Below are 57671 nucleotides of genomic sequence, written 5' to 3'. Positions count from 1 at the left end.
TCCAATAGAATCCCAAAAGCTGGCCAACTTGACCACTTTTAAGATATTTCAACCAAAACCAAACTGCGCCAAGCACAAACACCGCTAAATAGGCATCCGTCGTCAATGCCCGACCCCCAATAATAAATGCAGGGAAAGACGCATAGAGCATTGCCGCTAAGAATGCTTTTTTATCAGTTTGTAACAAAATCTTACCAATTTTGTAGACCAACCAAATTTGAAGCAACAAGGCTACTTGCAGGAAAAATCTTGCAGACCAAGAAGAAACTCCAAATATCTTGTAAGCCACAGCGGTGATCCAATAGGTCATCGGAGGTTTGTGATAATGGTAAATCCCCATCAAGGTTGGGTGCATATAGTCCCCTGATTCCACCATTTCCATAGGGATTAGTGCGTAACGAGCTTCCGAACTTTCCGTTACCTCCCAATTGCCTAGATTAAAAAACAACACCGCTGCGGTAAAAAGGATTAATGCCGGTAATCGATAGACTTTAAATTTCCGAAGAAAATCTATCGAACGTTCAAGCTTTGCTGCATGGTGTAACATCAGATTTCTACCATAGACAAAAAGACCAAATGCCTGCCCAATGAACAGCACCGCATCTTTCCTGAAAATTGCATATACAGCAATGATGCTTGCCCCTACCAAACTGATGTACCAAAAAGATACCGGAAAAGCGGACTCCTGTTTCTTTTCTGAATACAGCCATTGAACCACGAATCGAGAGGTAAAAATCAGCTGTCCCAAGGTACCCCAAGTCAACAACAAGCCCTCAATCTCAGGATTATCCAACAACTTGTCCCAATTGTAATCCATACCAAAGACCAAAAACACCCCCATCAACACCGGAAGTAAGATGGCTGTCCAGCGTGCCCATGCGGGGAATACTTCCCAATCCCCTTTTAATTGGAGGTTGCGGATGTAGATTAAATATCCAACCATTTGTCCTCCCACTATCACCAAATCGGATCTAAAAAAACCATAAACCATCAGGAGCAGGGAAGCCAATAAGCTCAACTGCCAGAATAAGCTGGGAGAAACAACCCTGTTTTCTTTTTCAGACTTTAATAGCTGTACGATGAATCGGGCAGAAAATAACCCCTGAGCCAAGAGTCCTAAGCCAATAACCAAGAAATTACTCATTCTCCTGAAATTAATGGTTTTTGGGATGAAGCAATCGTATAGGTGATTGCTCGTTTCTTTAATCGATGTACCAATAAGGTATCTAAAAGTGGCTGAACGATTCTATTGAAGGCATTAAATTTGGATACCCCTGCTTGTCGCGGAAAATGCTGTACCGGCAATACCTTAACTTGCCCCCCATAAATCTGCGTAAGGGCCGGAAAAAACCGGTGCACACCATTAAAGTAGGGCAATTTCAATGCAAAATCCCGCTGAAAAATTTTCAACGGACAGCCTGTATCCTTCATTCCATCTTGTAAAAAGCTATTGCGAAACCAGTTGGCAAAATTGGAAGAAAAGCGCTTTCCCCATCCATCCTGCCGGTTTTGCCGTTCTCCAGTCACCAATTCATGTGTACCAACAAACGCTTCAAAGTTACAGAAATCCAGCGGTGTGGTTTGTAAATCCGCATCCATGTAGCCTACATAATGGCTTTCAGCATGATCGAAGCCAGCTTTGATCGCAGCACTCAGACCTCTATTCTGTTTAAATGAAATAAACCCAAATCTGGAATCCATTGTACATACCTGTTTAATCAATTCTAAACTCTGATCGGAAGAGCCGTCATTGACGAATAGAGCCAGTACCTCCAAGGAGGATTTTTCCATATACTGACTCAAGGCTTCTTGTATTCTAAAAATATTACCTTCTTCGTTGTAGACAGGTATGATGATGGTTAAGGCTTTACGCATAGTCTGGGAACGCATACACAAAAGTAAGTAAATTTAAAGCAAGGCCTATATTTTTTGTTAAAATACGTGAATAGGAAATAAGATTTGGATTTAATGGGACAATAACCTGTTTGCACCAAATAAAAACAATTTGGGATTCAGAAAGGTACGCTGTATTTACAATTTTTGTACGTTTTAATAATAGTGGTTAATTTTTGAACCTATATTCTATAAAAAAACTCAATCAGCCTGTTTTTTGGTTAAAATTCAATGCATAAAAAAAGGAGTCTTTGCAAAAGACTCCAGGTTTGGGTTGAATTGTAACTGACTATAGCCATATAAACTTTGGTGATTTCTTGGTTAATCGTATTTTTTAAGCACCAAAATTTTCTAAACCTAACAAAAACATAACAAAAGACCATAAAACTTTCAATAAATTTTCCCCAGAGTCATTCAATTTCTCATTTCGTTAACAAATTATTACCTTGGGCATACTTAAAAGTGCATTTACTTGTGACTTAAAAGTTTTTTTTCGAAAAAAAATTCGGAAAAGATTCAACTGGTTGTGATTTGAAAAAAGTGGATGCAATCGATTGTAAGCTATTTTTTTGTAAAAAAAATGAAAGATTAGCTCCAATAGTTCTGCTTAAAAAAAGAAGTTTTTCAAAACTAACAATAATTTCAAATGCATTTTTTTTGATTTAAAAATCATTTTGCAGTATATTTACATCGTATTAGGGACTAAAGATTATTTGCAATGAAAACGAAAAAACTAAGCTTCGTCGGCTTTGGTGACGTGATATGCTTAACTTTTGTGTATTTAATTATTGTTAGTTGGGTCGGATTAAGTAATAACACTCCGATTTGGATGCTTTCAACAATTTACGTAGGGTTGCTATTCACTTGGTTATCAATAGCTTTCTCAAGAGATCTGTATCTTATTTGGGGTTCGGACACTCAGATCAGCATCAAATTCAAAAAGTACTTAGAATCATACTTTATTTTAGCCGGGGTATTGGCCATCATATATTTGTTCATCTCTTTTCCGGCAGATTTTAGGAAATTTTTAGTGACATTTTTGGTTAGCTTCCCACTTACGGTAATATTTGTTCACTCTTTAATCTACCGCTTCACTTCCAAAGTTGAAGAAATCCGCTTAAAGAATAGCAAAATTTTATTAGCTGGATCAACAAGTCATGCCATGAAATTGGAATCCCTTTTCGGTAAAATGGAAGATGCCAAATTAAAAATCAAGGGTATCATTGATTGTGGGATAGGTGCAAAAGATGAAAAATATGAAACCTCTCTTGCTGATTTAGCTTCCTATGTAAGTCAAAACGATGTCAATGAAATCATTGTAACGCTTCCTCTAAATGAGCAGGACAAGATTAATGCTATCCGTAAGATCTGTGATTATGAAGGCATTCGCTTCAAATATGCTCTCAACTTAGAGGGTATCTTTGGAGAAAAGTGCAAAGCGCAGCAGTACGGGGATTATCAGGTAATCAACGTGCGTCACGTGCCTTTGGACAATGCACCTCAAGTGATGATGAAAGATATTTTTGACATCATCTTCTCATCCATCGCGTTGATTTTTGCTTCTCCGGTTTTGTTGGTAGTTGCCTCATTAATCAAACTAGAATCAAAAGGTCCTGTTTTTTACTGTCCTATCAGAATCGGTAAAAATGGACAGGCATTTAAACTGTACAAATTCAGATCCATGTACGTGAATGACCCGGTATCTTCCGGAACAAACTCTACACAGAAAGATGATCCTAGAATCACGAAGGTGGGTAAATTCATTAGAAAATACAGTTTGGATGAATTACCTCAGTTTATCAATGTATTAAAAGGTGAAATGAGTGTAGTGGGTCCAAGACCGCACCGAGTGTTTTTGAATAACAAAATGAGAGACCTATCCGAACAATATATGATCAGACATTACTCCAAGCCGGGTATTACCGGATGGGCGCAAGTAAATGGGTGGAGAGGACCTACGGAAACTGAAGAGCAAATCACCGAACGTACCAAACATGATCTGTGGTATTTGAAAAACTGGACTTTCTTCCTTGACCTAAAAATCGTGTGGATGACAGTTTTTGGTAGCAAGACTCACAAATCAGCATTTTAATAATCCAAGCACCATGAGCGTGTAGCCCTAGGTTTCATAAACCTAGGGCTATTTTTTTTAAAAGAATGGATGTTTTGTTGCGAGTATAATCTTTAAACCTTCCCAGTTTACTGTCTCCGAAAAGTCTTGGCTGATATGCTTCACAACTTCATTTAAATGATTATTGGAAGGTTCCTGTAAATATGAATAAGCAATTGCATCCTGAGACAGCCCACCCTTTCTTTTAGGATCAACGGGAATGTACCAAACGATCCCTTTCAGACATTTATCTTGTACAATTGTATAACACTCCTGCCCATTTTCTATCCTCATAATACAATCGCTCAACAAGGCATAGATGGATCTATTGGTGTTTTTCTCTTGGTATTTAAAAAAGTCCCGATATTCATTGTGATGGATTGTATTTCCAGTTTTCGATTCAGTCACTTTCTCTTTAAAGTCTTCCCACGGGAGTATTTGAGTTGCCTCGTATAAAAAATGCATGTATTCTCTCGACCCATTGGTAGGTAAATTACTTTTCATGGTTTTCCACTTCAGCTTCATCTTAAAGCCAAAGTTGGAAAGGTTATCATACTCCTCTCCAAAGATCTTTTTGCCTTGAAGTTTCGGTTTTAAAAACTCCTTAATCCTATCTTTGAATTTTAGCTTAGCAATTAATTTCTCCGAACCAATGTAACAATCATAAGCGGTACCGATGCTGGTAGACAAGCTGTTTTTGTAGCCATCAGCTCCTCCCGGTGTGAGGTCAAAACAATGATATCCTGTCTTATTCAAATGGATTCCTAACATGAGGAATAATAGTATACCCGGAGAATACTTGGAAAACTTAGGGTGGTGTCCGTTTAGGCCTTGCAGATAGACTGTTTCCTTATCTTTGATTCCCACATTGAAAGAAATCATTTGTTCATTACTCATCAATACGGTCACATGCAGGCAATTGTCTGCAAATAATCTGAGCAAGAAGTCCTTACGTTCCGGTTCATCCATAAAGTAGGTTTTGCCATAAAATGCCCCCTTACGAAAGTCATTTAAGAGAATCATTTCATCAATTATGGATTCAAAATGTGCTTGCTCTTGAATTTCCAAAAACTCCAAAGTCCCCAATCGCTTTAATCGGTTGAGTTTTTCCTTCTTGTTTTTTTTCTTCAACTCTGCTTCCAACAACTCTACTTGATGTACATCCATTAAAGGTTGTTCATAGGATTCTAAAAAAAGGTTTTTAGACCATTGCTCCGAATGTGCAATTGATGTAAGGAATTCATTGGCTACCAAGTATTTCAAGTGCAACAGTTTATCAGGAAAAGTCTGCCTCAGTGCAGCAAGGGCTTGATTCAAAAAAATCGAGGATTGATCGGGAACACAAAGCCAGGATTGGTATTCAGCTAAATCCAATCCCGCTCCGACTAATTCGCCATTATGAATGGTTAAGGTCAGCAATCCGGTCATGGAGTCTCCGTTCCAATCTGTGACTACAATTACCGGATAGTTGGGAAAGGCTTGATACCAATTGATGACAAAAGCCCTGGACTGAAAAACACAGGAATTACCCATTTGCAGCAACTCATTCCAAGCCGACAAAAATCCGACATTTTCAAACAGTCTTGTCGCTGCCGTATCTTGATAAACCATTTGAATCAACTTCTAAAATCTTTTTCCTGATTAGGTTTGAGGACTCCTTTTAAAACCTCCCAATAATCTCCTAGGAGTAATTTCGCATGCACAAATCGCTTGCTTCCTTTAGTAACTCCTCTTCTTGGAATGCTCAAGGGGTCAAAAGTTTGATCAAAGTTCTTACTCTCGGTAGAAAAAGCTAATTTGATATTGACATCCCTTAGATGGTTCATCTCCCGTGGACCAAAATCCAAACCTGGTATACCGTTAGGATAGGCGAAACAACAAATCTCTTGATTCAATAAATCGCTTAACTGGGTTACAGAATCTTTAATTTCCCAAGCCACCCTTTCATCTGTTTCATTTTTTAGAATGGGGTGATTCATCGTATGTGCACCGATGGTGACCAAGCCAGACTTATTCAGTTCCTGTACCTGTTTCAGATCCATACCCATTCGCTTTTTATCGGGAATATTGAATTTCTTTTTGTAAGAAGCGATGATATCATTTATTTCATCTACAGGAAGGGTTTTCAGAATTCCAGAAACCTGTTTTTCATTGATGAATTCCTGCTTTTGAGATTTCAATCCTTGGTAGTAGTTTAAAAACTGTTTGTAATCATAGTCTTTGATTTCCTGAAACCAGAAATTCTGACCTGTTTGAATGGCATGTGGAGAAACGTAAATGGATACCGGCACTTGGTATTTTTTGATCAAGGGAAAGAGATGTGTGTAAACACTTTGATCCCCATCATCAATAGTGATATGACAGGCATTCTCTAAGGGTTGATTTCCATAATAATACCTTAGTAACTGATCAGTCCCAACCATACGAAAATTGGACTTAAGCATTAAGAGTATACTTTCCATCCAACGTTCATTCCTAATGACATGAAAGTTGACAACGGTATTCTTTATTTTCATACTGGGTAAATTTAAAAATAGAATTAGAACAAATTCCAGACCAAAAATTAAATTTGGTGAAATTGATTCTAATTGAGTGAAGATTTTTCAAATTTAGGAGAATTTCAATTAATTTTTAAAGCCTCTAGCAGAATAAATCTTAGTTATTTTGCCTTCTTTTTGTATTCTCTCTAAATCCTTTAAGGTATCCAATGTCTCTTGATACCAAATGCACAATACTAATTTACCTGCATGCACGATGGTCACGCATTTTTCCTGATTTTCTAGGCGCTCCAAGGCATCTTCTAAAAACCTCCATCTGCTAATATCCAAACAAGCATCCGTAACCAATAAGAGATCCTTTAACCCATCTGTATTTATTTTGATGGTGAAATTGGAGCTGTTTAGGAGCAGTGAATGCATTATAGTATCCCAAGAATAGGTTTTCAGTGGCTTCAACACCTTTATCAATTTGTTTTTCAAGTCCGCCTTTTTCTTGCTGACATTCACTTGGAAAGCCATGGTCCTAATACCTTTCGCTTTTAAATATTCCCGAAAGCGTATTCTTGCTTTTCTTTTTGCCAATTCCAAAGGTTTTTTACTTAATAAAACCTCATGCATCAATTCCTTCCGATTAGCAAAGCGTTCCTTGTACGCATCATCGCCTGGTGATAACTTCAAATCCTGATAGCCTTGTTCTTGCAGGTAATAAGCCAACATGTAGATATGAACTAAACCGGGTGATAGCTTTGCGTGGATAGGAGAATAAGTGATCAATCCAGCCAAGTGGGATGTTTTCCCAAAGTCATCGATTACCATGACCGCCGCAATCAACTCTCCATCGAGCTGCAAAATGGTGGCCTGCAAGACACCTGATTGGAACCATTTGGCAAAAATTGCCTCCTGCTCCGGGTCTTTGGCTAATGGAAATTTGTTAAAGGCAGCTCCTTGTCTCAAATTTAAAAAAGTTTGTATGTCGGAAATAGACTGATCAAATTCTATTTTTTCAGTTAAGCGATAAAACTTCGTCTGACCAGCCCGTTGAAAACGGTTAAACTTGGCTTTGAAATGTCTTTTCCCCAAGACCTCTTTGATCCCCTCAGATTGTAAATCCAGCACAGGATTGTTATGTGGTTCTAAGATGGCGTATTTCTGGAAACTCGGAAGCCCAGCCAACTCTTGAAAAATATGTTCCCCCGGAAGGGACTTTAAATTGATGCTGTATCCTTTGTCTAATACATGCTTGATGATGCCCTCTTCCCAGAAGCTTTTCAAGTATCCCTTTTTTACCACCCAAGACTGATATAAGGCAAAGACTGAACCTGCACCGACTAGGTGATTGGTTTCTTTGGAGGATTTCGGATTGGCTAATGCCAATATTCCAATCAGTTCCTGCCCATCATAGCCCAATAGGGCGAATGGGGCAAATCTTTCAAAATAAATCTTATACCAATCCAGTACAAAGGATGGATGCTGAAAAACTGACCCATCTGGAGTAGCTTCTATTAATTGAACCCATGATTCCTTCACATCCGCCTTCTCCAAAAGAGTTATTGCCTCCACACCGGAAAGCAATTTAAAGTTTAAAGAAGTCGTTGATTGTGCGTATTCGTGCTTCATACAGTGGCTGTTAAACAATTAATTAAAAAACCTTTTCAAGTTAACGTGGCTATGGAAACAAGGTTAATCCAATCATCAAATAAATATGGGTCAAATGTAATTTTTTTTACTGAATAATTATTCTAACAACTACCAATCAAGAGAAATTAATTATTTAAGGGTTCATCAGTTTCTTGTATACGGCTTCAAATTCTACCCCCATGCGATCAAGACTGAAATCATCTAGGATGCGTTGCTTGGATTGTTCACCCATCCTACGCATGCGATCAGGATCGTTTAACAAGTCGTGTATCATGTAGGCTATTTCCCGGGGAGACTCATTCTTGATTAATATTCCGTTCTGATTATGATGAACTATTTCTTTGGTTCCTCCTGCATCGTTGGCAATAACCGGCTTACCAAGAGCCATATATTCCAAAATGGAATTAGAAAGTCCTTCCCCATTTGGAGAAAATAGCACTCCTATATCGGCTACATTGACAATACTTTCAACTTCTTTACTCCCGGGATAGGCTATGAGCCCAGGATTATCTTCTATATAATTTAACACTTCCTGGTAATAGGGTTCTGTTTCATCATAGAACCCAACCCCAAAAAACAAAACATCGTTTCTTAATGCTCTAAGCTCTTTACCTACTGAAAAAAACTTTTTATAATCCTTATTTGCTGAATAGGAGGCTACCATCAATACGGTGAAGGGTTGATTCAACCCATATTTTTGCTTTACTTCAACAGGATCAGATAACTCATTAAACCTATTCATATTCAGTCCATTATAAATCACTTTAGATATTGATCTAGGTGGATTAAATATTTTCAAACCTGCATCAGAATTTGCAAGAACAACATCCGCCAATGAAAAATTAAATTTACATAAAAGCTTATTTTTTAAGCTAATCGAAGGAGGAGCAGAGGTGATTTCACTATCTACCACTCTTATGGAAGGGTTCAATACTTTACAAAGGTTTGCCAACAAGGCGAACTTATCCCCCCAAGCATGAATGATATTCGGCTGCTCTTGTTTGACGATTTGATAAAACTCCTTCATACTTCCCCAAGACAAGTTTTCCGATGAAAGGGAAATCCATTGGATATTCAAGTCATAAAAATTCGGGAACAACACTTCTGTTTTTTTAGTAACCAATAGCAACTGATATTCCTGTTTTTGAGATAAGTAGGTGAGCAACTCCAAGAGTCTTCTTTCCTTACCACCGGAGGTTAATGCTCCTATAAAAAATAGTATTTTCATAAGTGAATCGTTTATGATTGATTATTTTAATATAACGGTAAATCGGATTAATACTTGATAATGAATAAATTGCGAGATTTATCCTTTACGCATTAAAGCTTGATAGATAGTAATTATTTTTTGAGCTACTATTTTTTCATCAAATTCTAATTCTTGAATCCTAACTTGGCCTTGAATTCTACCCTTTTTTTCTACAAAATCTATGCAATTTGCCATGATATTTGCAAAGCCCTGTATATCGTAAGGAGCCATAAAGCAACCTTCTATTCCATCAGTAGTCTCCAAAACATCTCCCACATCTGTGAAAATAATCGGACAATTACAAGCCAAGCACTCTTTGACCACATTCGGCGAGCCTTCATGATAAGAAGGCAATAATAAAGCAGTGGCAGCTGCGTAATAATACTTTAGATTTTCCGGCTTCTCTTGGAAGACTGCATGCAGTTCTACATTTATCCCCTTAGATTGTAATGTATCGGTAGCAGCCTTCGCCAAAGCAAAGTTTTTTTCTGGTCTGATGGGGTTGGCCAAAAATAGGAAATGATTTTTTTCTTTATCCCAACCCAAAAAATCCAAGCCAATTTGTCTTTCTAAAGGATAAAAAATTTCTGTGTTTACTCCATTGGAAATTATATGCGTAGGTTTAATTCTGTTCAATGTATTTTTCATTTTATGACTCATGACAATGGCTTCATCGTAGATTGAATTGGCGAAGTAGCGATTGATAAAAAGGCTAAGTTTATTACCAAAGCTTATTTTTCCATTCTTATCCTTATGCCCCATCACATCCGTACCCATCAAGGTTACCAACATGGGAAGCTTTCCTTTGGCTAATTGGGCTACGATACAGGAGAAACCAAAATGCGCATGAATTAAATCGACTGGATGCTCCTTTAGGTACTTTTTCAGTTTAAAAATATTTTGAAGATACCCTTTAAATCCTTTTCCAAAAATCAGAAAATGTGAGATTTCAACCCCTTGACGCGCTAAACTTTCTGCCTGCAACTGAATAATGGGATTTAACCCAGCTCTAAGATTTCCACTTGATACAAATAAAACTTTCATCTTTATCCCTTCAATAGTACGATGGATTTATTTTTTGAACTTTTCAACTGATTTCACCATAAAAGCTGTTGTATCCAGTTTTTCCCGAAGAATACGTTCCCTTTTTGCGCTATTTTCTTTTTTCAACTGAGGGTTTTGCAACAATTCTATAGCTTTTTTAATAGCTTTTTTTTGATCCTCTTCACTTTCTGTAAAATTGAAAACCATATGGTATTCACTTTCCAATTCATCTGTATAACCCCTGCCATCGTTATCTAAAAAAATTGCGGATGTTCCCAAGACAGCTGCTTCCGATGCCATGGTGGCACTCTCTCCAAAAAGTAGTGTGCTAAAATACAGCGCATCGTGCATTTTATTTTTAGGTATGGTAATTTGATACTTTTGTAGGCTTTCAGGGAGCTGTTTTTCAGAAGATATAAAGATTCGAGCGTATTTGGACATCGCCTCAATTGCCTGAATCTTATTTTCCAAAGACATCCCTGTATGTCCAAAATCATGTGCTGCTGCCCAAGAAACAAAGCGAACAATGACAAAGGGTTCATTTTTTTTTACTCCCAAAATATCTAAAACATCTTCTTGAGGCTGAAAATAGTTGGGATGTAAGTAGGAAAGCTCCATGAAACTTTGAAATCGCACCTGTTTTTCACCTAAGTTAGTTCTGTAACAGCTTGGTGTGAAAATTTGGGTAGCATACGGTACCGTCAAGCGATGATGAAGTTTGGCATGTTCTGTATCGCTAAATACCAAGGAAGGTTTACCTAATAATTTTGCTACTTGTGATGGGTAGGGGTGTAAAAAATTCAAAAAAACATCGGGTTTAAACTTCAGAGAAATTCTCAGTAATTTAAAATTTGCATACAAGAGGTAGGCAAACTTCCCCAATTTCCCTTCTTTCCCTTTACCCCGATTGATATAGGGTATTTGATAATAATCCAGGAGTTGATGTTCTATTTCCTTATTTCGGGAAACAAACAAGATCTCATGTCCCTTTTCTTTCATGATGGCATAAAAGTTTCTAAAATAATGGACATGAGCGGGATGATTGATGTCGATTAAAATTCGCATAAAATTGGGTTGGTGAAGGAAAAACAATAGATCCCCATTGAAAGGACATTAATTTTTATTTTGTCGCAATTTATAAATAAGTCGTAAAGAATCACATATTTCAAAATTGGAGTTGATAAATTATTCACCATGTGAATACTGAAAAGATAAATATCAAGAGGATTCCAAGCGAATCCTCTTGATTGCATACAATTAATCTTTCTCGTCTTCCACGGGAATATCAATAGTCACTTGGCTAATGCTAGTGATCACAATTCCTGCGGTAAACAAGTAGCTTCCGGCTGATATCAGTACTGCTGGTAATGCCACAGGTACTGTTAGGATGGCTCCTCCTACTCCCGCTAGGATCATTCCTATTTGACCTAACTTTTGAAAGAACGGTGGCGTGGGTTTTTGCCATCTTGTCTTGAGTTCTGATATTAACTTTGTTACTTCCATATCATTTGTTACTTATGATTTTGATAGTTTGTTTTCTAACTCTGTCTGTCTGACTTTAAGCCACATGCAGAGCGCTCTCAGGTCTCCATAATCTTTTTTAAGATCTCTGATATCCTGAACCAATAGCTTCAAGAAATATGCGATGATGGAAAGGAGGAGTGACATCACTCCTCCCAATCCTAAGACCAATAAACTAATCTGCCAGTCCATCATTTCCTAGGATATTTTGACTGCTATCGCTAATCTCGAGCCAAATCCGATCGCCTGAGGCATAGATGGTTTCCAATTTGTCCATCAATTTTAAAGTAGCCAACTTGGAAAATTTCTCCCTATTATTCCAATACAAAACCGGGACTATGCTGTAATCTGACACTTTATTCCCCTGATGTAAGGGCTCCACGGTGTATGCATTTGTTTCTAGGCAATCTACTTGCAAATACCAACCTCTTTGCTCATTGTACCGCAATAGAAGTTCATATTTCCCTTCATCCATACAAGGAGTTGTCGCAAGCCTGGGGTTTTCCAATGTTTTGGAAATGACTTTCCCGTACATTTTCAATAACCCAAGTGTTCTTGTCTCCTCATATCTTCTAAAGAGTTGCAAAACCATAGCTTAGTCATTTTCTGCCAGGACAATGGATGCTGCATTGTGCGCACCATTGCTCAAGGCATAATGCTGTCCATTGACTAACTGGAGGAATTCCATACCCAGCAAGAACACTTTGTGAGGATTAACCAAGGTAGCTTTGGCTATCGTCAAACTGATGGCCGGGGTCAATCCTGATACGGGTATCTCTTCTGAACTATCCATCAGGAAGGTTCTTTCCAAGGATAAGAAATCCACTGAGGCACCAACAGCAAATATTCTGAAATGAGTAGCTCCTTCAGGAATCCAGACAAAGTCTGAGGGTTGGAAGGGTGGTATCGTTACCTGCCAGTCTGTTTCCGAATTGGTGTATGTGATCTCTTGTTTGAGAACAGATGCCAAATTTGCTTTAACATTCATGTCTAAGCCTTGGATCAACTGCCAATTGCCTTCGAAGACCTGGCGCTCTCCCCTAATATTGACCGGGTCGGTTCTAAGAATCTCAAGCATTCTTCTAACCAAACGCTGATGCAATCTTGGATCGGAGATTTTGATCAATGCCGGACGAATGGTGTCTTTGAGCAATTTGACTGCTGCTGCATTGGTCGTAAATTCAGCGATATTCTCACGCGTTCTTGCGTACCTGGGGTCAGTCATGATTCTGGACTTGCTGACGCCTCCTTTTTCTCTGGCCTGATAGCCATCACGGTTTTTGAAGAAATTCAATCTTCCGATGTTACCGTTTAGGGTAATGATACTGGTTTGTTTTGCCATGTTTAAATTGGTTTAAAGTAAAACATAGTCAAATATGATTGATGGTGAGAAGGTTAGGAAATGAGTGTGCGGATCGTGCGGATTTTGCGGAAGATGCGGAGTAAGCAGTGAACAGTGGGTTTGAATGTAGAATTAGGAATTAGGAATTAAGAATGAAAGGATGAAGGATGAAGAATGAAGGATGAATAGATAGAAGTGAACAGTGGGTAGAGGGAAATGTAGTATGCTTGTGCTGAGCGTAGTCGAAGCAAGGAATTAAGAATGAGAAATGTGGGTGTAACCTTCGTTTGTGGGTTTTAACCCACGACTTTGATTGAATTTTTGAAACAAAGTTTGAGTAAATTCCTAAGGTATAGATCAATCAATTGCCGTGGCTTTTAAGCCCCGGAAATGAAGGAGGAATAGTTAGCAGTGAGCAGTGAACAGTGAGCAGTGAACAACAGTTAGCAATGAACTATGGACAATGATTAGTGAGCAGTTAACAAATAATCAGGTGGCAGTGAGCAGTTGTTTTTTTTGGGCGGAGAATTATAAACCCCGAGAGGGGTTGGATCCTGAAGGGTATTAGCCCCGGGTAATAACTCGGGGTTGATAGAGAAGTCACCCCTTCGGCGCTCCCAACCCTTCGAAGGGGTTGAATTTTCAGGGGGCCTATTTTTATTTTGAAATTACATTTAATCAAAACACCTTTTTAACTGCCGATTCCGATAGGATTCAACTCCTGTCAGAGTTGGGATAATGGATGGGCTCGTTATCTTTTTTCCCCGAGTGGCGACTCGGGGCTAATTACCTTCGGTGTTGGACTCCTGCCGGAGTCTTGGGGAGTGAACAGTGTATGTGAATTTGGAATGAGGAATGAAGAATGAACAATGACAGTGGGCCGACGGGTAGTCTTGGGGAGTGAACAGTGAGCAGTGAGTAGTGAACAGTTTATAAATGAGGAATGAGAAATGAATGTACATAAGGCATTCTTCTTTTTTTGCTTGAATTTCATACTTGGTACTTTGTACTTAGTACTTGGTACAGTCCTAGTGAGGAGTGAATTTGGAATTTTGACTGTCTTAAAATAATTATATGGTTTCTTGGATTTTAGCGAAAAGTCGGCGAATGGTCGGGAGGCATACGGGACATGGTCGGAACACGGTCGGGACACGGACGGCTAAAACAGCTATTTTTTGAGCCTAAAATATGATTTTTTGAATGGTTTTATAATTTTTTCAAGAGTGAAAAAAATGCCAATTTTTTGGAATTTGACATGGTGAAATTGATGATTTAATAGCTATTGATTACAAGTTTTAAACCTCAGATTTGGCTTCAAAATACTAGGATTTTTCAATGTAGGGATCGATGTCTTCTAGGGGAATACCTGAGAACTGGGAGAACTCTCGGATGGTAACAAACTGATGGGGTTCTTTTTTGAAATACATGCGCACTTTTTGCAAGAGATTTTGTGAATATCTCTCTGACTTGGATGTCATCCGTTGGATGTCTTGAGGATATATGACGCATCTTTTCCTTTGCATGACTCAGACAGAATTTGTTGGAGGATTGCAGGGGAGATTTTAGATTTTAGTCCCGATAGCTATCGGGATTAGATTTTAGATTTGATGTTGTTTAGTCTAGCGTAACTTTTCCAAAGTTTTCCTTGTAGATTCAGTTTGATTGTACTTTTAATCAAACTTTGGAAAAGTTTCAATTCGATTTGCTTACGTATATAAACGAGATTGATATTAGATTTTTTTATTAGTTTTCCTTACGCTATTTATGGGAAAATTAAAATTAACGGAATCTGATGGATACAGGATCAAAGTAGATTCGTAGTGACATCAGTTGGATTCACGTTAAACCTTGAGCAGTATATCCTCCTATTTGTCAAACGCGATCAAAGGATATACTTAAAGAAAGTTCAAAAAAGGGTTGAGGGTAGTCAGAGGTTGGGATGATTTGTAGTCAAGGCTACATCTTTTGGCAATGGAGGAAATGCTAGAGGCCTTGCTAAGGTAGTAAATCGAGTATAACTAGAACGTGTGTTTCATGGTAACTATCGTTTAAACTTGGTTCGCTTAAAAGTCTATGTATCGTTTGGTATCAAACATAGACCATTCAACAGCGCCTGCGATTTGGTACTTGATATTTTTCATAAGGAGCATCTTATCTTGGGTTTTCGGCGAGTATGCTTCACTCAAGAGCTTATCGGTTTCCAAAAACTTTTTCAATTCTTCTGCATGTTCTTCAATAACTGCATTGATTGCCTGTTCCTCGGTTAGATTTCTATGAATCTGTAATTGCGAAATTAAGTTATGGTAATCATTTAGCTGTTTTTCTTTTTGGTATGAAAGCAGGTCATTGGATTTGAAAATCAAATTAGAGGCTGCCTTCTTATAATTTGCCAAGCTACTCCAGTGCTGATACACTCCAGGTGCAACGTCTTCCAAAACAAATAGGGAAAAATCCAGCGCCATGTTTCCACCTGAAAAGAATGGTCTTTTTTTAATATAATCAACCATGCTTGGAATAGTACCCTTATCAAGATTTCTTGCTTCCCATCTATTCGCCAGGATGTATTGGTATATGGATTCTTCGAAAATCACTATGAATTTTTCTGATGCTAGGGTTGTGAATTCGTTCCAAAGATTGTCAAATGCTTTCCAGAATAGGGCTATTTTCCCTAAACCATATGGGACTTTTTTATTAAGAACAATGGAGTTGACTCCAAACAGTATTTTCTCCCAAAACTTCTCTTTCTTACCTTTTGTAAGATTATCCGTAAAGTCATCCATGAAAAAAAGCCAAACAAAAAACTTTCCTATCCAAATAGCTTTTTCTAGCGAAGCATCGGGGTAAAGTCTACATGAAAGGTAAGGCATTTTCATGGTGTCAAATATCAATCGGGTTTTGGTCTTGAAGAATAGTTTGTGTTGAATCGCCCATTCCAGTGCAAAGGAATGTACATGGTCAACTTGAGGGTGACACTCCGAGGGAAAAGGATAATTGAAAATATTGTTTTCCATGGCTTTGACCAAGAAAGAATGTTTACTTTGAAGGAGTTGCCTACTGAATCTGCTCAGCGTTCGCCGGTTGACTTGAAGGAGTGAGGCAGTCTCGAAAGAATTGAATACTTTAAAAAAGTGATGGTTATCTTTTTTTATGAGAGGAAGGGCTTTGGAGTAATGCATTTGAGAAATTTTCATCCACTTTTGATTAGACGCACTTGCTGACTGAATGAGTGCTTCCGAAAACGTCTTTAAATGACTTAAGTTGTTTAAAATCAGTGATTCTGCCTTTCTTGACACCTTTATTAATTTTGCATTTTCTTTGACGATCAGGTAGTTTTCGCTTGGGGATTTTGAAAAATATGCATCCATGTCAAAGGCGACTTCTTTTCGAAAAAAGGGTCTGATCAATCGGCTTTGTGGACAATACAGGGCAAGCGTACCTTCCATCACCAAATAAGCCTGATTTTCGTTTTCTCCGGCCTTTCTTAAAACAGTTCCTTTTTTTAGTTTTTCTCCCTCTAGATATTCTATAAGTGCAATAACGTCCTTCAATTGGATCGTCATGATTTCGTCTAAAAAAGACTTGAATGAAATTGGGTCAATGGTCATTTTCATAGCTTCTATTAGTTATATCCAACAAACATTAATCACATTCTAAAAATCGTCAGCAGGCTATATTCAGAAGCATTTGAACAATGAATATAAAGTTCTCAATAGCCTCTCCTCTTATTAACGATTAAGTTGAATATAAAAAATCAACTAATTAACATGCAATAAAAAAGTTAATTTTTTTTTGAAAAGGGTAAAAATTGAGACATAAAAGTGTGATTTTTCATTTTTTAACTGCTAGGAAAGTAATTTTTGTTGACCAATTCCCTATACAAATGTTGTCTAGAAACTCCTATGTACTTTGCCAAATCCTTAAACTTGGATTGAACGATTAAATCAGGGTTTCTGGTCTCTAAAAACCTAAGTTTATCTGGGAGATTCCGTTTATTAATTTCTGCAAAGGTTTCCAAGCGTTCAAACTCTAGCTTGTAGAGATGCGCAGTAATTTTCATAAAATGTGTTGGATGAGGCATAAGCCCATTTTTAAAAGTTTCGCAGGAAATGGATACCAGTTCAACATCAGTTAATGCAAACCAATTTAATTTAGGCATCATAGCTCCCACTATCTCCTGATAATCACCAAAGACCTCTTCTGAGTGGATAAGGTAGGTCCAATCCCCTTTGACACTTTTATCTTTGGTACCGACCACTAATCCTTGATTCAAAAAGTATAAGGCTTCACTTCCTTGCTGGGTTTTGATCAAGCTGTTTTTTCTGAAGTTAAGGTGATTGGCTTGTTTAAGCATATCCTGGTAAATCTCTCGAAAAAAGAGATCATGTTCCAACGCGTATTTTTTAACTTGAAGTAATCGTTTATAATTATTCATTATGTAAGTAGTTGATTTGAAGTTCAATGAAAAAAAACCAAAATCAAATACCAAATTTTTGCTAGGTCAAGTTTTGAAATGCTTGAAAATTGGGACTTTTTTAGTGAAAAGTGAGCAGTGCGTAGTGAACAGTGAGCTGTGAACAGTGGTAGGGAATGTAGAATGAGGAATGAGTAATTAAGAATGACAGTGGGCTGACTGGCAGTCTTGAAGTGAGCAGTGGGTAGTGAACAGTTAGCAGTGAGCAGTGCGTAGTGAACATTGGCGGTGGACAATGTAGAGTGCTTGTGCTGAGCGTAGTCGAAGCAAGGAATTAAGAATTTTGAATGAAAGGGTGAAGGATGAGAGGGCCGAACGTAAAGAAAAGCTATTAATATAGCTTTTTAGTGAGGAGCCAGGTTGTAGGGTGGGTTTTTTACGAATAGTTGATGGTGGACAATGCTTATTGAATATAGGGTACGCATTTGTTTTTGATACCAAAATCCCGACCTCGAAGAGGTCACATGTTTATAGCTAAATTAGTTGCAGCTAGCGACATTCGACTCCATTCGGAGTCGCACTTGACCCTAGACGTATTGTAACTATACATATTTGATTCCGCTGGAATCGGAAGCTTTGTTTAAGCATTGAAGAATTATAAAAAAATGTCAATAAATTTCAGGACGTGACAATATGAACAGTGAGAAGTGAACAATGGACAATGATTAGTGAGTATGTGATTTTTTGGATCGACAACTCTAAAAACCCCGAGAAGGGTTGAATCCCGAAGGGTATTAGCCCCGGGTGACAACTCGGGGTTGTTGGAGAAATCACCCTTTCAGCGCTCCCAACCCCTGGGAGGGGTTGAATTTTCAGGGACTCCTATCTTTCTTTTGGAATTAAATTCAAACAAAACACCTTTTTAACTGCCGATTCCGATAGGATTCAACTCCTATCGGAGTTGGGGTAATGGATGGGCTCGTTATCTTTTTTCCCCGAGTGGCGACTCGGGGCTAATGACCTTCGGTATTGGACTCCTGCCGGAGTCTTGGGGAGAGGATAGTTTGGAATGTAGAATGAGGAATTTGGAATGAAAGGAGGAAGGAGGAAGGATGAACAGTAGACAATGTAGAATTGGGAATGAAGAATGATGAATGGCAAGTGAACAGTTGGCAGTGAACAGTGGTAGGGAATGTAGAATGCTTGTGCTGAGCGTAGTCGAAGCACTTGTGCTGAGCGTAGTCGAAGCAAGGAATGAAAAATTAGGAATGAGGGGATGAAGGAGGAAGGATGAAGGATGAAGGAGGAAGGATGAAGGAGGAAGGAGTGATAAGGAATGTAGGGGCGGTGGACAATGATTAGTGAGTAGTGAACAGTTGGTAGTGAACAGTGATCAGGGGCGGTAGCCCTGTTATCTTCGTAGACTAATTTGGTTGTTGATGGGAAGAGAGGGGCGGTAGCCCTGATATCTTAAAGTGAGAGGAACCTCCACCCTAGCCTATTGGATGATCCTGATTTTTGTAGAGTCAGCTAGGAACATTTGAAACGATTAATTCGATTTTTTGTCTATGTTTTTACGTTTTGGCCTGCCCTGTCACCTGATGTGACAGGGTGATTTGGGTGATAAATACCTGTTTTTTAGCTTTATACAGAAATAAAACCAGGTAAACATGGGCATCAAGCAATCTTTTGTATCTGTTATCCTTTGGCTATTGATCATTGTATGGGCTTATACGGGTTTAAGCAAACTGATTGATTTTACTGGCTTTCAAGGTGCTATTTTGAATCAGCCTTTTCCAAATGAAATTGGAGTATATGTCAGTATCCTGATTCCGGTCATTGAAATTGGCTTGGCGCTCTTGCTGATCGGTTCAAAAACCAGAGCCTTGGGAATGATTGGGTCGGTTTCTTTACTAAGTCTATTTACTACCTATGTAGGATTGATTTGGGTGGGGGCCTTTGAAAGAATTCCTTGTGGCTGTGCAGGGATTATCGAGGAGCTTGGGTGGGAAGCGCATTTCTTCCTGAATCTTGGCCTCCTTATGTTGGCCATTCTAGGGATCTTACTTGCAGGAAAAAAATAAAAAATCGCTACCCGATTCTATGGGGATGATGTACTAGGTAGAATCAGCATTGTACCCAGGTAGCAAAAGGGGAATCCGAAAACCTTCCAATAGAGTAGGATAACAACCAAACGTTTTTACTGCCTTTTTTGAATGTTAAAAAAAGGAGTGCATTATGAATACTTTCATTAAAAAAGTACCTATTCTAGCTTTTCTGGTTGCTGCGGTATTTGCTTTTGCATTTACACAGCCGACTGCTAGTAATATGGTTGAATTTGGAACGGAAGATGGAATTACTTGGTATGTAATTGATGAGAATGCCACTCAGGGAGTTGATTATGAATGTAATCTAACTAGTGAGCCTATTCATTGTCTTTATGAATCACCAGATCAAACTGAGGGAATTCCTGTTGGACCTATTCAACGAGAATTTGTTCTCTTAAATCCAAATCTTCCGGTAGCCAATTAGCAAAATGAAAATGGTACGCAGAATCTGCGTACCATTTCTTATTTCTAAAACAGAGTTTCCCTTGTCGGCATTGGAATAATATACCCTTCGGAGTTTGGTTCAAGTGAAAAAACCTCTCCACTTACAACTCTAGTAATCGTTTTTTGGTATCGTGGATCTTTATTCAATCTCCTCAAATCAGACCATCTAATACCCCTAAAAGCAAGTTCTTTTCGCCTTTCTTCAACAATTATATCCAAAAGTTCTTGTCTATCATTTAAGGAAATAGGCTCCCATCCTGTTTCATATCTATTTATCAAAAGTTGATTAAGATAACTCAAACCTTGGGAAACTGACCCAACTCTTGCTTCTACCTCCGCTGCGATCAAATACATTTCATTGTAAGCCAATCCTCCGAAATGTCTAAAAAGCTGTGTGTAATTCCCTGTAAAATTGGTTATCCCATTCGGTCTTAGCGTAAAGAAAAGCCTCCTTCTGAGGTCGTTTTCTTCATAGGAGTTTAACAAAGAAGGTTCCACTTGTGTAGTAACCACTCCCGTGAAAGTATAGGGGATCAGTTCAGCATAAAAAATTACTTCTTTGTTAAAGTTACCAAATGGTAGAATTCTTACAGGAATTGTATTGTAATCCATCAAACTATGATCGGGTTCCATTGCTTTCCTCACATAAACTTTGGCATTTTCATAATCTTCCATTGAAAGATATATTCTAGCCAAAAGTGCATTTACAGCATTTTTTGTGGGTCTAGTAGGGTACTGACTAACTTCTGGTAGTAGCTCCAATGCTTCTGTTAAATCATTGAATATTTGTTCATAAATTTCTGTGCCACTCACAAAAACCAATGGTTCATTGATATTGGGATTTGTTCTTAAAACTATTCTTTGACTTGAGTTTGCTAAATCATCATAGGTAGGAAGAAAAATTTGAGACAAACCAAAATATGCCATGCCTCTATGAAAAAGAGCAGAACCTTTTATATCATTATATTGATCCGTTTGAATTCCTTCAATCTTCTCTACTTCTTCCAAAATCACATTGCAAGTAAATATTGCTTCGTAGGGTGCTGCCCAATCTCCTACAAATTCTTCCGGTCCGAATGGAGTGGGATTCCATTTATAAAGTTCTCTCTGCCATTGATTAGCATATTGAGCTAATCCTGCCTCAGAAGTGATAAATTCATCCGAACATAATACTGAAATAGAGGGTAGTCTATACATTTCCCCATTATCCAATAAAGCTCTCCATGATTGAACAGTATTTGGCGTAACAATATCTTTATTGGGTTTGGCGTCTAAGAAATCATCACAGGCAGTAATCAAAACAGTGATAATCAAGAAATAAAGTATTTTTTTCATAAGATTAGAATTTAAGGTTTTGGAATTGATCTTGTATTAGAAATTAACCCGAAGTCCGGCTGCTATACTTCTTAATGGCCTCATACTTGGGAAATCAGGATCTAATGGATCATCGGTTTTTTTCCAGATTATTCCTAGGTTATTGATGTAGGTATAGACCTCAGCATTACTAAATGGTAATCTTGGGAAAGTTGTGTTTCTAAGACTGTATGACAATCTAATATCCTGAAAACGAATATGATCACCGGGTTCAACCAATGCAGCCGAGCGCTGGAAAAAGGCATCTCTTTGAACATTCCGTACTGTCGGTAATGAAGGTATATTTGTATTTAGCTCGTCTCCGGGAACTTGCCACCTATTTGAAAAATCACTATGGCTTATTACACCGCTCAAAAGACTATTATAATCTACTGATTGTCTTCTGTAAAAATATCCTAGTCTATACGAAATATTAAATGACATAGAGAAGGATTTGTACGTGAAATGATTTCTTAATGCTCCAAAATGAGTAGGTCTGGCAGAACCATGAAACACTATATTTTCTGGGGTTGCAGCAGCCAAGATCGCATTATAGTTTGTACTTGGTTCTCCGTCCAAAACACCTCTAGGAGCACCAGTTTGAGGGTCAAGTCCACCCCACTCATATGAGTAAATCGCTAATAGGGGCCTACCTTGTAAGGGAACAATCGCTCCTGACGAACTATTGATATAATTGACTACAGATGATCTCATTTCATAATTAGTCACTTCATCCTTCAGGTGACTATGCATGAAAAAAGTTGACCAAGAAAAATTAGTTTTTACTATGTTTTTACTTCTTAATTCTAAATCAAACCCTGTAGTTCTTGTATCTGCGAAATTCCCTCTAACATTGGCTCTCCCGGTAGCCGTAGGAAATGGTATCAATCCAATTAAATCCATTCCATCTTTCCTAAAAGCTTCAAATGAACCACCAATGATTCCGTTTTTTGTTTCAAAGTCAACGGCCAAATTGATTATATTTATTCTCTCCCACCTTAATTCCGGATTTGGTGGATTGATGATATTAGCTCTAAGCTCTGCCGGCAATAGGGGGTTGCCATTAATAAATTGTACTGTAGTAAATGCGCTTAGAGACCTATCTATATTTCCATTGTAGCCATAGGTTGTACGTAGCTTTAGATAAGGAAGAAAATCAACTTTGTAAAAATCATTGTTACTTATAAGCCAAGCACCTCCAATTGACCAAAGTGGCACACCTCTCATATTTGACTCTACTCCGAATAAGTTAGACTGATCCCTTCGAGCACTGAGAGAAAGAATGTATGTTTTATTAAATTCATAAGAGGCATTGGCAAAATAAGATATAAACCTGTCAATCATCCCTCTATGAGGAACATTGATATTTGGGATGGTAGATCTATTGCCAGGATTTACAAAGTTCCTAAAAAGTGTAACATTATCTGTTGGGATACTTTGTGCAACATCATCATCATATCCATAATACAAACTTGCATTGGTTTCTGATCCACCTTCTTTTATTTCATACCCTCCTATTGCACTGATTTCATGCTTCTCGGCCAACTGTTTATTATACCTAAGGTTAGCCCGAGCCGTATTGGAATAGCTTCTAGTATTACTAAGATTAAGGATACCTCCAACAGGAATCGGTCTTACCAATTGACCATTATCTTCCACTTGGGTAAACTGATTGATCAAGTTTCTAGTTGTAAATAATTCAATCGGACTATGATTTCTAATTTGAGAATTATTTGACCAATATTGGTATTGAAGTTCTGCGGTTAAACCGGAGAAAATCCGATATCCTGCATTGAGATTTATCCTATAATCATTTGTATTGGTTCTAAAATCTTGTCTACCTATTTCATTCAGGGGAATGTGTCTCCAATCCAACAAACCCTGATCTAATCCTGAGTTTAGCAGTCTTTCATTGTAAACAGTAGCTATCCCAAGAGGATTACCAAGATCATCGCTCAAACGATCATAAGCAAAGCCACTGGGAGTTTGAGTGGTTGTCCTAACCGAATTATTAGAAATGTATACCCCTGCATCTAGGTTAAGCTTGTCATTCAACAGTGTCCAATCATTCCTAATGTTGAGCGTATATCTTTCGGTATTATTTCCTTGAACACCTGTGAAATTTCTATCATAACCTCCTGCTACAATGAATTTATGATATGCAGATCCTCCAGACACATTGACAGCATATTGTTGATTGACTGCATTGCTATGATAGTAATTCAATAAATCCCTTCTAAAATCTTGATTTTTAAATTGATTAATCCTTCTTTCTGCTTCCTCAGCACTAATCAATCCATTTCTCTGAGCCAAAAGCGTTTCAACAGTTGGAGATAGTCTTGGTTGACCTGGGGAATTAATATTGTTGTTATAAAAATTTTGACTGAACAACATCCTCTCAATCTCAATAAAATCAGCAATATCCATTTGAGGTCTGTAAAAGAGATCAGTTTCTTCTATAACGGTGGTATTGGCATTAAGTGAGACTCGTACCTTTCCTTTGGCGCCTTTTTTTGTTGTTATTACAATAACTCCATTTCCTGCTCTAGCTCCCCAAATGGAAGCCGCAGCAGCATCTTTCAAAACAGTCATGGACTCAACATCATTCGGATTGATACTTTCAAGGGGTCCATCATAGGGGAAGTTGTCAACAATAATCAAGGGCATGGTATTGGCAAACAGCGTGCTTCTTCCTCTAATACTAATTGGATCATTGGATGGCCCTACCCTATTGAAAATCAATCCAGGTGTAATATCCTCTAGTCTTTCCAAAATATTCGTACTGATTCTTCTATCTACAAGTTCATTATCAATTTGAACAAATGAACCAGTTGCTCTTTCTTTTGGCAGCTGTTGATAGCCTGTCGATACTACCTCAACAGCATCTAAATCCAGATTTTCAGTTTCCAATACAATTATCAATTCTTCATCATTGGGTAAGGTAATATTCCTTGAAGAGGGCAAAAAGCCAATAAATGAAGCTTCTAGGGTATGGTTTCCATAAGGAAGTCTAATGGAAAATTCACCATCGATATCAGAAATAACTCCCAAGTTGGTGTTTTTGACTCTGATAGATGCACCGGGAAGCAATGACTGATCACTTCCTGAAATAACTTTCCCTCTCAGTATAGCTGTATCCTGAGCATTTAGCTGATATCCATAAAACATGGAAATTGCCAATAATAGTAAAACTACTTTTTTCATAGATTAATAATTAAGGTTGGTTGTTGATGTCGTGGTTTATGGCCTCAAGAATTAACTGTTGAAGGATCGATGGATCTCTGGCGAAATTTCCTGAGCGATATATTTTAAGGTCTTTATCTAAAAGTAATTGAGAAGGAAAACTATTGATGTTGTAAAAGGTAAGTAGCTCTTTTCCTAGGTCCTGTCCTGCAAAAAGGTTTATTGCATGATTTGAAGTGTATCTACCAGCGTTTACACTTTTCAACCATGTACTTTGATTTTTATCTGTATTAATAGAAACAAACAATACATCAGGGTTACCTTTAAAATACTCTTCTGCCGGTTTCAAACATTTTTCATAGTATTCAATACAGGCTTTGCAGCCTGTAAACCAAAAGTCAATCAGAACAACTTTCCCCTCCCAATCAATAGAATTCACTATATTTCCATCAGCATTTGGTAAGGAAATTTCTTTAAACTTCGCCCCCTGAGATCTACTTTGGATCAATTGATCTAGTACTTGATTGGTCCAGCCCAAACTTGCTACGCTTTTTGCTTCCTTTAAATAATAGTCGATCTGTTCTTGCGATTTGAAATTCTTTCCTATAAATCTGGTTAATAATATTTCTTTTAGGATTGGCGGGTATTGTTCAAAAAATGGAATAATCCCTTGGTGACCGACTAAATTAAATCCGATCCCTAACTCTATTAATAAATCCTGAAAAGCGAATGCTTGATCAATATGCTTGATTGAAATAAAGTCATTGGTTAGATGTTTTACTCCCTCTAAAATTTCTTGCTTTAATGGGTTCAACTCTGAATTAAAGCTTTTAAAAACAGCAATTTCTCGGGCAAATAGTTTTCCAATGTATTCGGCTTGTACAAATTCAATAAACTCATGACTCACCAATCCTTCATATGCTTTTTTGATTTGATTCCCGGGTATTCCTTGATTTAGAAGGTCTGTTTTGATTCTCATCAAGTGAGATTCTTGGGCTGAGACATTTGATATAAACTCCATTAATGGATTAAGTCCTTTAATATGACTCGCCACTGCCTCTTCATAAAGAGCCACATTTTGATCATTCCTGAGCATCGCTTCTTTAGAGGCGCCGATCATAATGGGCGTTTTGAGTTTGAAGGATTTCCGAAGTTCCCGATCAAAGTCTTGTTGGATTTGATAATTCAAATCGTTGGGGCCAATGAAGTAGGTCTTTGACAGGTCTTTTTCAACCACTAGCTTGACTGTATCCCCGGGAAAAGCATAAAAGTCTTTTAGTAAATAATTTAACTCGTATGACACATTAATTAATGAAGGAGTTTTCAATGGAATTGAAGTAAACTCGAATACTTTTGCTCCTATATTTCCCGAAAAGAAAGATCCATTTTTAGGACTTAGCTCATTAATCACTGGAGGTAATGATTGAAAGCCTGTGTTGATATATTGCTCCCATAAAAAGATGGTCAACGTCGTATCTGAAAGATTTCTGCCTTTGACCTCTACAATCAGATAAAAAGGCAAAGCTAGATTTTCAGACGTCGGAGGCTTTTGCCCAGCTATTTCCGGCTTAAGAGACTGGGCCAAAACAAATTTTGATGACATTAGTAAGATGAGAATTAAGTAAAACTGTTTCATACGATTATGTAGTAAAAAGCGTCAGTAGCAATTGGCTTACTTGGTCATCTTAGTATTCCTAAATGGACCGATAGTATTCATTACCTTTATTTACTTTCTGCTTGATAGTGAAGTGATATTTTTGAAGGAGACCGAAAGTCCGCCAAGAGCTTATCCTCCGGCCTGGAAGCGAGCTTCCCTCCCTGTGCAGTACCGTCACCGTGTGTGAATCCGCTAGCTACATTTGGGTTTGGTTGATCGTTAACCTTATGAGGAGAGTTTCAGGGAGCCTGTGGGGTAAGCAACTTTGGCTAGGTTCTGGGTTTTTGGATTGTGTTCATGGTGTTGTTGATTTATTTGGTGTTTTTGATTGAAAATCTGCGGATTACCTGGAAGTGCAGCAGGGTTAAGTTTCGTGCTATCTTCAGGAGGCAGGGATAATTTGCTCCCAGGAATATGACAGCTCTCAAGGAAGTTTCATTACAGGCTTTGGGGTTATTGATTCCCTTGAGGTCTGCTGAGATACTTCGGTAGAGGCATGGCAATCCCAGGAAGCATGAATGAATGATTTTTTTCATGCAATCGGTGGTGGTTCGGGAAGCGATTGTCACAGCTGTGAAGACAGTATTTTTCCCCTCAGTCTCTGGAGACTGTATAAGAACCGTAAGAAATGAAGTGAATACAGATCCCCTGACTTCTGCAGCAGTAGGGGCAACCAAGGAACAGGGAAAATCCGGACGTACGGCAAAAAAAGCCAACCTCCCCTTCCTTACCGAGGGCTAAGCATCAAACCGGAGATTTGATGATGTTCTTTAAAAGTTCAAATAGGGTCAATGTGCGTGAAAAATGCAGGAGCAAATCCGCATGCATTCCTCCCCCGAAAGTAATGGGGAAACTTTTGCAGAAGGATGTAAGACTCGTTTGCTGTTCCATGACATTTTCAATTTATATGGAACGTCTCTGTAAGTAAAAGTTCTAACCACAAAAATAAGAGGCGTGAACTCGACTTGTTCAAAACTAGGTACCTAGGATCGACCTTGAACACGAACAAGTGAGCCCACGCCAATGGCGTGAGCATTTCACTTATTGCCTCGTGTTCATTGAAATTTCCTAGGTTTCAGTTTCGAGACGTTAAGTGCGATGCTATCAATTGGAAGTATCGCAAATCTAAACAACTTGAAAGAGAAAATTAACTCTTAATTATTTTGCTTAGATATAACTAAGCGTAAAACTAAATAAGTTTTTTGAATTTGCAAATAATAATGGGGAAAAAAAGCAAATTTGATATTGCGGTTATAGATCATATACGAGAACTTAGAATTAGTAAAGGCTATTCTCAAGATGATTTTGCTGCATTTTTAGAAACTTCAAGGGGTTTTATTGGGCAAATTGAAAGCCCTTCATCGCCGAGTAAATACAATTTAAATCATTTAAACAGGTTAGCATTTGAAATGAAATGTTCTCCCAAAGACCTTATTCCTGACCAATCTATTTGGGAAGAATTACCCAAAAAGCAGAAGTAACACTAATCTTGATTATTAAATTTTTCCAATATTGAATTCATTTCCTCCTCGGTTGGACTAATAATTTTTGCAACCACTGGATTAGCTACATAATTCAAGAAGCTGACTAAAAAGTCTTCTTTTCTAAGAGGTCTTCCTAATCTTTTTTCAAAGCAACTCAAACAAAGAAAGTCCTTTCCTACTCCATAGTCCTCCCATAATTCTTCGGTTACAGTGAAGAAATTACTTTTTCCTTTCCTGGTATCGATCCCACAGTCTTGGCATGAATAGTTTTTTTTCATAGCTTTTCAGGGTTATGAGGACTAATTTACTAAAATAAAAAGTGTGAATGTAATATTTCCGAGTTCAAAATACCCAATTCTGGGTATTTTTTAGGTGAAGGGGAATGGGTAGATTTGGAAAAGCTTGACTTATATTCTCTAGCTGAGGAATTGGTCTGGGTTTTCAGATATATATTTAATTTATGCACAAGCGCAAAGAAACATTGCAACCCAAAACAAAAAATATGAAACCATTAATTTTACATTTCGCAGAAAAGCCATCACTTAAAGAACTAGATTTTTCTCTAGTTGAATATTCACAAAATCAAAATCTCACTGTCATAAAAGAAACTACTATTCCAGCGATTAAATACATATCAATGGAAACTGAGACTTTTACAAAAACTTCAGGAGAACCAAGTGATTCTGATAGAGATTACCAGCTTAAATTAAAATATTTACTAGACACAAAACCAAAATATTTACATCAACAGAACCAAGCGATAGTGACCACAACCATAGCAGATTGAAATTATTAATGGATACGAAAACGATTACTGAATCAGTTGAGACGGTAGATTCTGACAAATGATTTTAATAATTACACATAAAGAGGATTTTACCGCGGATTTTGTGATTGAGAAGCTTAACACAAATAAAATAAGTTATTTAAGGCTTAATTGCGAAGATATCTTTAAAGATGAATTTACACTCACTTTATCTCCAAGACTTAATCTTTCTATTAATAATGTTAATAATTTTGATTCTGTTTGGTTTCGGAGAACAAAACTCCCTGATGTAAATGCAAACAACGAGGGTGAGAAGCTTTTTTTACTTAGTGATTATGAAACATTATTCGACAATCTTTTTCAAGTTATCAATGCAAAAAAGTGGTTAAGCAAACCTTATTATGTATATCGAGCAGAGAATAAATTATTGCAATTAAAAGTTGCCGAATCATTAGGCTTTTCTATTCCAGAAACAATTGTTACAAACAATTACCTGAAATTAAAAAAATTCATAATATCCTCTAATAATAAAGCAGTCATCAAACCAATAAGGCAAGGAAGAGTTGACCTTGATGATGGTACTAAGACAATATTTACAAATATTATCAATGAAGATGTAATTAATAAATTGGACGAGTTCGACCTGACTCCATCAATTATTCAAAAATATGTGGCTAAAAAATATGAACTTAGAATTACCGTTGTCGGAGATAAAGTATTTTCTGTTAAAATAGATTCACAAAAAAGCAAATTAACTGAAGTAGATTGGAGGAGAGAAAAGCTTCCAATACAAAAGGTCCAATTACCAAATGACATCGAAGAAAAGTGCATAGTGTTATTAAAAAAACTAAACATATCATTTGGAGCAATAGATATGATAGTTGATGAAAATGGGAATTATATTTTTCTTGAAATAAATCCAAATGGTCAATGGGCTTGGATTGAAATGGAAACAGGACTAAAAATATCGGATGAAATTATTAATTTTTTAACAAAAATAGATGGTTATGAAATATTTTAAGTATATCGGTATAATAAAGGATGTTGATTTTGAAAAAGATAAAATTCAGCAATTTTCCGATGCACCAACAATAAAAGTTGCATTACGATATTTAGATTATCTGAAGGAAATAGATTCTTATCAAAAGGAAAGAAGAAATACAATAGAAACAAAGAACTCTCAACTTGTTGGACAAGCAAGTATAGTCGCTTCTATTTTTGCGTTATTTGTTCCATTATTGATTGATAGTTTTAATGGTATAACCTTGATAATTAAAATCCCTTTGACCTTAGTATTTCTTTTTGTTTTATCCCATTATCTTTTGACCATCTTCCACGCAACTAAAACACTAAAAATCAATAAATATCAGTACGCTACAAGAGGAACAACAACGGTAACTAAAAAAGATAGAGCAGAAAAAGAATTAGATTTTTTAAATGAAGAAATAAGAGACTTAAATTTTATTGTCAATCAAACCGCTCCAATTGATAATATTAAAGGTGAGAACCTGATTTTTGGAGCTAGATGTTTTGAAATAGCAAATTTTGGATTTGGCATAATGACAGTTCTGATAATATTATCAACTTTTTTAATAAAAAAAGATCCAATCGAACTGAAAATACTGAATTTAAAAGATATTCAACTTGAAATGCCAGATACTTTAAATTCTAGGAGTGTAGAGACTATTTCAACTGACACAATTATGGTAAAAATAGATAGCACAAAAATCATAAAAATGTATAAAAAAAATGATGAATAAAGAAACGCCAGTGCATAACATATAAGGGCTAAACCCAAGTGGAGCACAGCGGAATTTCGGAATTAGCCCCTGTTGATCCTGATGGCTATCGGGACGTTGCGGGGTTAAGAGGAGGTTTATCTATGGGGATTAAAAGTTTGGGGTGATTCCTATTGGTGAAAAAATCTGGTTGATTTTGAATGAATTTTATAGCAGTTTTTCACTTTCCATTAATAGTTAGGAAATGAGGGGTCAGGATGGTCCGGAAAATTGTTTTGAAAAGATCACTTGGAATCGATTTTTACTTGAAAGTGGCTTATAGAAATAAGTATGTAATCTTAGAACTAACTATTGCTGAATTTATTAATTTAAGATGGAGGCAAGAAGCAGAGAACTGAGAAAGAGGAGTGGCTTTTTTCTCGGTCTGATGTTATGGGCAACTATAATCAACGAAAACAAAATGAAATACCCAATTGAAATTGAACGTAAAATAAAGGAAATAGAATCCCTTATTGAATCATGGCCAATAAAAAAGAGTATTGATGAAGTGGTAAACTGGATGCTTCAATTTGATAACGAAGATTTTGATTTAGCATTTCGAATACTAAAAAACCTTAACGTTATTGGGGCTGAACAACTTAACTCAGCTTTGGCAATTTCATACTCTAAGTTAAACAGACAAGCTAAAGCTAAGGGAATTAATTTATCATTGAAGAATACTATGTATGCTTCAATTGGAGGGGCAAGTAAAAGCGGAGCCATGATTTCTTATAATTTTCGACTTATTAATGAATTGGCTTCTGCCAACTTTTTGGATGAGGACAGCATTAAATATATTGAAGAGGGTAAAATTGAAAACCTTGTCTTAATTGATGATATAATTGCAACAGGAGACCAATCATCGAAAGAATTAACTGAAATTGCGGAGAGGGTAATCCCATTAGGCGTAAAGAATATTTTTGTTTTGACCGCAATTGGATTCAAATCAGGAATTAAAAAGATACAATCAACTCAATTAGCTGATGTGTTTTCAGCATTGGAATACGATGAACAAGACACCGTGAACTCATTAGACTCACACTTTTACGAAGGTCTACCGTATTCAACAAGAAAACTATATTTTGAGAAGTTTGCTAAATATCGTGGCCTCGGTTATGGGGGCTTGGGAGCTTTAATCGCATTTTACTACAATACCCCGAATTGCACATTAAATTCTGTTTGGACAGAAAGCCATGGTTGGTTTCCATTATTTGCTAGAATATCGAATGTATCTGGAATTGACAAGCACTACCCTGAACTTGACGATGCGGTACAAAAATCGAAAGTAAAAGAAGGGTCAGAAAATAACTTGGCAATCTTTGTGGAAGGTAAACTTGAGGAGTTATTTTTTGAACTAATTGGAAGAAGGTACTCTAACTTTGACTATGAGAAATTAGACGTCATTTCAATTGGTCCATTCTTCTCTGAAAAACTCATAAAATCATTGCATAACATATCAAAAAGCTATATTCTCATTACAGAAAAAGAAGCTGGGGAAACAGCACATTCAAGGAGAGTAAAAGAAGTTGTTCCAGAAAGCTCATTATTACTCATTGACGAATTGATTAGCTATTTTGACATTAGCAAAATAGTTTCTGAAAACCTATTTAATCTTAACACTGAGGATGAAGAAAACATAAGTACATATTTAGATATTAAGCTATTCAGAAAGGTTCCATCCACTATTAGACAAGCAAACTTAGAATTACTTGTGGCTAACTACTTAGACGAAATGAAAATCCAACTACTTATCGAATCAATAAAAATGAAGCTAAAAAAAGAATAACTGCCCATAACATATAAGGGCTAAACTGAATTGGAGCACAGCGGCACATCGATATGATTCGACAAGCTCTTCAACCGGACTCAGTAACTAAATATCGGAATTAGCCCCCACTTCGGCAGGCTCTGTGACCTAATTGATCCCACAGTATTAGCACTACAAGAGGTTAGGAGGCGGTTTTTACGGAGATTAAAAGTTTGGAGTGATTCCTTTTGGGTGAAAAATCCAGTTAGTTTTGGATGACTATAATTGCGGTTTTTCATGCCTTAATAATATTTGGGTATTGAGGGTTGAAGATGGTCCGGAATATTGTTTTGAAAAGGTCACTTAGAATCGGTTTTCCTTGTATGTGGCTTTTAGAAATAAGTTTATAATCTTAGAACTAACTATTGCTAAATTTATTAATTTTAGATGGAGGCAAGAAGCGGAGAAATGAGAAAGAGGAGTGGCTTTTTTCTCGGTCTGATGTTAGGCACAAGCTTAAAAAACAATAAAAAATGGATAAATTATTAGAGGAAATTGAAAAAAAGAGAACCAGTTTTAAAACTGAAAGCTATGCGATGTCTATTGGTGAATTAGTAAATCTTTATGAAAATGAAGAAATTATAATAAGACCAGAATATCAACGCCTGTTTAGATGGTCTCACGGACAAAAAGTTAAACTTGTAGAGTCTATAATTTTAGGAATTCCAATTCCATCCGTTTTCGTTTATCAAGATGAAAATGGAATTTGGGAATTAGTTGATGGTTTGCAAAGAGTTTCAACTATTTTACAACTTTTTGGCGTTCTAAAAGATACTGAACCTCTAGTTTTGGAAGGAACAAAATATATTCCAAGTTTAGAAGGTTATAAATGGGAGGATGGAGCTAAAGAATTGCCAGCGGGCTTAAAACTTTCCATTAAACGAGCAAAAATTAATTTAACAATCATTTTAAGTGAATCTGATGAACGAGCAAAATTTGAAGTTTTTCAAAGACTGAACACAGGCGGTTCAAACGCGTCAAATCAAGAAGTTCGAAACAATGTGATGTTAATGATTAATCGTGACAGATTTTTATGGTTCGAGGACTTATCAAAAAATACCGATTTTCTTGAAACCTTATCACTTTCAGACAGACTTTATGATGAACAGTATCATATGGAGTTACTTCTGCGATTTATTTCCTTAACTCAATATGATTACAACAACAAAAAAGATGTTGGAGACTTTCTTGATGACATTAATGAAGATATATTAAATAGCGACACATTTGATTTTGAAAAAGTCAAAGTAAATTTTGAATTGACATTTGCCACGCTAAACAGAATATTAGGAGAGAAATCATTTAAAAAATACAACGGCAATGACTTCAAAGGGAAATTTTTAGAATCTGCATTTGAAGCTGTTGCGATTGGTTTAGCCCAAAACATTTCTGATTATAATCTTCCCCAAGAAGACAACTTAATAAAGACAAAAATTCAAGAACTCTACAACCAAGAAACTTATAACCAAACTTCAGGCTCTGGTTCAAACGCAAAAACAAGAATTCCTAAACTTGTTCCCTTCTCTAAAGCTTATTTCGCAAAATAATGGCTAGAAAACCATATACATATAACGAACTCATTGATTTAGTTGGTAATGACTATGCGTGGAGACGAAAAGAATTAAAAATTATTAAAGACCAAATTCCGAACAGCCCAAGTCCAAAACAAAGTGCGGCATTAAGATTTAGTGTCCCAATTTTATATGCTCATTGGGAGGGTTTCGTTAAAAAATCTTGTGAGTTATATTTAGAATTTGTAGCTAAAAAGTATCTCAAACATAATGAATTGAAACCACAGTTCATTGCGCTCTCATTGTCAAAAACTTTAGGAAATTTAGAAATAAAAAACATTGAAGAACGCACTAAAGCCGTGGAATTTCTAATTAACGAAATTGATAAAAATTCCAATATACTAACAAAAAACGTAATCCAAACTAAATCAAACCTTCGTTATAGTGTATTAGAAGAGATTTTATTTATTATTGGGATTGACGAATCAAATTTCGCTCAAAAAAAGAGCCTAATCAATGACTTGGTTGATTCAAGAAATAATATTGCTCACGGAGATTATTTGCGTGTTGAATATGACGCTTATAATATAATGCATCAAGACACACAACAATTGATGGAACAATTGAAAACTGAAATTGAAAATGCTGCGACTTTGGAAGAATATAAAGTAAAAAAAGCCAGTGCCTAATTGAGTAGACGGCTTTGCCAACCGTTAAGGTAGCGAGGTGCGCCCCCGCCTGAACGTCGGGCAGGTCTCACACCACCGTATCCCGGTACTCGGGACAGGCAGAACGGGTCTATATCCATCCCTTCGTCCCGGCCCCTCACTAAAATCTTCCACGGGAAGATTTCTTAACGCTCGTTCCCAGTTCACTGGATTGTAGGTTGCGCCTGCCTAGATATGAAAGGTAGGATTTGAGGTAATAGGAAATCGAGCATTCAAAAATTATTTTTCAGAGACCTTTCTATCGAATATGCGAGATTCGATGTGACCATTCAAAAAAATTAAAACACATCAAAGCATAGATTCGCAACCTTTTCTTCTTAAGCGGGATAAAGTTATTGTAGTGATTAGTATGGGGCTCTGAGCTACTGCCCAACCTCCTTTTCTAGTGCCTCCCCTACTCCATACTCCTCCCATAATTCTTCGGTTACAGTGAAGAAATTACTTTTTCCTTTCCTGGTATCGATCCCGCAATCGTAGCATGAATAGTTTTTTTTCATAGGTTTTCAGGGTTGTGAAAATTAAACTAATAATATAATATGTATGAATGTAAAATTTACGTGTTCAAAATACCCTGATGTGGGTATTTTTTAGGTAATGGGGAATGGGTAGATTTGGAAGTAAATTGGTTAGATCCGTAAAGACGTACGCAATTTGTTCCATTTGGTATGAATATCGCAGTTGATTGCATGAAGCAAACCGTGACCAGTAAGCCTAAAGGACCACAGTGCAACCATTAATCAGACGACAAAAAATTAAATGAATTAAGAAAGACAAACCATTTTGACAGGTGACCAACATACAGCCCATATTTCAAACGGACATCGAGTATGCCGACACTCATTGCCTTCCCTACTGTATTTTTTATTTTCCTCATCGCACATATTTTTAATTCAATTTTATTGCCACCGCACAAATGGCACATTTGGTTTTGCCCGACACACAAACCGACCCTTCGCAAAACCAAAAGAGCCATTTTTTGCCAACGCACAAAATAAATTAATCTTAAATTAGCTAGCTTTCACAGACTTGTGCTGAAAATAGAAACAGAAAAAAATCATTATTATGTGGGCAGACAATGAAACATCAGAAGATCTTTTAGGCTTCAAAGTTCACGCTGATTTACTAGTAGACGTTATTAAAGATGATAAAGTACTACCTGTAACGATAGGCGTTTTTGGAGATTGGGGAAGTGGAAAATCTAGTATTCTTAAAATTGTTGAAAAGGAATTAACAGGCGGTAAAGACGATGGTTTAAATGACGATACTCTTGTCCTGTATTTCAATGGTTGGGTTTTTGAAGGCTATGATGATGCAAAAGCAGCATTATTAGAATCTATTATTGAAAGTTTTGATAAGCATAAAACCATTGGGAATAAAGTCAAAGACAAAACGGCTAAACTTTTAAAATCAGTTAAATGGATGAGATTACTTGGGCTCAGTTTTAAAAAAGTGATTGTACCCGGTGCAGCAGCTTTTTTATCTGGAGGCGTTTCATTATTGCCATTTTTGATTAATGAATTCTCTCAACTTAGTAAAGAAGACTTAGCAGAAAAATTAAAAGGTGATAATGTTGAAGACTTTTTAAAAGATATAATTCAAAAAAATGAAGACAAAGAAATCACAATAGTTAGAGAATTTCGTGAAGACTTTAACGAAATGATTGAAAAATCAGGAATAAAAAAACTTGTTGTAATCATTGATGATTTGGACAGATGTACTCCTGATAGATTGATAGAAAACCTTGAAGCGATTAAGCTATTCCTAAATGTGGAGAAAACAGCTTTTGTTATTGGTGCTGACCCAAGGATAGTGAGATTTGCAATTGAACACCGTTATAAAACTGATAATATTGAAAATTCAAGTGACCCTGACAGCAGAAATAAGAGAATTGTTAGTGATTACCTCGAAAAGCTGATTCAAATACCGTACTACTTACCGAAATTAAGTGACAATGAGGTTGAAACTTATTTGACTCTTCTTTATTGCAAGAAAATAATGGGAAATGATTTTGTTAAAGTGATAACAGCATTTAATAAAAACAGAGAAACTAATAGATACGATGTGTTTGGATTAGGTGATATTCAAGAATTTGCAAACTCTCAACAGAAACAAGAATTAATTGAAAGTATCTCACTTATTGCTTCATTATCTCCAATTATAACTGAAGGTCTTAAAGGCAACCCAAGACAGATAAAAAGATTTTTGAACACTTTTACCCTTCGCAATAGACTTGTAAAAGTTGCTAGGATAGCAGAATTTAAAATTGATGTACTAGCTAAATTAATGGTTTTAGAATATTCAACAACAAACCTATTTAAAGAACTATACAATTGGCAAACTTCTCAAAAAGGTGAACCAAAGCAAATTTCAATACTGGAAGAACTCGCATCGCAAAACAATATTGACGAAATCAAAAAGCAATTTTCCGCAGAGTGGGCGTCTGAAAAAATTATCAAATGGTTAAGTTCAGAACCTAAACTTTCTGGTATTGACTTAAGAGATTACTATTGGATTTCAAGAGACCAACTTTCTACTACAATAAGTGGTGCTTCTTTAATTCCACCTCATATTAGAGCACTAAGCAGAAAATTAATTAATCACGGGTCAGGTAGTATTCTTAATAAAGCAGTTCAACAGGAAATAATTGGAAAGCTAAATGATTCAGAAATTGAAACGCTACTCAACCTTTTGGAGAAAGAGTTAATTAAAACCCCTGAGAATGATAGTATCCATAAGGTTTTTATTGAAATGATGAATCATAGAAACAATGGAGCGATTGATTCTTATTTGAGAGCAATAACCAAAGCAGATAACACTAAGATACCTTTCAGCCTAAGAAGTGATTTTCAATTAGCAGCTAAGAATAATGCAGAAATAGAGAGCATCTATAAGCATTTTTCAAAAGATTCTAGCATTTATAAAGCATTAAATCCAAAGAAGTAATGGGAACTACTCAAAGAATGACACCAGGAGTACCGAATCAACCTCAATGGGGTGATTTAAGCAAAACTATAACTCATATTTCAAAAACGGTTGAAAAAGAAAAGGAGTTAGAAAAGAATCAGTCAATTTCCCAAGATGATGCATCAAAGATTTACAAACAAATTGAGATTAGGAGAGCATCACACCTAAAGTCAGCTTTTACGAATCTTGTTAGAACAGGTGGCGGCAGATCTAAGATTGTTAGTGGGAAATCTAATTCAATTGGGAAGGCGGGAAGAAAATCAGCTAGCAGAATTGTCGGGTTTTTTAATAGTGTTGGAAGTCAAGGATTAGAAAAAACGTTAGTAGAAATAGGCTTTGGCAAATTAGCAGGCAAAACCTTTCAAGAAGTTATAGATTTTCTTTTAGTGTATTGCAGTGAATCTAATGAGGGAATGGATGAGATGGCAGCGAACAAAGCATCTTGCGAAGTAATGAATGAACTTGCTATTTCTTCTAACAATGACCTTGATAAATTTGAAGATTTAGTAAAAAATATGGTTGATGATAAGGGACTAAGTGATATGCTATGCAGATTTTGGGGGCTTTATATTTTCGAACATCTATCACAAAGATTTGAAGAGAAGATTGAACAACAAAAAGGAGCTGAAAATTCAAAAGAAACCTTTAGAATCATTAAGGAAGATATTCTCGGTCAAGTTAAAGTGCTGAACACTCAAAGACCTGTATCGAAAATTGATTGGAAAGGAGAATCGGGTAAAAATGAAATTGAGAAGATTTTTGATTCAGTTATAAAAATTATTTGCGATGAAAAAAATTAACATTAGCACAATCCAAGCGAAAAAAGACCCACAAAACCTTTGGGTTGGAGAAATTAAAATAAAAGATGGTACAGGCAAAAGTTCATTGCTCAGTATTGATTTAGATGACTTATTACCATTTATAAATTGTGTCGGCAAAGAGGTTTATGACTTTTTTTTCATTAGTGCCTCTGTTTATGGAATAGATAGATTTATAGAAAGAAAAAATAATTCAGTAGACGGATGGTCAAGAGAAATAAGCGTAAGTTTTCCTGTTCATAATCTCACTTTATGGAATAGCTGTAAAGAAGACCTTGAAAAACTACTTTCATTTTTAACTGGTGATTATTGGGCAATTTCTTTTAGACAAGAAGTTTCAACTTTACCAAAAGCAACACTGAAAAGTAATTATGCAGGCGTATTTGAGCAAGTAAATTTATTCTCAGGTGGTCTAGATTCATTGATTGGTGCGATAGACTTTTTAAAACTAAATCCTACCAATAAGATTTTATTTGCTTCACAATATGACAGTCAAATGCACGGTCCTAAGGGAGACCAAAATAAAATAATACCTAAGTTACAATCACTTTACCCATTGCAATTTGAATTTATTCCATCAGTTAAAGTATTTCTAAAAGAATCAGATTTAGCAAGGGAGACAACATTTAGAAGTCGTTCGATTCTTTTTATTGGTTTGGCTTTAGTTGCTGCACAAGCTACGAAAACAAGCAAGATAATTGTTCCTGAAAATGGGACAGTGTCACTTAACTATCCGTTAAGTTCATCTAGAAGAAGTTCATGTAGCACTAGAACTACACACCCATTTGTGATAGAAACAGTTTCCAGTATCTTGAAACAACTGTCAATAAATATGGAAATTGAAAATCCATATGAGTTTAAAACAAAAGGGGAAATGGTTTCAGAATGTAGTGATAAAATTAGCTTGTTGACATTAATAAAAGATTCTAATTCTTGTGGCAAAAGGGGACATAGGGCACATTGGCGAATTAGAGATGCTGACCACTGTGGTGTTTGTATGCCTTGTGTTTACCGACAAGCAGCCTTAAAAGATGTGGTTGATGGATCAACATATGGTAATTCTATCAATGACCTTTTTCCTATTAAAGAAAAAAGGAAAATGGCTCAAGACATAAATTCTATGCTGGAATACTTAAACAAAAACTTAAATGAACAAGAAATTAAGCAAGAACTAATTATTAATGGAGTGAAAAATTTAACCAAATTAAATCAATACGTTAGCGTAGTTTCAAGAACCAGAGACGAGTTAAAAAATTGGGTTAAGAAAGTAGGTAACAACTATGTTAAAAATAAAGCAAGTGTTTGATGTTAATAGATACTCATTGCCATATTGACCTATATAAAAACCCCGAAAAGATTCTGAAGGAATGTGAGTTACAAGGAATAAGTGTAATTTCAATGACAAACCTTCCAAGTCATTTTGAACAAGGCTTTCCATTCTTTCAAAAAACCTCAAAATGCAGAATTGCTTTGGGTTTGCATCCATTGTATGCACAAAACCATAAATCTGAAATTAATTTATTCCTAAAAAACATTGACAAAACATCTTACATTGGAGAAATAGGTTTAGACTTTTCATCAGAAGGAATAAATACCAAGTCAATTCAAATTGAATCATTTGAAATGATTTTGCAGGCTGTTTCTAACAAGAAAAAAATATTAAGTATTCATTCAAGAAAAGCGGAAAAAGAGATTTTAGAACTGCTAAAGAGATATAGAGTAAAAAATGCTATTTTTCATTGGTACACTGGTTCGTTAAAACTAATAGACTCAATCATTGAGTCTGGATATTTTTTTTCAATAAATCCTAAAATGATACAATCACAGAATGGAAAGGATATCATTTCAAAAATTCCATTAGACAGATTATTAACAGAGAGTGACGGCCCATTTATACAAGTAAATCAAAAGCCAATTAACCCTTGGGACATTAAAGAAGTCTTGACTTATATTTCAAAAACACGACAATTGAGTTGTCTTGATGTTGAGAGACAAATAAAAAACAACTTCTTTAATTTAATAGGTAGATTAAAATGAAATAGCAAAGCACTGGTGTAAGCACATTTGCATGCCGCACAAGGCAAAGCTTGTAAAAGATCTTTCACCTTTTCAAAGGAGGCAAAATGGAAATAAAAAAATCTGCTGCTCTTCTGAAAATAAAAAATATGCAATCCCACTCAGTAAATACAATGATTTACAGACAAGGTGGACAAGAACACTAGCCACCAGTCGAGTAGGTAAAGGAAAACCCAACCCCTAAACCTCTCATAACCTATCCCTGAACTCGAGAGAACCACATTACGATTAGAAACAGCCAGTGAATCTCTCGATTATTCAAAATGAAACTGTTTTTTGTTGAATTCACTTATTTATCCAAAAGAGCTTACCCAAAATCAAACGAATCGATCCACCGTATTCAGGCTTACCAGCCCAGCTAAACAAAGGGGGAGTGTATGATCTCCCCTATTGCTTATTGATCCAACAAATCACCTAAGTCAATTAATCACTTAAGAAGTTTGATCTTTTGATTCAATCTAAACCTATTTTCTCCTAAATTGCTACTTAAACTAGCATTACTTTTTTAAAGTTTATTTTGTCTAACATGATCAAGGAAAACCACATTGAAGAACATCTAATCAAGCAGCTTACGGATCTGAAATATATCTTTAGACCGGATATCGTTGACCGTAAATCCCTTGAACAGAATTTTAAAAGCAAATTTGAACATCTGAACAAAGTCATTTTAACTGAGAATGAATTTTTAAGGCTTAGGGAAGAGATTATTGAACCTGATGTTTTTAAGGCTTCCAAGCTGTTACGAGAAAGGCAATACTTCCAGCGTGAAGATGGAACCTCTCTTCATTATACCTTGGTCAATATCAAGGATTGGTGTAAGAATGACTTTGAGGTCATCAGTCAATTGCGGATCAATACCGAAAACAGTCATCAGCGGTATGATATCATCTTATTGATCAATGGGCTTCCCGTAGTGCAGGTAGAATTGAAGAATATCGGCATCACAGCACGTAAGGCCATGGAACAGATCGTGGACTACAGGAACGAACCTGGGAATGGCTATACCAATACCCTGCTTTGCTTTATGCAGTTGTTTATAGTAAGCAATCGATCGAATACTTACTATTTTGCCAATAACAATAATCAGCACTTTGCTTTCAATGCTGATGAACAGTTTTTACCTGTTTATCAATTAGCAGATGAAGGCAATAAGAAGATTACCCACCTAGAGACATTTACAGAGAAGTTTCTTTCCAAGTGTACCTTGGGTGAAATGATCAGCAAATACATGGTGTTAGTAGAAAGCGAACAGAAGCTTCTTGTGATGCGTCCTTACCAAATTTATGCAGTAAAGGCCATTGTGGATTGCATTCAGCAAAACAGAGGGAATGGCTATATCTGGCATACCACAGGTAGCGGAAAGACACTGACTTCATTTAAAGCCTCTACCCTGCTTAAAACGAATCCTGATATTGAAAAATGTCTTTTTGTTGTGGATCGTAAAGACCTAGATAGGCAAACAAGGGAGGAGTTTAACAAATTTCAGGAAGGCAGTGTGGAGGAAAATACCAATACCGAAACTTTGGTGAACAGGTTGCTCTCTACAAATTATGCTGACAAAGTGATTGTGACTACCATTCAGAAGCTAGGATTGGCATTGGATGAAACCAATAAGAGAAATTACAAAGAGCGCTTGGAACCTCTGAGTAAAAAGCGAGTGGTATTCATCTTTGACGAATGTCATCGATCGCAGTTTGGCGAGAACCATAAAGCTATCAAAGAATTTTTTCCAAATGCACAACTGTTTGGATTTACGGGTACGCCCATATTTGATCAAAATGCCAGTTACAATATCCGAGAGGGAGAAACAGCTTCATACAAGACTACAGATGCTATTTTTGAAAAGCAGTTGCATGCTTATACCATCACACACGCCATTGAGGATAGAAATGTACTAAAATTCCATATTGACTACTTCAAGGGTAAAGGGTCTCAACAGGCCAAACCAGGGGAAGCAATTGCACAACAGGCAGTAGTGGAAGCCATTTTGGATAAGCACAATGCTGCGACCAATTCTCGAAAATTCAATGCTGTAATGGCCACAGCCTCTATCAACAATGCCATATCCTTTTATCAACTATTCAAAGAAATCCAGCAACAGAAACAGGCCGAAAACCCTGATTATGTACCCTTGAATATTGCTTGTGTATTTTCTCCACCAGCGGAAGGGAATAAAGATATTCAGCAAATTCAGGAGGATCTTATTCAGGAAAAAGAAGACAACAAACAAAACCCTGAAGAAAAGAAAGAAGCCTTAAAAACCATCATGGAGGATTATAACCTTCAATACGGTACAAATCATTCGATTGGGGAATTTGACCTCTATTATCAGGATGTACAGCGAAGAATCAAAGATCAAAAATTCAGTAACAAGGACTATCCCCACAAGAATAAGATTGACATTACCATCGTAGTGGATATGCTGTTGACAGGGTTTGATTCCAAATACCTAAATACCTTGTATGTAGATAAAAACCTGAAGTATCATGGCTTGATACAGGCGTTTTCCCGCACCAACAGAGTCTTAAATGACACAAAGCCTTATGGGAATATCTTGGACTTTAGATCCCAGCAGGAAGCCGTCAATCAGGCCATTGCCTTATTCTCAGGAGAAGATAGTGGTAAGGCCAAAGAAATATGGATGGTGGATCCAGCACCTAAGGTGATCGAGTACTACCAAAAAGCAGTGGAGGCACTGGGGAATTTCATGGAGGATCATAATCTAGTCTATGAACCGCAGGAAGTATATAACCTGAAAGGCGATGCAGCCAAAGTTGCTTTTGTGAAGAGTTTCAAAGAAGTACAGAGACTGAAAACCCAACTAGATCAATATACCGATATCGAAGAGGAAGATAAGGCTAAAATTGAAGCCATTCTTCCCAAAGAAAAATTACTGGAATTCAGGAGTTCCTATATAGAAACAGCCAAGCAACTGAGAGAAATCCAGCAAAAGGGAGACGGTGAAGTTCCCCCTGAAGTTCAGCAATTGGATTTTGAATTTGTACTGTTTGCTTCAGCTGTAATCGATTATGATTACATCATGGATCTGATTGCAGAAAGTACACAGCAGAAACCTGCCAAGCAGAAGATGACCAAAGAGCAGGTCATTGGTTTATTGACGTCCAACTCCAATATGATGGAGGAGCAGGAAGATTTGACAGACTATATCAACAGCCTGGACTGGAACAGTGGCAAGAGCGTAGCATCTTTGCGCAAAGGGTATGACACATTTGTGCTTGAAAAGAATGATAAGGCCATCGCAGCTATTGCCACTAAATTTGGATTGGAAATAGCTTCCTTAAAAACCTTTGTAGATAAGATTTTGAGTCGGATGATTTTTGATGGGGAGCAACTGACCGACTTAATGTCGCCCTTAGAATTAGGTTGGAAAGAGCGCAGGGTAAAGGAGTTGGAATTGATGGAGGATTTGGTGCCACAGTTAAAGAAACTAGCTCAAGGGCGTGAGATATCGGGGTTGGCGACGTATGATGTCTGAACTGTGATTTATGGGATTTATATGATTAAATGATTTACATGAAAAACACGCCTAACTATTAAGCTCCTAAGAATTGGGATGGAAAGAACGCAGCGTAAAGGAGTTGGCATTGATGGAGGATTTAGTACCAAAGTTAAAAAAACTAGCCCAAGGGTGTGAGATATCGGGGTTGGCGGCATATGATGTCTGAACTGTGATTTATGGAATTTATATGATTAAATGATTTACATGAAAAACACACTTACTGTATATCGGCTCTATGAATTGGCTTCCAATATGATCCCCTCTGCCAGGGGAAATAAGAATTTAGGCAAAAAGAGGTTTTCCTTTTCCAAGATGGATAAAAATTCGGTGGGGAATATTTTAATAGAAATCGGACTATGATTAAAATGAAAAATAACAGTACAGAAAAAAATCAGAGCCATCACATGAATCAAAAAAATCATAGTTTAGACAATGTACCAGAGTTGAGGTTTCCTGAGTTTGTGGATGATGGGGAGTGGAAATATTTGAATGGAGACAAATTGTTTGACCCAATTACAAATAAAAACCACAATTCTGACTTACCCATACTTGCAATTACTCAAGAGCATGGGGCTATACCAAGAGATTTGATTGATTATAACGTTTCTGTAACAGACAAAAGTATAGAGAGTTATAAAGTGGTTGAAGAAGGGGATTTTATAATAAGCCTAAGGTCATTTCAAGGAGGAATAGAATACTCAAATTATTTGGGTTTATGTAGTCCTGCATACATTATCTTGAGAAAGAAAATTGAATTAGAAAACCATTTTTATCGCCAGTATTTCAAATCAACCCCTTTTATTTTTGATCTAAACCGAAACTTAGAAGGCATAAGGGACGGGAAAATGGTAAGCTACAAGCAATTTTCTGAAATATTAATTCCAACCCCCCGATTTCAAGAACAACAAAAAATAGCCTCCTGCCTTTCTTCCTTGGATGAATTGATCTCAGCCCACAGCCAAAAGCTAGAACTACTCAAAGACCACAAAAAAGGCTTGATGCAAAACCTCTTTCCTCAGGAAGGTGAAACAGTACCTAAGTACCGATTTCCTGAATTTGAGGGTGATGGGGAGTGGGTGGAGAAGAAGTTGGGGGATAAAGAAGTTTCTTCTTTTGTAAATGAAAAAATCTCAGTAAATGAACTTTCAATTGATAGTTATATAAGTACCGAAAATATGATGTCTGATTATTCAGGAGTGGCTACTTCTTCAAAACTACCCTCTTCGGGGAATTTCACAAAATTCAGAATTGGAGATATTCTAATATCAAATATTCGACCTTATTTGAAAAAAGTATGGAAGTCAGATAAGATGGGCGGAGCGTCTAATGATGTACTTGTATTTCGTTCAGGTTCAATGGTAGTTTGTGATTTTTTAGAATTTACTATCAAAAACGACTCCTTTATTAACTATGTAATGGAAAGTGCAAAAGGTGTTAAAATGCCACGTGGAGACAAAGATTCTATGCAGGAATATACAGTTTTCATTCCTTCAAAAGCAGAACAAAAAAAAATAGCTTCTTGTCTTTCAGCTGTTGATGAATTGATTGCTGCTCAAGGGGAGAAAATAGAACAATTGAAGTTACATAAGAAGGGGTTGATGCAGGGGTTGTTTCCGAAGGCTGTCTGAACTGTGATTTTTGGGATTAAATGATTTATATGATTGCTGGTATGGGAAAAAAATCAGGGTAATTCTAAAATGATTTATATGATTAATAGTGTAGGAAAATAAATCAGGGTAATCCTGAAATCAACTAAATCATGGTTCAGACAGGTGGATTGATGCGGAAAATTGTCTGGACTGTGATTTTTGGGATTAAATGATTTATATGATTAGTATTAACCGGGGAATCCTAAAATCAAACAAATCAGGGTGCGAACAGGTGGTTTGATGCAGGGTTTATTTCCGAAGATAAATGATATATGAATAAGCAATTAACAATAAACCAAAACGAGTACAGTGAAATCTTGCGAGAGGCTATCGCAGAAATTCATAGCGCCCGAGCTGTATTGGCTAAGCAATTGGCAAATGCAGCTAATTCGGTGTATTGGAGCTTGGGAAGATTACTTTTTGAAAAACAGATGGAAGAAGGATATGGTAGTGGCGTGGTAAAACAATTATCTGTAGATTTAAAAAATGAGTTTCCCGACATGGGTTTGTCTCCCCGGAATTTATGGAATATGAAACGCTATTATGAGCGTTACTATCAAGCAGATCCAAAACTGCTACAGACTGTAGCAGTTTTGCCTTGGGGTCACAATCTGCTGTTACTTGACAAAATACAATCCCTTGATGCTGTTGCGTTTTACGCCAACGAAGTGCTCACAAAAGGTTGGACAAGAGATTTGTTGCTCAATGCCATCAAAATGGATAGTTATGGCCAAACCCAAAATCAATTAAAATCACATAATTTTGACAAAACTTTACCTGAGATCAGTACCGAATATGTTAATGAAGTTTTTAAAAGCTCCTATAATTTGGGGTTTTTAGGAATTACTGAACCTGTGAAAGAATTAGAACTCGAAAAGCGATTAATAGAAAAAATCAGGACTTTTATATTGGAACTTGGCAAAGGATTTTCTTTTATCGGCAACCAGCACCGCTTAGAATACAACCACAAAGAGTATTTTGTGGACATGCTTTTCTTTCATCGTGGTCTGCGTTCGTTGGTAGCCATTGAATTAAAAATTGGGAGTTTCAAAGCCGAATACGCAGGCAAAATGAATCTTTACCTTTCCTTACTTGATAAATTGGAAAAAGGAGAAAACGAGAATCCATCAATAGGCATTATTCTATGTGCCGATAAGGATCATTTGGATGTAGAAATTGCCCTACAAGACATCAATAAACCCATTGGTGTAGCCGAATACCAACTCTTATTGCCAAAAGATGAGCTGCAAACCCTGCTGGTAAATGAAATAAAAGCCAGTGAAGAAACGAATGACAACAGCCAATAACCTTAAAAATGACACAAAAAGAACAACTTCAGCTGGGTAAAACCCTTTGGAATATAGCAGATGATTTGAGAGGAGCTATGAATGCGGATGATTTCCGTGACTACATGCTTTCCTTCCTTTTTCTCAGATATCTATCCCACAATTATGAAGAGTCAGCCAAGAAAGAATTGGGATCGGATTACCCTGAAGTCAAAGAAAAAGATGGCCGAACAGCTTTGGGGGTTTGGTATGCAGCTAATGAAGCGGATGTTTCTGAGTTTGAAAAACAGATGCGTAGAAAAGTTCATTATGTGATCAAGCCACAACACCTATGGAGTAACATTACAGAGTTAGCCAGAACCCAAAATGAAGAGTTGCTGGTGACACTTGAGGCAGGATTTCGGTACATTGAGAATGAATCGTTTGACAATTCCTTCCAAGGCTTGTTTTCCGAGATCAACCTGAATTCTGAAAAACTAGGAAAGACCAACACCGAAAGGAATAAAAAGCTCTGTACGATCATTCAAAAGATCTCAGAAGGCATTGCAGATTTTTCTACAGATTCGGATACCCTTGGCGATGCTTATGAATATCTGATAGGTCAGTTTGCGGCAGGTTCTGGAAAGAAAGCAGGGGAATTCTACACCCCTCAGCAGATTTCTACCATCTTATCAGAGATTGTTACTTTGGATAGCCAAGACCCCGCTACAGGTAAGAAAAAGAAGTTAGACAGTGTTTTGGATTTCGCCTGTGGTTCAGGATCCTTATTGTTGAATGTACGGACACGAATAAAAGAGCATGGTGGTAGTGTAGGCAAAATCTATGGACAGGAAAAGAACATTACGACTTATAACCTTGCCAGAATGAATATGCTTTTGCACGGCATGAAAGATTCTGAGTTTGAGATCTTCCATGGTGACACCTTACTCAATCAATGGGATGCTTTAAATCAGATGAATCCTGCCAAGAAGATTGAGTTTGATGGTATAGTAGCCAATCCACCTTTCAGCTTACGTTGGGAACCCAATGATACCATGGCAGAAGATTTTAGATTCAAAAGCTATGGATTGGCACCAAAGTCAGCAGCAGATTTCGCTTTCTTGCTTCATGGGTTTCACTTCTTATCTAAAGAAGGCACCATGGCCATCATTTTGCCACATGGGGTTTTATTCCGTGGAGGAGCTGAAGAAAGAATCCGTACCAAGTTACTGAAAGACAATCACATTGATACTGTTATTGGTTTACCTTCTAATCTATTCTACAGCACAGGCATACCTGTATGTATATTGGTTTTGAAGAAATGTAAGAAACAGGATGATGTACTCTTTATCAATGCAAGTGAGCAGTTTGAAAAAGGCAAAAGACAGAATAGCCTAAGTGAAGATCACCTGAAGGAGATTATAGACACCTACCAATTCAGAACAGAAAAAGACCGCTATTCCAGGAAGGTTTCCATGGAGGAGATTGAGAAGAACGGTTATAACCTCAATATCTCCCGCTATGTCAGCACCTCCGAAGATGAAGTGCAGATTGATCTCAAAGCCGTCAACACCAAGCTAACTGAAATCAATGAAACCATCAAAGCCAAAACGGAAGAGCATAATGCGTTTTTGAAGGAGTTGGGTTTGGATTTGATTTAGAGAATTATGATTATCCGTAATTACACCTGCGTCAAAATAACATCCAGGCTATTGCGGATAATCGACCTCAGTCAATGGACGACTACAATGAAAACATCATGATTTTTTTTATTTGCTTAGCTACTGGAGTGAAAGCGGCTAATCAAATAAACTAATTTACCTTATAAAAATGAACCTCTATACAATACTTAATTTTTGAAAATAGGGATAGGTGTAGGAATCAGAATTATTTTTGGTAAATTGTTATTCGACTATGTTTGGCCTTTAATTTTCAACTAGAAATGGCAAACGTTATTGTTTGTAAAAATTGTGAAAACACCTATCAAGGTTCTTTCTGTAATAATTGTGGACAAAGTTCACATACTGATAAGATAAACTTCCGGTATTTGTTAAATGAAATTCAAAACTCAATTTTTGGTGTAAACGGAGGCTTATTTTATACCATCAAGGAATTATTCAAAAGGCCAGGAACATCCATTAGAGACTTTGTTGAGGGAAAACGGGTGAAGCATTTTAAGCCAGTGGCCTATGTACTTATTTTATCGATTATATATTCCTTCTTAGAACACAAGATCAATAATAATCCATTTATTGAAGAAGGTTTGTTGGGAATTGTAGATGCGCTGGAGAACGCTCGAGATCTGAGTGAGGAAAAGGTTAAAATATTTGAATGGTTCATTCATAATTATTCTTATACCGCCCTTCTCTTGATACCCGTTTTTTCATTTTCATCTTTTTTGGCATTCAAAAAATCTGACTTCAATTATCTAGAACATGTTGTCTTAAATACCTTTCTATTTGGACAAATCACCCTGATTTTTTTGCTGACAATACCCTTATCCTTGATCTTCCCAACTAACTCAACGATAGAAATTGTCAGAATAATTATTTCGGTCGTTTTTACGTTTATAGCTTATTATCAGTTTTTTGACGGTCTCAAGAAACATTCAAGAATTATAAATACTGTATTTACCTATTCTTTTTTCCTATTTTTTTTACTGCTGCTATTAATCCCTTTAATAGGAATAGCTATCCTATGAAAGAATTGCATGGTCTTGGGATTCTCAGTATAATTGATCCACAAGTTTTCTTTGAAAAAATCTATTTTTTTGAAATTTGTTAAACTTAAATCACTACATTCAAAGCAGTCTTTGATTACTTACTGGCTTACAACATGATAGCTCCGATACTTAAGCTCTAGAATAAAAAAATCTTAGAATGAGCATTTAAAAATTTCAAGTTGGTGAAAAGGCCATTATTCAATAAAAACTAACCATTCCTTCCTATGGATACAGAAAAGATATTACTGGTTTTTTTAGGAATATTAATTTCTTCGGTATTTCAGTTGATCAGTAGCTATGTTACAAAAAAAACTGATAAGTCGCTTAAGCACACAGAGCAACTCAAACTATTGACGAGTGAGTTAGAAGACTTAATTAGGCATTGCATAGCAAATCTCGAGGTGTTACAAGCAATTGATTTTGAGAAAGGAGTTCCGTCCATGTTACATTTTGAAAAAATGAAGGTTATGGAATCTTCCCTGATATTTTCTCAAGAAACTTTTAATGTTATTGATAGTAAATTCACGAGACACATCAATCGGTTAAAGTTGGAAATCAGGAACATCAATATAGAAATTGACCATCTTATTAAATACAGGCAAAGTGATGGTTTTCAATTGCCGATTTTTAAGGAATATTTTGAGTATATCCTGCAAAAAACCAATTTTATCAAAGATAATTTACCAAAAAGACTAGGCGAATTGATCAAGGTAGATGATCAAATTCTTAAAAGAATTGAACAGTACAAGCATGAAAGTAGAATCACCAAAATTGTCTATGATTAATGCATTAATAATAAAACAGCGAAAAGACGAGGTATTATTTTCCCCGGTGATGCTTAATGTGGGGTATAGCGCTGAAAACTATTTGATAGAAGATACCCGTACTCCTTAATATTGCGGTGAAATTTTTGCTGCAGGATATCTCACCTTAAGTCTGATCATATGGACTAAAACGAAATCCAGTCGGGAGCAGAATAAGAAAGTTTTACAAAAGATCAATCAATATAGTAAGCGACCTAATTTTTAAGGGAAGGAATGCGCAGTAGAAATTAAAAAACATATTTTACCACTTCATGGAGTAGAAGGATTCTTTGGGTAGAAGGATATCATCCCGCAACTGCCGTCAGTCAGCCAGTTAGGGTTATTTTGTGTAAGCTTTTTGATGGAAATTGGATTTTGTCCTATTACAATTTCTGTTTTCAATATCCTGATGATATTTATGTAATTGTTGGATTAGCAATCACTTTCTTGGTTATTATTTGAATTCAGAAAGATTTATTAAAGCATAAAAAAAGTTGGTTAAACTTAAATTCGCACTTACTTTTGATAAAATGATTTATTACCCAAATTATTGACATTGAAATTAATGGGGACTACGATTGACCAAAAAAAATTTCTTTTTTTTGAATCCGCTGTAATGGAATTGATTGTTGAGCATGGCAAGGCTTCTGGGGGTGCGGCTGTTCAAACGCTAGTTTGGATGGAAGGTTTACAAGCCTTGGGGCATGAGGTCTTCCTAGTCCATATCGAAGAAGATACACGAATTATACAAGAGCGCTACAGCTGGATTCAGTTGGTACCCTTGTATCACTCGGAACGAGGCATTAAAAAGATAAGATGGGCCTCCTATCGGATTCCGAAAATCTACCAAGCGATTAAGCGTGTTCAACCAGATTATTTATATGAGTCAGTGCCTTTTTGGGGGTCCTATATTTTATCTGCCATCTGTAAATCCCTTGGGGTAAAACATATTATTCGGATTTCTAATGATAATCTTTTAGACGAGCGTCTTAAGAACACTGCGAGCAAATCGCATCAGTTTTTTTTATTTTTGGGTTTGCAATGGTCGGACATTATTTTCACCCAAAATAATTTTCAACACACAAAATTATCCGAGAGATTTCCCAGAAAACCTATTTTCCAACTATATAACCCAATAAAAATTACGCATAATTACCTTGCTCCCAAAAAAGAAATGAAGGGTTATATCGCTTGGGTTGCGAATTTTAGGTACCAAAAAAACTTGCAGCTTTTATTTAATATAGCCTCCATTTTGCCTAATGAGCAGTTTAAAATAGCTGGTGTCCCTACATCGCATTTCGATCCGGAATCTGAAGAGTTTGCCGCTCGATTGAAAGCATTGCCAAATGTTGAGTTTTTAGGACAGGTTCAGCGGTCAGATATTTTTAAGTTATATGCATCCGCCAAATTCTTATTGAATACCTCCCGCTACGAAGGGTTCAGCAACACCTTTTTAGAAGCTATGAGTACAGGCACCCCTATTCTAACGAGTACCTTAGTAAATCCTGATCAGCTTATAGACAGCAACCAACTAGGATATGTTTACACCGATGAAGGGGATATCAAAGGGTTTTTAGATTCAATAAGTGAAGCATCCTACATAAAATTATCAGAAAATTGTATATCTTATGTTACTGAAAAACATGCCTATCAAAAACTCACGGGGGTGTTATTGGAAAAATTATCCCAGCTGAGCAAATGAATCAATTACAGTTTATCAAAATCTTATTTTTTGCAAGCGCAGTCCTTTTTTTAGGCTCTTTCTGTTTTTGTATGGGCCAACATCAAGAATCTCCATTTGCATTTCCGGGAGCAGAAGGCTTTGGGAAATATGCTTCCGGTGGCCGAGGTGGATTGGTTTATATTGTAACTAATTTAAATGATCGGGGGGTGGGAAGTCTGCGATGGGCTTTGCAAGCTAAAGGTCCTCGTACGGTAGTTTTTGAGGTATCAGGTAGCATTTTACTTGAAAGTAAAATAACAATTAGACATGGAAACTTAACAATTGCAGGACAGACTGCTCCTGGGGATGGAATCACTGTACAAAATTACCCGATTGTAATTCGAGACACTAATAATATCATTATTAGGTTCATTAGATCCAGATTAGGAGACCTTTATGTTAACCATCCAACTAAATCCACAATTGATGAAGACGCATTTAGTATTTTTTCTGGCTCCAATATAATTATTGACCATTGTTCATTCTCATGGGGTACCGATGAAGTGTTTTCAATTGCTAGAGGATTTGACATTACCTTGCAAAACAGTATTGTAGCAGAACCTTTAGGCAACCATAATCCACTTGGATCTTTAAATTATGGAAATAGGATTTCTTATTTTAGAAATTTATATGCTCATGCTAGAATTAGAAACCCATCTATTTCTCCCATTGTACCCAATGGTTTACATGATATTCGAAATATCCTAGTTTACAATTGGGGATTTAGGGCGATTGATGGTGGTGCAACATGTCAGGTAAATATTATTAATTCTTATTTCAAACCTGGTCTTGGAACTATTGCAAGTGATAAAAACGGATCATCTTCTCAGAAGTTTTTAAGTCCTACCAAGATAAATGAAGATGTTAGCACATATGGTAAATTTTACCTTTCTGGGAACTATATGCCTACCATAGATTTATCAAGTGATCAGTGGAAAGGTGTAAGATTAGAAAATTCCAACCTTACCCTTCAATATTTAGACTCTATAAAAAATAAAGATGGTCAAGGAAACCTTACAGCTTTTCCTATTCCTGACAATCTTTATAGTGAAACTTTAACAGCTCAAGAAGCCTACGAAGAAATTTTAGTTAGTGTTGGATCTAGTATTAAAAGAGATTCAATTGATAAACGTCTTATTGAAGAGGTAAAATCTGGAACAGTAAAATTTAAAGATTCAAAAACAGGGTATTTGGGAATTATTGACTCTCAAAAGGACGTAGGAGGCTGGCCTACTCTCCAATCCCTCCCAGCTCCACTAGACTCCGATCGAGATGGTATGCCCGATGAATGGGAAATTGCGCATGGATTGAACCCGAATCAACGGGACCATAATGGCTACGATTTAGACCCTCACTATACCAATATAGAAGTCTATATCAATAGTATTGTGTTAAATGCTGGGAAGAAATAAAATTAACTAATGAGAAATAAATTTGACCATAAGTCGCAAAAATCATTAAATTAACATTTGTATTGAAGGTTTTTATGAAAAAAAAACAGCACTTTTTAACAGTATTGATCCCTGATGGGGACAAATTCCCACTTCAAAGTGTACTTAATTGTTTATCTGAAGTTCGCGGAATTCGACTCCATATTCTCTCCAAACGCAGAGATATTCCCTACTTATATTCTACCTATGTGGAGCGTTTTGATTTTATTGACCCCTCCTGTACGGATTTAGAATGGATTGAAGCAATCAATCGATACTGTGTAACCTATCCTGTCGATGTTATTTTACTTTACTAAAACAGGATATCACAGATCTTTTCAAACCGCATTTTCTGTGGAAGCATACTCCCTTTAAATTTCGGATTTTAGCCCCCCTACCCGGATTGATTTAAATTTTTTGGAAATTAAAAGGTAAATTTAAAAAAAGAGTGCATCGCTAGTCTGCTTCAAGAGTTGAGAGATTTTAACCAAACGTCCAATAGACAAGTCATTTTTCTTCTTTATTTTTCCTCCATACCTTCTTATGCATCCTTTTGAAAAAAGGCATAATAAAAGTAGGTGTTTTTATTGATAATTGTACAATTCTAATATTTCAAAACTAGCTATATTCCTTCTGTTATTTTCGGAAAAAGAACCCTTAATTTTAAGGTCATTTTTTGAATTGTAAAAAACAATTTGGGTAGTATGTACGGACCTTCTGAAACAAATTAAATTTTATTTTTTACATGCAAAAAAAGATCAAAAACAGGCCTAAAATCATTAAAAACGAATATAATTCAATCCATACTTTTAAACGACAAATTTAATTTTACAAATAATTCCCTTTAAATGCGTTTGTTCACATCAATTTTGCTTTGTAAATCAGGACTTTTGACTTGCCATTTTTGAGCCTGACATTTGAACTATCAAAGGAGAAATAGCAGGTAAAATCCAGGAATTATAGCTCTCTCCAACTTAAAAAAGTTCAATAAAACATTTACATAAATGCAGGCAATCATGAAAAGGGTATTATGCTTACTCGGTCTGTTAACCTTAGTGCTCTTTGATTCATTCGGACAAAACATTCCTGCCTTTCCCGGCGCTGAAGGTTTTGGTAAATATACTACTGGTGGTAGAGGTGGGGCTGTTTACATTGTTACGAATTTAAATGACAGTGGACCTGGCAGCTTAAGATGGGCCTTAGAAGCTCGAGAACCAAGAATTGTGGTATTTGAGGTATCAGGAACTATCGAACTACAAAGCAGATTAGTTATCAGAAATGGAAATTTAACCATTGCGGGTCAAACAGCTCCAGGGGATGGAATAACCGTAAAAAATTATCCTATAATCATAAGAGAAACAGGAAACATTGTTGTAAGATTTATAAGATCCCGATTAGGAGACCTTTATGCCTATCACCCAACCAATCCCACAATTGATGAAGATGCTTTTTCAATTGTTTTAGGAACTAAAATAATAATTGATCATTGTTCTTTCTCTTGGGGAACTGATGAGGTGTTTTCAATAGCAAGGGGCTGGGATATTACTTTGCAAAACAGCATAATTTCTGAACCACTTGGAAAACATAACCCTCTTGGCTCCTTAAATTATGGTGATAAAATTTCATACTATAAGAACTTATACGCTCATGCAAGAATTAGAAACCCTGCTATTTCGCCATTGGTAGAAGACGGATTACATGATATTAGAAATATCCTTGTTTACAATTGGGGATTTAGATCAATAGATGGCGGTGCAAAAAGCAGAGTTAATATAACAAATTCATATTTTAAACCAGGCCCTGGTACAACTTCTGAAATTAACTCAAGAAACAACTATGAAAATTTTCTATTTCCAACAAGACTGAATTCGGACCCAACTACTTATGGAAAGTTTTTTGTAAGTGGAAATTATTTAACAACTAAAGATATTGCTTCGAATCAATGGTTAGGTGTACGTTTGGAAAGCACATTACTAACTCAGCAATACATAGAATCCATAAAAAATAAAAACTCAAATGGAAAAGAGGTCCCATTTTATATCCCAGAGAACTTATACAGCAAAACATTAAGTGCTCATGAAGCATATGAAGAAATTTTAAATTCTGTTGGCGCTAGTTTAAATAGGGATATCGTCGATAAAAGATTAATTAATGAAGTAAAAACAGGAACAGTAACATATAACAACTCAATTACAGGTTACAAAGGTATTATTGATTCCCAAGAAGATATTGGAGGCTGGCCTATCCTCCAATCCCTCCCCGCTCCTCTTGACACCGACCGTGATGGCATGCCCGATGAATGGGAAATTGCGCATGGGTTGGATCCGAATAAGCAGGATCATAATGGCTACGATTTAGATGCTCAGTACACCAATATTGAAGTCTATATCAATAGCATTGTCAGTGAGGATGCATTGGAATTGACCTTACCCGGTCGCCCTACCCTACTTGCTCCTGCTGCCCATGAGGTTTTGATTGCGGATCAGGTAGGCTTTGAATGGAATTTATTGAATGAAAACAAATCGTATCAGCTTCAAGTGGCTACAGATAGTACCTTCACAAGTCTTGTAAAAGAAGTTAAGGGAATTGAGGGAGCAGGTTTAGTATTGAGTGATTTAGCAGCCGAGCAGACCTACTTCTGGAGAATTCGCAAAGGTTCGGATGAACAGTCCACTGCCTGGTCGGAGATGCGCTCTTTTACCTTATTGGCACCCTTTTCCAATACCAACAGTGAAGGATTGGTAGGTCATTGGAAAATGGATGAAGGACAAGGAAACACCTTAGTTGATGCTTCCGGCAATAACAATCATGCTACGCTTTTAAATACTAATGATGTAGCTTGGGAAGATGCCGTACTCGATTTAGGGCTACAATTTCCAGGAACAACCAATCGATTTGCTACCAAAGCGCATAATCCCTCCTTGAGATTTGAAAAAGCACTCACTATTGCTGGATGGGTTAAACCAACACGTTTTGGAAGAAATACCATTTTGAATAAAAACCAAGATGGAAAAGGATTCGAACTCTCCTTAGAGAATGATGGAACTATTGCATTTAGAGTCAACAGAAATGGTACTGCATCCAATCGATTGGTTTCAAAATTCAACTATGAAGCTCACTTGAATCAATGGATTCATGTTTCCGCTACCTTTAACGGCACTTCAAGCAAAATTTATATCAATGGAGAATTAGACAGTCAAGCCAATTTTAGCGAACGTGACATCACTTCCTTAGGAGGAGATTTGGTTATTGGAGCTCTGGGCACTATCCAACGCTTTACCGGAACAATGGATGATCTCCGCTTGTATGACCGGGCTTTAACAGCGGAAGAGGTCTTAGCTTTGTACCTGCTTCCTGAAAGTCTTCAGAAACCTGCTTCCCCTATACTTAGCAATCCTGCTAACGGTCAGCAGCAGCTTTCAAAAGCCGTGGTATTCTCTTGGGAAGAGGTTTCGAATGCAGATTCTTATATTTTGCAAGTAAGCAGTTCCGTAAACTTTGACCAAGAACTAAAAGATTTTAGCGAATTAACTACTCCTACTTTCTCTACGGATCAGCTTGCCTTCGGACAAACCTATTTTTGGAGAGTTCAGGCAATCAATGCCAACGGTAGCAGTGAGTTTTCCGAAATATTCACTTTTGAAACGCTACAGGCACCTGGCAAAGTCACCTTGATTGGACCAAGTCATCAGACAGCGGGTCTTACCATTCCCGTGGAACTATCTTGGGAAGCAACAACTCGTGCCAGTTCCTATCATGTACAAATTGCCTTTGATGAAGCATTTGCCAATCTATTCAGCGACCAATTAAACCTGCAAACTACTCAAATTCAGTTGACTGATCTATCCGAAGGCACCATCTATTTCTGGAGAGTTCGGGCTGAAAATGAAGCAGGATTTGGTTCCTATTCTGATATAAGAAATTTTTCCACATTGGAAAGTTCTGAAGAGGAAAGCTCTCAAGGTGAAAGTGACGAGGGAAAAGGAGAAAGTGGGGATTCTGGTGAAGAGAACGAGGAAGGTACTTCTGAAGGGGAAAGTGGAGAGGAGAAAGGTCAAGGGGGCGATGATTCTGGGGAAGATGAGGGTGGTCAGGATGAAGGCTCTGAAGAAAGTACTGACGAGGAGGGAAATTCTGAAGGGGAAAGTGAAGAGGAGAAAGGTAAAGGGGAGGATG

The 57671-nt window shown here is 36.7% G+C and carries 44 protein-coding genes (1 of these 44 running past the window's edge); 25 read left to right on the top strand and 19 right to left on the bottom strand.

Going from position 1 to position 57671, the window contains the following annotated elements:
* Together ACXIUD_RS07410 and ACXIUD_RS07405 are read right to left on the bottom strand one after the other, a co-directional pair.
* Positions 1-1144, bottom strand: partial view of a lipid-A-disaccharide synthase N-terminal domain-containing protein gene (locus tag ACXIUD_RS07410; protein ID WP_458051989.1) — the 5' portion only. The gene continues 1121 nt to the left of window position 1, outside the view; 1144 of the gene's 2265 nt are visible here — the first part of the coding sequence; it begins with the start codon at positions 1142-1144; its stop codon lies beyond the left edge, outside the window.
* On the bottom strand, positions 1141-1890 hold the full coding sequence (locus ACXIUD_RS07405; protein ID WP_458051988.1) for a glycosyltransferase family 2 protein: 750 nt from the start codon (positions 1888-1890) through the stop codon (positions 1141-1143). Before ACXIUD_RS07405 ends, ACXIUD_RS07410 begins: the two co-directional genes overlap by 4 nt.
* 721 nt (positions 1891-2611) lie before the next feature.
* On the opposite strand from ACXIUD_RS07405, the gene ACXIUD_RS07400 reads away from it, so the two are divergent.
* Positions 2612-3985: an exopolysaccharide biosynthesis polyprenyl glycosylphosphotransferase gene (locus ACXIUD_RS07400; protein ID WP_458051987.1), complete on the top strand. Its 1374-nt coding sequence runs from the start codon at positions 2612-2614 to the stop codon at positions 3983-3985.
* A gap of 57 nt (positions 3986-4042) precedes the next feature.
* Here ACXIUD_RS07400 and ACXIUD_RS07395 read toward each other — a convergent pair whose 3' ends face one another.
* From ACXIUD_RS07395 to ACXIUD_RS07335, 13 genes are all read right to left on the bottom strand, one after another.
* Positions 4043-5614 carry a GNAT family N-acetyltransferase gene (locus tag ACXIUD_RS07395; protein WP_458051986.1) on the bottom strand — a complete coding sequence of 524 codons (1572 nt, stop codon included), beginning with the start codon at positions 5612-5614 and terminating at the stop codon, positions 4043-4045.
* 5 nt (positions 5615-5619) lie between these two features.
* The gene (locus ACXIUD_RS07390) at positions 5620-6519 is read right to left on the bottom strand and encodes a polysaccharide deacetylase family protein (protein WP_458051985.1); all 900 of its coding nucleotides are present in this window, start codon (positions 6517-6519) and stop codon (positions 5620-5622) included.
* Positions 6520-6627: 108 nt separating this feature from the next.
* Positions 6628-8118, bottom strand: coding sequence for a GNAT family N-acetyltransferase (locus ACXIUD_RS07385; protein WP_458051984.1), 1491 nt, complete (start codon positions 8116-8118; stop codon positions 6628-6630).
* A gap of 154 nt (positions 8119-8272) precedes the next feature.
* Positions 8273-9367, bottom strand: coding sequence for a glycosyltransferase family 4 protein (locus tag ACXIUD_RS07380; RefSeq protein ID WP_458051983.1), 1095 nt, complete (start codon positions 9365-9367; stop codon positions 8273-8275).
* A gap of 78 nt (positions 9368-9445) precedes the next feature.
* Entirely contained in the window at positions 9446-10432 is a 987-nt protein-coding gene (locus ACXIUD_RS07375) for a glycosyltransferase family 4 protein (RefSeq protein ID WP_458051982.1), read from the bottom strand.
* A 27-nt stretch (positions 10433-10459) separates the two neighbouring features.
* Entirely contained in the window at positions 10460-11497 is a 1038-nt protein-coding gene (locus ACXIUD_RS07370) for a DUF354 domain-containing protein (protein ID WP_458051981.1), read from the bottom strand.
* Positions 11498-11689: 192 nt separating this feature from the next.
* Complete coding sequence (locus ACXIUD_RS07365; protein WP_458051980.1) at positions 11690-11935, bottom strand: hypothetical protein; 246 nt, start codon at positions 11933-11935, stop codon at positions 11690-11692.
* A 12-nt stretch (positions 11936-11947) separates the two neighbouring features.
* Complete coding sequence (locus ACXIUD_RS07360; RefSeq protein ID WP_458051979.1) at positions 11948-12148, bottom strand: hypothetical protein; 201 nt, start codon at positions 12146-12148, stop codon at positions 11948-11950.
* Entirely contained in the window at positions 12129-12545 is a 417-nt protein-coding gene (locus tag ACXIUD_RS07355) for a DUF5675 family protein (RefSeq protein WP_458051978.1), read from the bottom strand. Before ACXIUD_RS07355 ends, ACXIUD_RS07360 begins: the two co-directional genes overlap by 20 nt.
* A gap of 3 nt (positions 12546-12548) precedes the next feature.
* On the bottom strand, positions 12549-13295 hold the full coding sequence (locus tag ACXIUD_RS07350; protein WP_458051977.1) for a hypothetical protein: 747 nt from the start codon (positions 13293-13295) through the stop codon (positions 12549-12551).
* Positions 13296-14617: 1322 nt separating this feature from the next.
* Positions 14618-14818 (bottom strand): hypothetical protein, encoded by a 201-nt coding sequence (locus ACXIUD_RS07345; RefSeq protein ID WP_458051976.1) that lies wholly within the window; start codon positions 14816-14818, stop codon positions 14618-14620.
* 540 nt (positions 14819-15358) lie between these two features.
* Positions 15359-16906, bottom strand: coding sequence for a terpene synthase family protein (locus ACXIUD_RS07340; RefSeq protein ID WP_458051975.1), 1548 nt, complete (start codon positions 16904-16906; stop codon positions 15359-15361).
* 224 nt (positions 16907-17130) lie between these two features.
* Positions 17131-17727 carry a hypothetical protein gene (locus tag ACXIUD_RS07335; protein WP_458051974.1) on the bottom strand — a complete coding sequence of 199 codons (597 nt, stop codon included), beginning with the start codon at positions 17725-17727 and terminating at the stop codon, positions 17131-17133.
* 1649 nt (positions 17728-19376) lie between these two features.
* Between ACXIUD_RS07335 and ACXIUD_RS07330 the strand changes: the two genes are divergently transcribed.
* Together ACXIUD_RS07330 and ACXIUD_RS07325 are read left to right on the top strand one after the other, a co-directional pair.
* Positions 19377-19790, top strand: coding sequence for a MauE/DoxX family redox-associated membrane protein (locus ACXIUD_RS07330; RefSeq protein WP_458051973.1), 414 nt, complete (start codon positions 19377-19379; stop codon positions 19788-19790).
* A 154-nt stretch (positions 19791-19944) separates the two neighbouring features.
* Positions 19945-20238, top strand: coding sequence for a hypothetical protein (locus ACXIUD_RS07325; RefSeq protein ID WP_458051972.1), 294 nt, complete (start codon positions 19945-19947; stop codon positions 20236-20238).
* A gap of 44 nt (positions 20239-20282) precedes the next feature.
* Here ACXIUD_RS07325 and ACXIUD_RS07320 read toward each other — a convergent pair whose 3' ends face one another.
* The 3 genes from ACXIUD_RS07320 to ACXIUD_RS07310 are packed head-to-tail and all read right to left on the bottom strand — an operon-like array spanning position 20283 to position 26397.
* The gene (locus ACXIUD_RS07320; RefSeq protein WP_458051971.1) at positions 20283-21593 is read right to left on the bottom strand and encodes a RagB/SusD family nutrient uptake outer membrane protein; all 1311 of its coding nucleotides are present in this window, start codon (positions 21591-21593) and stop codon (positions 20283-20285) included.
* A 36-nt stretch (positions 21594-21629) separates the two neighbouring features.
* Positions 21630-24815: a SusC/RagA family TonB-linked outer membrane protein gene (locus ACXIUD_RS07315; protein ID WP_458051970.1), complete on the bottom strand. Its 3186-nt coding sequence runs from the start codon at positions 24813-24815 to the stop codon at positions 21630-21632.
* Between the two features lie 10 nt (positions 24816-24825).
* Positions 24826-26397, bottom strand: a complete 1572-nt coding sequence (locus ACXIUD_RS07310; RefSeq protein WP_458051969.1) for a TlpA family protein disulfide reductase — start codon at positions 26395-26397, stop codon at positions 24826-24828.
* Positions 26398-26973: 576 nt separating this feature from the next.
* Here ACXIUD_RS07310 and ACXIUD_RS07305 point away from each other — a divergent pair.
* Both ACXIUD_RS07305 and ACXIUD_RS07300 read left to right on the top strand, forming a co-directional pair.
* Positions 26974-27192 (top strand): hypothetical protein, encoded by a 219-nt coding sequence (locus tag ACXIUD_RS07305; RefSeq protein WP_458051968.1) that lies wholly within the window; start codon positions 26974-26976, stop codon positions 27190-27192.
* Positions 27193-27653: 461 nt separating this feature from the next.
* On the top strand, positions 27654-27932 hold the full coding sequence (locus tag ACXIUD_RS07300; RefSeq protein WP_458051967.1) for a helix-turn-helix domain-containing protein: 279 nt from the start codon (positions 27654-27656) through the stop codon (positions 27930-27932).
* A 2-nt stretch (positions 27933-27934) separates the two neighbouring features.
* On the opposite strand, the gene ACXIUD_RS07295 is transcribed toward ACXIUD_RS07300, so the two are convergent.
* Positions 27935-28213: a hypothetical protein gene (locus ACXIUD_RS07295; RefSeq protein WP_458051966.1), complete on the bottom strand. Its 279-nt coding sequence runs from the start codon at positions 28211-28213 to the stop codon at positions 27935-27937.
* Between the two features lie 224 nt (positions 28214-28437).
* On the opposite strand from ACXIUD_RS07295, the gene ACXIUD_RS07290 reads away from it, so the two are divergent.
* The 20 genes from ACXIUD_RS07290 to ACXIUD_RS07195 form a co-directional block, all read left to right on the top strand.
* Positions 28438-28722: a hypothetical protein gene (locus tag ACXIUD_RS07290; protein WP_458051965.1), complete on the top strand. Its 285-nt coding sequence runs from the start codon at positions 28438-28440 to the stop codon at positions 28720-28722.
* 58 nt (positions 28723-28780) lie between these two features.
* Complete coding sequence (locus ACXIUD_RS07285) at positions 28781-29722, top strand: hypothetical protein (protein ID WP_458051964.1); 942 nt, start codon at positions 28781-28783, stop codon at positions 29720-29722.
* The gene (locus tag ACXIUD_RS07280) at positions 29709-30461 is read left to right on the top strand and encodes a hypothetical protein (RefSeq protein ID WP_458051963.1); all 753 of its coding nucleotides are present in this window, start codon (positions 29709-29711) and stop codon (positions 30459-30461) included. The genes ACXIUD_RS07285 and ACXIUD_RS07280 overlap by 14 nt, the downstream gene beginning before the upstream one ends.
* Positions 30462-30813: 352 nt before the next feature.
* Positions 30814-32265 (top strand): phosphoribosyltransferase, encoded by a 1452-nt coding sequence (locus ACXIUD_RS07275; RefSeq protein ID WP_458051962.1) that lies wholly within the window; start codon positions 30814-30816, stop codon positions 32263-32265.
* A gap of 494 nt (positions 32266-32759) precedes the next feature.
* Positions 32760-33833: a DUF262 domain-containing protein gene (locus ACXIUD_RS07270; RefSeq protein WP_458051961.1), complete on the top strand. Its 1074-nt coding sequence runs from the start codon at positions 32760-32762 to the stop codon at positions 33831-33833.
* Positions 33833-34486, top strand: a complete 654-nt coding sequence (locus ACXIUD_RS07265) for an MAE_28990/MAE_18760 family HEPN-like nuclease (RefSeq protein ID WP_458051960.1) — start codon at positions 33833-33835, stop codon at positions 34484-34486. Before ACXIUD_RS07270 ends, ACXIUD_RS07265 begins: the two co-directional genes overlap by 1 nt.
* Before the next feature lie 1101 nt (positions 34487-35587).
* On the top strand, positions 35588-37468 hold the full coding sequence (locus tag ACXIUD_RS07260) for a KAP family P-loop NTPase fold protein (RefSeq protein ID WP_458051959.1): 1881 nt from the start codon (positions 35588-35590) through the stop codon (positions 37466-37468).
* A complete protein-coding gene (locus ACXIUD_RS07255) occupies positions 37468-38289 on the top strand; it encodes a hypothetical protein (protein ID WP_458051958.1) in 822 nt (273 codons plus the stop codon). The genes ACXIUD_RS07260 and ACXIUD_RS07255 overlap by 1 nt, the downstream gene beginning before the upstream one ends.
* Complete coding sequence (qatC, locus tag ACXIUD_RS07250) at positions 38276-39613, top strand: Qat anti-phage system QueC-like protein QatC (RefSeq protein ID WP_458051957.1); 1338 nt, start codon at positions 38276-38278, stop codon at positions 39611-39613. Before ACXIUD_RS07255 ends, qatC begins: the two co-directional genes overlap by 14 nt.
* Positions 39613-40344 (top strand): Qat anti-phage system TatD family nuclease QatD, encoded by a 732-nt coding sequence (gene qatD / locus ACXIUD_RS07245; protein ID WP_458051956.1) that lies wholly within the window; start codon positions 39613-39615, stop codon positions 40342-40344. Before qatC ends, qatD begins: the two co-directional genes overlap by 1 nt.
* A 565-nt stretch (positions 40345-40909) precedes the next feature.
* Entirely contained in the window at positions 40910-43879 is a 2970-nt protein-coding gene (locus ACXIUD_RS07240; RefSeq protein ID WP_458051955.1) for a type I restriction endonuclease subunit R, read from the top strand.
* Between the two features lie 428 nt (positions 43880-44307).
* Positions 44308-45531, top strand: coding sequence for a restriction endonuclease subunit S (locus ACXIUD_RS07235; RefSeq protein WP_458051954.1), 1224 nt, complete (start codon positions 44308-44310; stop codon positions 45529-45531).
* Between the two features lie 293 nt (positions 45532-45824).
* Positions 45825-46859, top strand: coding sequence for a PDDEXK nuclease domain-containing protein (locus ACXIUD_RS07230; protein ID WP_458051953.1), 1035 nt, complete (start codon positions 45825-45827; stop codon positions 46857-46859).
* Positions 46860-46867: 8 nt separating this feature from the next.
* Positions 46868-48478 carry a type I restriction-modification system subunit M gene (locus tag ACXIUD_RS07225; protein ID WP_458051952.1) on the top strand — a complete coding sequence of 537 codons (1611 nt, stop codon included), beginning with the start codon at positions 46868-46870 and terminating at the stop codon, positions 48476-48478.
* Between the two features lie 386 nt (positions 48479-48864).
* Positions 48865-49518, top strand: a complete 654-nt coding sequence (locus tag ACXIUD_RS07220) for a DUF3667 domain-containing protein (RefSeq protein ID WP_458051951.1) — start codon at positions 48865-48867, stop codon at positions 49516-49518.
* 245 nt (positions 49519-49763) lie between these two features.
* The gene (locus ACXIUD_RS07215; RefSeq protein WP_458051950.1) at positions 49764-50324 is read left to right on the top strand and encodes a hypothetical protein; all 561 of its coding nucleotides are present in this window, start codon (positions 49764-49766) and stop codon (positions 50322-50324) included.
* Between the two features lie 634 nt (positions 50325-50958).
* Complete coding sequence (locus tag ACXIUD_RS07210) at positions 50959-52044, top strand: glycosyltransferase family 4 protein (protein ID WP_458051949.1); 1086 nt, start codon at positions 50959-50961, stop codon at positions 52042-52044.
* The gene (locus ACXIUD_RS07205; RefSeq protein ID WP_458051948.1) at positions 52041-53477 is read left to right on the top strand and encodes a pectate lyase family protein; all 1437 of its coding nucleotides are present in this window, start codon (positions 52041-52043) and stop codon (positions 53475-53477) included. Before ACXIUD_RS07210 ends, ACXIUD_RS07205 begins: the two co-directional genes overlap by 4 nt.
* 74 nt (positions 53478-53551) lie before the next feature.
* On the top strand, positions 53552-53812 hold the full coding sequence (locus tag ACXIUD_RS07200; RefSeq protein ID WP_458051947.1) for a hypothetical protein: 261 nt from the start codon (positions 53552-53554) through the stop codon (positions 53810-53812).
* A gap of 699 nt (positions 53813-54511) precedes the next feature.
* Positions 54512-57671: LamG-like jellyroll fold domain-containing protein (locus tag ACXIUD_RS07195; RefSeq protein WP_458051946.1), on the top strand; the 3160-nt coding region annotated here is incomplete at its 3' end.

The sequence above is a fragment of the Mongoliitalea sp. genome (assembly GCF_054166905.1).
Note: the sequence above shows the minus strand (reverse complement) of the source record. Positions and strands in the feature narration are given on the sequence as shown.

What these genes read in the sequence shown, in the direction of transcription:
- ACXIUD_RS07405 (WP_458051988.1), bottom strand. Translation starts at nt 1,890, where the DNA reads ATGCGTTCCCAGACTATGCGTAAAGCCTTAACCATCATCATACCTGTC.
- ACXIUD_RS07400 (WP_458051987.1), top strand. Translation starts at nt 2,612, where the DNA reads ATGAAAACGAAAAAACTAAGCTTCGTCGGCTTTGGTGACGTGATATGC.
- ACXIUD_RS07395 (WP_458051986.1), bottom strand. Translation starts at nt 5,614, where the DNA reads ATGGTTTATCAAGATACGGCAGCGACAAGACTGTTTGAAAATGTCGGA.
- ACXIUD_RS07390 (WP_458051985.1), bottom strand. Translation starts at nt 6,519, where the DNA reads ATGAAAATAAAGAATACCGTTGTCAACTTTCATGTCATTAGGAATGAA.
- ACXIUD_RS07385 (WP_458051984.1), bottom strand. Translation starts at nt 8,118, where the DNA reads ATGAAGCACGAATACGCACAATCAACGACTTCTTTAAACTTTAAATTG.
- ACXIUD_RS07380 (WP_458051983.1), bottom strand. Translation starts at nt 9,367, where the DNA reads ATGAAAATACTATTTTTTATAGGAGCATTAACCTCCGGTGGTAAGGAA.
- ACXIUD_RS07375 (WP_458051982.1), bottom strand. Translation starts at nt 10,432, where the DNA reads ATGAAAGTTTTATTTGTATCAAGTGGAAATCTTAGAGCTGGGTTAAAT.
- ACXIUD_RS07370 (WP_458051981.1), bottom strand. Translation starts at nt 11,497, where the DNA reads ATGCGAATTTTAATCGACATCAATCATCCCGCTCATGTCCATTATTTT.
- ACXIUD_RS07365 (WP_458051980.1), bottom strand. Translation starts at nt 11,935, where the DNA reads ATGGAAGTAACAAAGTTAATATCAGAACTCAAGACAAGATGGCAAAAA.
- ACXIUD_RS07360 (WP_458051979.1), bottom strand. Translation starts at nt 12,148, where the DNA reads ATGATGGACTGGCAGATTAGTTTATTGGTCTTAGGATTGGGAGGAGTG.
- ACXIUD_RS07355 (WP_458051978.1), bottom strand. Translation starts at nt 12,545, where the DNA reads ATGGTTTTGCAACTCTTTAGAAGATATGAGGAGACAAGAACACTTGGG.
- ACXIUD_RS07350 (WP_458051977.1), bottom strand. Translation starts at nt 13,295, where the DNA reads ATGGCAAAACAAACCAGTATCATTACCCTAAACGGTAACATCGGAAGA.
- ACXIUD_RS07345 (WP_458051976.1), bottom strand. Translation starts at nt 14,818, where the DNA reads ATGCAAAGGAAAAGATGCGTCATATATCCTCAAGACATCCAACGGATG.
- ACXIUD_RS07340 (WP_458051975.1), bottom strand. Translation starts at nt 16,906, where the DNA reads ATGAAAATGACCATTGACCCAATTTCATTCAAGTCTTTTTTAGACGAA.
- ACXIUD_RS07335 (WP_458051974.1), bottom strand. Translation starts at nt 17,727, where the DNA reads ATGAATAATTATAAACGATTACTTCAAGTTAAAAAATACGCGTTGGAA.
- ACXIUD_RS07330 (WP_458051973.1), top strand. Translation starts at nt 19,377, where the DNA reads ATGGGCATCAAGCAATCTTTTGTATCTGTTATCCTTTGGCTATTGATC.
- ACXIUD_RS07325 (WP_458051972.1), top strand. Translation starts at nt 19,945, where the DNA reads ATGAATACTTTCATTAAAAAAGTACCTATTCTAGCTTTTCTGGTTGCT.
- ACXIUD_RS07320 (WP_458051971.1), bottom strand. Translation starts at nt 21,593, where the DNA reads ATGAAAAAAATACTTTATTTCTTGATTATCACTGTTTTGATTACTGCC.
- ACXIUD_RS07315 (WP_458051970.1), bottom strand. Translation starts at nt 24,815, where the DNA reads ATGAAAAAAGTAGTTTTACTATTATTGGCAATTTCCATGTTTTATGGA.
- ACXIUD_RS07310 (WP_458051969.1), bottom strand. Translation starts at nt 26,397, where the DNA reads ATGTCATCAAAATTTGTTTTGGCCCAGTCTCTTAAGCCGGAAATAGCT.
- ACXIUD_RS07305 (WP_458051968.1), top strand. Translation starts at nt 26,974, where the DNA reads ATGATTTTTTTCATGCAATCGGTGGTGGTTCGGGAAGCGATTGTCACA.
- ACXIUD_RS07295 (WP_458051966.1), bottom strand. Translation starts at nt 28,213, where the DNA reads ATGAAAAAAAACTATTCATGCCAAGACTGTGGGATCGATACCAGGAAA.
- ACXIUD_RS07290 (WP_458051965.1), top strand. Translation starts at nt 28,438, where the DNA reads ATGAAACCATTAATTTTACATTTCGCAGAAAAGCCATCACTTAAAGAA.
- ACXIUD_RS07285 (WP_458051964.1), top strand. Translation starts at nt 28,781, where the DNA reads ATGATTTTAATAATTACACATAAAGAGGATTTTACCGCGGATTTTGTG.
- ACXIUD_RS07280 (WP_458051963.1), top strand. Translation starts at nt 29,709, where the DNA reads ATGAAATATTTTAAGTATATCGGTATAATAAAGGATGTTGATTTTGAA.
- ACXIUD_RS07275 (WP_458051962.1), top strand. Translation starts at nt 30,814, where the DNA reads ATGGAGGCAAGAAGCAGAGAACTGAGAAAGAGGAGTGGCTTTTTTCTC.
- ACXIUD_RS07270 (WP_458051961.1), top strand. Translation starts at nt 32,760, where the DNA reads ATGGATAAATTATTAGAGGAAATTGAAAAAAAGAGAACCAGTTTTAAA.
- ACXIUD_RS07265 (WP_458051960.1), top strand. Translation starts at nt 33,833, where the DNA reads ATGGCTAGAAAACCATATACATATAACGAACTCATTGATTTAGTTGGT.
- ACXIUD_RS07260 (WP_458051959.1), top strand. Translation starts at nt 35,588, where the DNA reads ATGTGGGCAGACAATGAAACATCAGAAGATCTTTTAGGCTTCAAAGTT.
- ACXIUD_RS07255 (WP_458051958.1), top strand. Translation starts at nt 37,468, where the DNA reads ATGGGAACTACTCAAAGAATGACACCAGGAGTACCGAATCAACCTCAA.
- qatC (WP_458051957.1), top strand. Translation starts at nt 38,276, where the DNA reads ATGAAAAAAATTAACATTAGCACAATCCAAGCGAAAAAAGACCCACAA.
- qatD (WP_458051956.1), top strand. Translation starts at nt 39,613, where the DNA reads ATGTTAATAGATACTCATTGCCATATTGACCTATATAAAAACCCCGAA.
- ACXIUD_RS07240 (WP_458051955.1), top strand. Translation starts at nt 40,910, where the DNA reads ATGATCAAGGAAAACCACATTGAAGAACATCTAATCAAGCAGCTTACG.
- ACXIUD_RS07235 (WP_458051954.1), top strand. Translation starts at nt 44,308, where the DNA reads ATGAATCAAAAAAATCATAGTTTAGACAATGTACCAGAGTTGAGGTTT.
- ACXIUD_RS07230 (WP_458051953.1), top strand. Translation starts at nt 45,825, where the DNA reads ATGAATAAGCAATTAACAATAAACCAAAACGAGTACAGTGAAATCTTG.
- ACXIUD_RS07225 (WP_458051952.1), top strand. Translation starts at nt 46,868, where the DNA reads ATGACACAAAAAGAACAACTTCAGCTGGGTAAAACCCTTTGGAATATA.
- ACXIUD_RS07215 (WP_458051950.1), top strand. Translation starts at nt 49,764, where the DNA reads ATGGATACAGAAAAGATATTACTGGTTTTTTTAGGAATATTAATTTCT.
- ACXIUD_RS07210 (WP_458051949.1), top strand. Translation starts at nt 50,959, where the DNA reads ATGGAATTGATTGTTGAGCATGGCAAGGCTTCTGGGGGTGCGGCTGTT.
- ACXIUD_RS07205 (WP_458051948.1), top strand. Translation starts at nt 52,041, where the DNA reads ATGAATCAATTACAGTTTATCAAAATCTTATTTTTTGCAAGCGCAGTC.
- ACXIUD_RS07200 (WP_458051947.1), top strand. Translation starts at nt 53,552, where the DNA reads ATGAAAAAAAAACAGCACTTTTTAACAGTATTGATCCCTGATGGGGAC.